Genomic DNA, 57,671 nt, shown 5'->3' with positions numbered 1-57,671 from the left:
GCTCTCCTGTTCCATCAGCACGAGCATCTGCCGACAAGTCTCCATGCATTCGCCGCACAGCTCGCGGCAACGCCGGATGGCCCCGCGTCCGGCCCCGTCCTCCACGAGCAGGAAACGGGTAATGCACAGGGAACAGGCGACGATGCAACGGCTGCATGCTTCGCGACGGGAGTCCATGGCATCAGCTCCGGCGCAGCCGTTCGTAGTAGTACGGCAGGTTGAGCAACGTCTCTCGGACGGCGGCATCGCGAACGTCGCGGGGTTGGCCGTCGAAGCGCAGCATCGCGCCAATCGCACGCATGGTTTCGTCCTCCCTCTGAAAGGCTTACCCATGACCTATGGAAGACCCCCGGCAGGCAAAGTTCAGGTTTTCCCCTGAACGGAGCCCGGCTGAGAAATAAGTCGAACCTAAAGGGAATCCCGCCAGTCAGGAAAAAGTGTGGGGCCCGAGTACGGGGCCACCGCGAACCACAGACGGTTCAAGCCCGGGCACAGGGAAGCAGACGTGCGCGTCCACCGGGTTCGGCAGAAGAGTTGTCGAACCAGGGGATCGCCAACCATGGACCATGACGATTCGGAGCACATTATGGGAACTGCCGTTGCCACGGCCCACGTTGGTGAAGCCACTACCATCGAACCGAGGCCCAAGGCCGAGCTGCACCTGGGAAGTCTGAAAGCGTCCAAGAAACACATCCTGTTCGTTACGCCGGAACTGGCCGACCTGGTAAAGGTCGGCGGTCTGGGAGATGTCTCGTCAGCGCTGCCGAAAGCACTTTCGGCCCATCACGACATCCGCGTGCTGCTGCCGGGATATCGACAGGTGCTGGAAAGCGGCCATCCCATTCGCGTCGTCGGCCAAGTGAACGGGCTGGCCGCCCTGCCGCCATGTGGCATTGGGCGGATGGACCTGCCCGACGGGCTCATCGTCTATGTGCTGATCTGTCCCGAACTCTACGAGCGAGAGGGCACGCCGTACGGCGATGGCCACGGCAACGACTGGCCGGACAACCACATCCGCTTCGCCCGCCTAGGCCTCGCGGCAGCAGAGATCGCCGCCGGGACGGCCGGCATCAACTGGTGTCCGGAACTTGTCCATGCCAATGACTGGCCGGGCGCACTTGCGCCCGCCTACATGGTCTGGCGCGGCTTGCGTACGCCCTGCGTATTCACCATCCACAACCTCGCCTACCAGGGCCTTTGCGGCCTCCACAGCAGCGCAGAGCTTGGTATCCCGGCCGCGGCGCTCACCTCCGAGGCTCTCGAGTTCTACGGCAAGCTGTCCTTCCTCAAGGCCGGCATCGCCTACTCGAGCCATGTGACCACCGTCAGCGAAACCTACGCCCAGGAAATCACCACACCCCTATTCGGCTGCGGACTGGAGGGCATGCTGCAGGCCAAGGTCAATGACGGCCGATTGAGCGGAATCCTCAACGGCATCGATGAAAGCTGGGAGCCGCGCAGTGACCCGCACCTCGTACAGGGCTTCAGCGCCGGTCGCTGGCAAGGAAAGGAGGCCAATGCCCGCCATGTCCGGGAACGCTTCGACCTGGACATCCACGAGGGGCCGCTGTTCGCCGTGATTTCCCGCCTGGTGCAGCAGAAAGGCATCGACCTGACTCGCGAAGTGGCCGGGCACATAGTCGAGGCCGGTGGCAGCATTGTCGTGATCGGCCAGGGCGAACCGGAGCTGGAACAGGCGATGGTGGACCTGGGCGAACGCCATCCCGGCCGCATCGGCGTGAGCATCGGCTTCGATGAAACCGTGGCACGGCGCATGTTTGCCGGCAGCGACTTCCTGCTCATGCCGTCGCGCTTCGAGCCCTGCGGCCTGAGTCAGATGTATGCCCAATGCTTCGGTTCCCTGCCCATCGCCCGTCGAACCGGTGGGCTGGCGGACACCATCGAGGACGGTGTCACTGGGTTCCACTTCGACGACGCTTCGGTGGACAGCTACCTGGATGCCATCGACCGGGCCCTGGCGGTATACGAACGTCCCGAATTGCTGGATGCCATGCGTACCCACGCCATGGATTCACCCCTCTACTGGGAACGCACGATCTGGGCCTATGACGAGCTATACCAGCGGCTGGTCGACGGCCCTGCCGTCGCGGGGAAAGCAGAGTGCTGACAGCCCCTTTGCATGGCGCCAGGCTGATCGGCCCACATACCACGCGCTTCTCGCTCTGGGCGCCGGATTGCCGCAGCGTTGCCGTGGAATTGATGGACGGGGCCCTGCACCCGCTGGCGGAAGAGCCAGGCGGCTGGTTTGGTGGCGAAGTGGAGTGTTCTGCGGGAACCAGCTACCGCTACATCGTGGACGGTGAACGCCGTGTGCCGGACCCGGCTTCGCGTCGCCAGGCCGGGGATGTCCACGGATTCAGCATGGTGGTTGATCCCGCGACTTACTCGTGGCGCGTGAAAGATTGGCCCGGACGCCCCTGGCACGAAGCAGTGATCTATGAGCTACATGTCGGGCTGCTGGGAGGCTTCGCCGAAGTGGAAGCCTACCTGCCGACTCTGCTGGCGCTGGGCGTCACGGCGGTGGAGCTAATGCCCCTGGGGGAATTTCCGGGAAAGCGCAACTGGGGCTACGACGGCGTACTGCCTTTTGCCCCCGACTCTTCCTACGGAACGCCGGACGAGCTGTGCAGCTTGGTGGACCGGGCGCACGAGCTGGGACTGATGGTGCTGGTGGACGTGGTCTACAACCACTTCGGCCCGGAAGGTAATTACCTGGGGCACTACGCTGCGGACTTTTTCCGCCGCGACCGTCAGACGCCCTGGGGCGACGCCATTGACTTCCGTAAGCGCGAGGTTCGCGAATTCTTCATCGAGAACGCGTTGATGTGGCTCCAGGACTATCGCATGGATGGATTGCGCATCGATGCGGTACATGCCATCCGCGACATCGCGTTCATGTTGGAACTGGCTGACCGTGTGCGCGCCAGCGCATCGAGAAAACGTCACCTGCATCTCGTGCTGGAGAACGAAGCCAATGAGGCCAGTCTGCTGGAACGGGGCTACGACGCCCAGTGGAACGACGATGCCCACAACGCGCTGCACGTCCTGCTCACCGGTGAACATCACGGCTACTACGAGGACTTCGCCGAAGCCCCTGCCCTCAAGTTGGCCACCTGTCTGGCGGAAGGCTTCGCCTACCAGGGGCAGTCAGACCGCCATGGTTTCCCCCGCGGCGAACCCAGCGTCCATCTACGCCCCGGCGCCTTCGTGTTGTTCCTGCAGAACCACGACCAGGTGGGTAATCGCGCCTATGGCGAACGTTTGCCCGCGCTGGCAGACCTGGATGCCCTGAAGGCGGCCACTGTGCTGTTGCTGCTTTCACCGATGATTCCGCTGCTGTTCATGGGCGAGGAATGGGGTTCGACGCAACCATTCCTCTACTTCACCGACCATCCGCCAGCGCTGGGGGCGGCGGTGCGCGAGGGCCGGCGCAACGAGTTCGCGACGTTCCCGCACTTCAGCGACGCGGTATTGCGGGAGAACATCCCCGACCCCAATGCCGCACGGACCTTCAACCGCTGCCTGCCGGACCTCGATCTGGTCAACCAACTGCGGCACCGGGAATGCCTGGCGTTATACCGCAGCCTGATCAGCCTGCGACATGCCCGCATCATTCCGCGCCTGCCTGGCAGCCATGCGCTGGAGTCCGGCGTCCTGGGCTCGCACGCGGTAAGCGCGGCATGGCGCATGGGTGACGGCGCTCGCCTGGATATCCTGATCAACCTCGGGGAATCTCCCGTGCCCATGGAGCCTGCCGGCAGCAACGCGGAGATTCTCTTTGCCCATCGTATTGAAGGCGCGGACCTGGCCGAGTGCCGGATGCCGCCGCGCAGCGCCCTGGCGTTGCTGGAACCAGCGTGATGAGCGACGCGCAACTGGCGTCACTGGCCAGCGCTGTAGGTTTGCAGCTCGACTGGATGGACGCTGACGGCCAGCCTCAGCGAGTCAGCCCTGAGGTCCAGCGGGCGCTCCTGGAAGCCATGGGTTATGCGGCTCAGTCTCCCCAGCAGATCGCCGGCGGCCTGGTCGAAGCACGCGAACACGAGCAGGCCACCCGCCTCGGCCCACTGATCGTGCTGGACCAGGGCGATCTGCTGTCCCTGGCCGGATCTCAGCGCCCTGGCCATGCCTACCAGTTGCATCTGGACGATGGACGGCTGTACGAGGGACGTCTCGATGCGGACTGCCGCCTGCTGGCTCCCGATGCCTGCGGATATCACCAGTTGCGCGTCGGCGACAGCGAGCTCTGTCTCGCAGTCGCTCCACCAGCTTGCCCAAGCGTCCGCGAGCTGCTGGGCCATGCGCAGGCCTGGGGCTTGGCCGCACAATTTTATGCACTGCGCCGGCCCGGTGACGGCGGCCTCGGCGATACCAGCGCTGTGGAGGACCTGGCCCGCAGCGCTGCCCGCCATGGCGCCGACGCGCTGGCCATCAGCCCCGTGCACGCGATGTTCAGCGCGAACGGTGCCCAGTACAGCCCGTACTCTCCCTCTAGTCGCCTGCACTTCAATGTGTTGCATGCTGCCCCGGCCCACGTACTTGGCGATGCCGAACTGCAGCGTGCGCTGGCGGCCACCCGCCTTGGCGCCGAGTACGCCCGCCTGGAAGCCTTGCCCCTGCTTGACTGGCCTGCGCTTTCCACCGCACGGATGGCAGTCCTGCGCCAGCTCTACCGGCAGTTCGATGAAGAACAGGGGGTGTTGCGCCAGGACTTCGAGCGCTTCTGTGAAACGAGTGGGGACGCCTTGCTCCTGCACTGCCGGTTCGAAGCACTGCACGGACACATGCTCGCCAATGGCGCTCCCGGCGACTGGCGCTGCTGGCCCGAGCATCTGCGCAATCCTGCCCACGCCGCCGTCCAGCGCTTCGCCCTGGAGCATGCCCGCGAAGTGGAGTTTCACGCCTTCGCCCAATGGCTGGTAGTACGCGGTCTTGAACGAGCACAGATGGCCGCTGTCGGCGCCGGCATGGGCATCGGGTTGATCGCCGATCTCGCCGTGGGCGCGGATTGCTCGGGTAGCCAGGCCTGGGCCTGTCAGGACCAACTGCTGGCTACCATCCGGGTGGGCGCACCGCCGGACATCCTCAATCGTTCCGGCCAGAACTGGGGAGTCTGGGCGTTTTCACCGCTGGGGCTGAAAGAAAACGGTTACCAGGCGTTCATCCAGATGCTCCGTGCCAGCCTCGGCTGCTCCGGTGGTGTCCGCATCGACCATGTCATGGGCCTGCAGCGTCTCTGGGTGATTCCCGAAGGCGCCCGCCCAGAGCAAGGGGCCTACCTGCGCTTTCCCTTCCATGACCTCCTGCGCCTCATCAGCCTGGAGGCCTGGCGTAGCCAGGGCCTGGTGATAGGTGAAGACCTCGGCACCGTTCCCGACGGGCTGCGGGAAGAACTCGCCCGCCGCAACGTGCTGGGTATGCGTGTGCTGTTGTTCGAGCAGCGTGACGGTGAGTTCATTCCGCCCTGCGACTGGCCGCAAGATGCCCTGGCGACCACCAGCACCCATGACCTGCCGACCTTGAACGGCTGGTTCCAGGGCAAGGACATCGATTGGCGCCTGAAAGCCGGCCATTGCGATGCCGAAACGGCCCGCCATAGCCGGGAGATTCGCGAGCGAGAATGCCGGGCGCTGACGGCGGCGTTGCGACTGGAGGGGCATCTCTCTCCTCATGAAGACAGCCGTGAGCGCTGCGTGCAGGCTTGCATCGGCTATGTCGCCGAAACGCCCGCGCCGCTAGTCCTGTTGCCGCTGGAGGACCTGCTGGGAGAGTCAGAACAGGCCAACCTGCCGGGACCGGGTGATGCGCATCCGAACTGGCGTCGCCGCTGGCCGACGACGGCGGCCGAACTGATCGAGCTACCGACGTCGCGCCGCCATCTGGCTTGTCTCACGGAAGGCCGCGACATGCGGCGGGAGGTGCCAGATGAATGAACTGCGCGCCACCCTGCGCTTGCAATTCCATCGCGGCTTCACCCTCGACGCCGCCGTTCCCCTGGTGCCCTACTTTGCCGAACTGGGCATCAGTCATCTGTATTGCTCACCGCTGTTCACGGCCCGTTCCGGGTCCAGTCATGGCTACGACGTGGTGGACCCGACGACCATCAACCCCGAACTCGGTGGCGAGGTCGCCCTGGCGCGGCTGGTGGATGCCCTGCGCCATCGACGCATGGGACTGATCCTCGATCTCGTACCGAACCACATGGCGGTGGGCGGCGACAGCAATCCCTGGTGGCTGGATGTTCTGGAGTGGGGTCAGGAGAGCCCCTATGCGAACTTCTTCGATATCCACTGGCATTCAACGGACCCGCTGCTGGATGGCCAGCTACTCGCGCCCTTCCTGGCCAACGACTACGGCGAGGTGCTGGCCGCTGGCGAGTTGCACCTGGGCTACGACAGCAGCCTTGGCGGTTTTGCGGTCCGGCATTTCGAACATCGCTTTCCCCTGTCGCCGCCCACCTGGGGCGAGCTGCTGCGCAGCAGCGGGGACCCTGATCTTTCCGCCCTGGCGCAGGAGTTCGACCGCCTGGCCGACCTTCCCTCCCCTCGCGCCCCTGCGTTGGCTTTGAAAGAAGGACTCGCGCGGCTGCTCGCCGAGCCTGCCCGCAAGGAAGCACTGACCCGCGGGATGACTGGGTACAGCAGCGACAACGATGCCGCCATGCAGCGCCTACACGCGTTGCTGGAACGCCAGCCCTATCGACTGGCAAGCTGGCGAACCGCAGCCGACGATATCAACTGGCGGCGCTTCTTCGACATCAATGAACTTGGCGGCCTGCGGGTGGAACGTGCCGAGGTGTTCGAAGCCACCCACGCCAAGCTCTTCGAGCTGATCGAACGCGGACTGGTGGACGGACTGCGCATCGACCACGTGGATGGCCTGGCCAATCCCCGTGGCTATTGCCGACGCCTGCGCCGACGGGTGAACCGCCTGCTGGATGCCCGCCCCCGAACCGCCCCGTTCCCCATCTACGTGGAGAAGATCCTCGGCCACGGCGAGCGCCTGCCCCGCGACTGGGCCGTGGACGGGACCACCGGCTACGACTTCATGAACCAGGTTTCCCTACTGCAGCACGACCCGCTCGGCGAAGCGCGCCTGGGAGCACTCTGGAGCTCCCTCAGCGGTCGCAGCGGAAACTTCCTCGCGGAAGCGCAGGAGGCACGGCGCCTTCTGCTCACGAGCTCCCTGGCGGGCGACGTGGAGACGGTCGCTCAGGGACTCGTGCAGATAGCGCGAGGCAACCTGGTGAGCCGTGACCTGACGCTGGGAGCCATTCGTCGTGCGCTGCTGGAGCTGTTAGTGCATTTTCCGGTCTACCGCACCTACGCCGGTCCCTGTGGGCGCTCGGAGCAGGACCAGGCCCTATTCCAGCAAGCCCTGGAAGGTGCCCGGGCGAACCTGGCCGCGGCCGAATGGCCATTGCTCGATTCCCTCGACCGCTGGCTCGGCGCCGAGCCCCTGCGCGATCTCCCACCTGGCCCCGCACGTCGTTTGCGGCGCCAGGTGTTGCAGCGTTTCCAGCAATTGACCTCGCCGACCGCAGCCAAGGCCGTGGAAGACACCGCCGGCTACCGCTCCGCGGTATTGCTCTCGCGCAACGATGTGGGGTTCGACTCCGAGCGCTTCAGCGCGCCCATGACAGAGTTCCACGACGATTGCCTGGAACGCGCCGCCCTGTTTCCTGCCAGCCTGCTGGCCACCGCCACCCATGACCACAAACGCGGCGAGGACTGCCGCGCTCGCTTGGCTGTGCTGAGCGAACGCTCCAGCTGGTTTCTCGAGGGGATACAGCGCTGGCGGCGTCTGGCCGATCCACTGCGCCTGATCGCCGACCTAGACGAGACCATCGCGCCGGCCGACGAACTGGTGCTGTATCAGTGCCTGCTCGGCAGTTGGCCTCCCGACCTGTCCCTGGACGATGTCGGCGGTATCGGCAGGTACCTCGAGCGCTTGCAGCGCTGGCAGGAAAAATCCCTGCGCGAGGCCCGGCTGCGCAGTAACTGGAGCGCTCCGAACCAAGCCTACGAAGCGGCCTGTCGTATCTTTCTCGCCCGGGTGCTGGAAAGTCCCGAAGCAAAGCCACTGCGCGAAGAACTGGCCGCCGCGGTTGCCGAGCTTGCGCCCGCCGGCGCACTCAACAGCCTGGTTCAATGCCTGCTGCGGATGACTACTCCCGGGGTGCCGGATCTCTATCAGGGCACCGAGTTCTGGGACTTCAGCCTGGTGGACCCGGACAACCGTCAGGACGTGGACTTCGCTGCGCGCGTGGCTGCTCTCGCCAGCCGGGAGGCTCCGCAAGAGCTGCTGCACGGCTGGGAGGACGGCCACATCAAGCAGCGGTTGGTAGCGACCGTCCTTAACCTGCGACATAAACAACCGCGCCTGTTCAGCCAGGGCAGCTACGAGCCATTGCAGGTCGAAGGCCCCCAGGCCGCACGGGTTCTGGCCTTTGCGCGCTGGCATGACCTGTACGGGTTGGTGGTCGTGGTGCCGCGCCTGGCAGCGCCTCTTCTGGATGGTCCCTTGCCACAGGTGCCGCCACCGCGCTGGGGAGACACCCGCGTCAGGTTGCCCCGTGTGCTTCGTGCCGGGCGGCTGAGCGGCGCTTTCTCCAGCCGTGACCTCGTTCCCCGGCAGGGCTGCCTGGAAGTTGCCGAGCTGTTGGCGGACTTCCCCGTCAACCTCCTGCTGATCACGCCATCGAATCGGGAGCCCGAGCCATGAGCAGAAATGAAGCACGTATCCGTGAACTTGCGTACCAGATCTGGGAGTCCGAAGGTTGCCCTCAAGGCCAGGCGACGCGTCACTGGGAGTTGGCCTGCATCCTGGCCGAAACGGTGGCAGCGCATTCCGCCGCACCCACCGCCGGCCCACGACGGATTACCAGGCCCTGTCCGGTCCCACTGGATGAGACCCATCCGGGCAAAGCCAGGGTTTCCAAGGCAAGTCCAGTGAACACACCGTCGGAGCCGAACGCTTGAGAGCGTCCAGGTAGGCAACATGACCCGGCAGCGCCAACGCGCCCCAGAAGTCCAACAGCGCTCGCGTATCAGCGAAGGCCACCCGTTTCCATTGGGCGCGAACTGGGACGGACTGGGCGTCAATTTCTCGATTTTCTCGGCCCACGCAACGCGAGTCGAGCTCTGCCTGTTCGATGCCAAGGGCGAAACCGAGCTGGAACGCATCGAGTTGCCCGAGTACACGGACGAAATCTGGCATGGCTACTTGCCCGACGCCCATCCCGGCCAGATCTATGGCTTTCGCCTGCACGGTCCCTACGAACCGGACGTCGGGCACAGGTTCAACCCGAACAAACTGCTGATCGATCCCTATGCCAAACAGCTGGTCGGACGACTGTGCTGGTCCGAGGCGCTGTTCGGTTATGTGATCGGCTCGCCCGACGCCGATCTCAGCTTCGACACCCGCGACAGTGCCGCCTTCGTGCCGAAGTGCAAAGTCATTGACCGCGCGTTCACCTGGGGCGATCAGCAGCACCGGCGCATTCCCTGGGACAGCACGCTGATCTACGAAACGCACCTGCGGGGAATCAGCATGCGCCACCCGGCAGTACCCGATCACCTTCGCGGCAGCTTTGCCGGATTGATGAATGCCGAGCTGATCCAGCACATCCGTTCCCTGGGCGTTTCCGCCGTGGAGCTCCTCCCGGTGCATGCCTTCTTCGACGACAAGCACCTGCTGGAAAAAGGCATGAGCAATTACTGGGGCTACAACAGCATCGGCTTCTTCGCTCCCCATCCCGGCTACCTCGCCAGCGGCAAGATCAACGAGTTCAAGGAGATGGTGGCCCATCTCCACGATGCCGGCCTGGAGTTGATCCTCGACGTCGTCTACAACCACACCGCCGAAGGCAACGAGCTGGGTCCGACCCTTTCCATGCGCGGCATCGACAACGCCACTTACTATCGGCTGATGCCCGGTGATCGGCGTCACTACATCAATGATTCCGGAACCGGGAACACCCTCGACCTCAGTCATCCCTGCGTACTGCAGATGGTCACCGACTCACTGCGCTACTGGGCGACCGAGATGCACGTCGACGGCTTCCGATTCGACCTCGCCACCATCCTCGCCCGCCATTCCCATGGCTATGAGGAGCGTCACGGCTTTCTCGTCGCTTGCCGCCAGGACCCTGTGCTGAGCCGCCTGAAACTCATCGCCGAGCCATGGGATTGCGGCCCCGGTGGATACCAGGTCGGCGGCTTCCCACCCGGTTGGGCCGAATGGAACGACCGATTCCGCGACACGGTGCGTGCTTTCTGGCGCGGCGACGGCGGAGAGGCCGCCACCCTGGCCAAGCGTCTCACGGCCTCCGGCGATCTGTTCAACCAGCGTGGTCGGCGCCCCTTCGCCTCGGTGAACTTCATCACCGCCCATGACGGCTTCACCCTGCGCGACCTGGTGTCCTACGACCACAAGCACAACGAGGCCAACGGCGAAGACAACCAGGATGGCAGCGACCACAATCTGTCCTGGAACCACGGCTGCGAAGGCCCGACCCATGACCCGCAAATCCGCGCCCTGCGAACGCGACAGATGCGCAACCTGCTCGCCACCCTGATGTTCTCCCAAGGCACGCCCATGCTGCTCGCCGGTGACGAGTTCAGCCGCACGCAGCACGGCAACAACAATGCCTACTGCCAGGACAACGAGATTGGCTGGGTCGACTGGACGCTGGATGAGGAAGGCCGCGACCTGCTGGAGTTCACCCGCCGCCTGGCGAGCCTCCGGCGAGCCTATCCGATCATGCGTCGCTGGCGTTTCCTGGTCGGTCATTACAACGAGGCGCTAGGTGTGAAGGACGTCACCTGGTTGGCTCCCGATGGTGGAGAAATGGCCGAAGAGCACTGGCACGACGAGAACACCCGTTGCATGGGCATGCTCCTGGATGGTCGGGCCCAGCCGACCGGCATACGTCGCAGCGGCGCTGACGCCACGGTGCTGCTGGTGGTCAACGCCCATCACGAATCGGTGAGCTTCAAGCTTCCCGAAGTAACCGGTGGTTCGGGCTGGCACTGCCTTGTGGACACCGACAGTCCCGCCCTGCGAAGCCAGGGCGAACTCCCGTTCGATGAGCCATTCGAGGTCACCGGGCGCTCGCTTGCGCTGTTCGAGCTGGTCCCGCTGACTCCTCAGGGCTGACCGGCACCTCGCCATAAATAGCCTGAACCCTCGGGGTGAGGCCAAGTCGGAACAGAAAGGGCTGATTCGGATGGCCTGGCGATCCGCCAGCGATCCGACAGCCGGAGGAGCCGACCAATGAAAGCCGTGGTTTTTCACGACGTGGGCGATATCCGCCTCGACGAAGTCCCGGACCCGGTGCTCCTGGAGCCGACCGACGCGATCATCCGGCTCACAGCTTCGGCGATCTGCGGTACCGATCTGCACTTCGTTCGTGGGACCGTGAGCGGCATGGTCAAGGGCACCATCCTCGGGCATGAAGGCGTCGGGATCATCGAGGCGCTAGGCACGGACGTCCGCAACCTGGAAATCGGCGATCGCGTTGTCGTCCCGTCAACCATCGCCTGCGGCAACTGTTCCTATTGCCGCGCGGGCTACTACGCCCAATGCGACGACGCCAACCCTAACGGCAAGGAAGCCGGCACGGCCTTCTACGGCGGCCCTGCCAGCAGTGGCCCCTTCCAGGGCCTGCAGGCCGAGATGGCACGCATCCCCCACGCCAATATCGGTCTGGTCAAGCTGCCCACCGGCATCAGCGATGATCAGGCGATCCTCCTTTCCGACATTTTCCCCACCGGGTATTTCGGTGCCGAGCTGGCGGAAGTCACGCCAGGCGACACCGTGGCCGTGTTCGGTTGCGGCCCGGTAGGTCAATTCGCCATCGCCAGTGCCAAATTACTCGGTGCCTCTCGCGTGTTCGCCATCGACAAGCACGACGATCGCCTGCGGATGGCGCGCCAGCAAGGCGCGGAGATCATCAACTTCGACCTGGAAGACCCGGTCAAGACACTGCGCCGCCTCACCCACGGCATCGGGGTGGACCGCGCCATCGATGCGGTGGGCGTGGATGCCGAATGCCCCGCCCACTGCGATTCCACGACCGTGTCCGAGTTCCACCAGGAAATGGCCGAAGTCACCCCTCATTCACACCCCGATGGCGACAACTGGCACCCGGGCACTGCGCCCAGCCAGTCCCTGCGCTGGGCGGTGGAGGCCCTGGCCAAGGCCGGAACCCTCGGCATCATTGGCGTGTATCCGCAACAGGCACGCCGTTTTCCCATCGGAGGAGCTATGAACAAGAACCTGACCATCAACATGGGCAACTGTCACCACCGGCGCTATATCCCGATCCTGATCGAAATGATCCAGGCCGGCCGTATCGATCCGGCCAAGGTACTTACCCAGATCAAGCCGATGGGAGACGCCATCGAAGCCTTCAAGGCGTTCGACCGCCGCGATAGCGGCTGGATCAAGGTAGAGCTGCAGCCACAGAAGGCTGCGGTCAGCAAGGCTGGGGAAGGAACCGAGCAAGTCGTTCACGAATTGAGCGCTGCCGGCAAACCGGACAAGGTGGCGACCCTGCCCGGCGCGCCAAAGCCGCCGGCCAGCAAGCGCAACGATGCCGAGGACTCGGACCAGCGGCAGGAAAAAACCGAGTCAGCCACCCTGCCGGCAGGTCCCAAGCCAAAGAAAACCAGTAGCTGAGGCACAAGGCTGTGGGCGAGATACGCATTGGCATCTCCGGATGGCGCTACGCGCCCTGGCGGGGAATTTTCTATCCCGATGGCCTGCCCCAGGACCGCGAACTGGCCTTCGCCTCGCGGGCGGTGAACAGCCTCGAGATCAACGGGTCCTTCTACGCCCTGCAAAATCCGGCACGCTACGCCAACTGGCGGGATGACGCACCGAAGGATTTCATCTTCGCGGTCAAAGCGCCGCGCTACATCACCCACACCCTCAAGCTCAAGGACGTCGAGAAGCCCCTGGCCAACTTCTTCGCCTCGGGGCTGCTGCAGTTGGGAGAAAAACTGGGGCCCATCCTCTGGCAATTCCCGCCCAGCATGGCGTTCGAAGCCGGCACGTTCGGCCGCTTCCTCGACCTGCTACCCGGCACCACTCATGCCGCGCTGGATTGCGCCAGCCATTGCAGTGATCGCCTGAAGAAGGTCGGCTATCAGGAGGCATCCGCTCGCGGCACGCTGCGCCATGCCGTTGAGATTCGCAACGAGAGCTTCGCCTGCGATGCCTTCGTGCAAATGTTGCGCGATCACAAGGTCGCCCTGGTCATCGCAGACACCGCCGGCAAGTGGCCTTATCTGGAGGACCTGACCAGCGACTTCGTCTACCTGCGTCTGCACGGCGACAAGGCGCTCTACGCAAGCGGCTATACCGAGCAGGCCCTGGCGCGCTGGGAGACGCGTATTCGCACCTGGAGCGCTGGTCTGCAACCTGGTGACGCCTTTGTAGTGGATGAGCACGGAACCCGGCTGCGCAAGTCGCGGGACATCTATTGCTACTTCGATAACGACCAGAAGGTGCGCGCGCCTTTCGATGCTCGCCGCCTGCTCGAACGCCTGGACCTGACCAGGGACCTGGAAACCCAGCCTGGTGTATTGCAAGGAATCCCACCGTGACCACGACCATTCCCATGCCTGAGATCGTCATCGACAGGATCACCGCAGTGCATCGCCTCAAGGTGCTCACAATCAACATGCACAAGGGGTTCAATGCCTTCAATCGGCGCTTCATACTCCCCGAGTTGCGAGATGCCGTACGCGCCACGGATGCCGACCTGGTGTTCCTGCAGGAGGTGCTCGGCAGCCATGATCGCCATGCCCGGCGCTACCATGACTGGCCGCCGACGTCGCAGTACGAGTTCCTCGCCGACAGCATCTGGCCGCAGTTCGCCTACGGGCGCAATTCGGTCTACCCGCACGGCCACCACGGCAATGCCCTGCTTTCAAAGTTCTCCATCATCGAGCGCGAGAACCTCGACGTGACGGTGCATGGCAATGAGCAGCGCGGCCTGCTCCATTGCATCCTGGACGTGCCGGGACACCGTGAAGTGCACGCCATCTGCGTTCACCTCGGGTTGCGCGAATCCCACCGCAAGCTACAGATCAGGCTGCTCGCGGAACTTTTAAGCAGCCTCAATCCTGCTGCCCCGACCATAGTCGCAGGGGACTTCAACGACTGGCGGCTGCGGGCGGATGCGGTGTTGGCGGAGCACGGCCTGGTGGAAGCTTTCGGTTGGGCCTATGGAGCTCCGGCCAAGAGTTTTCCCGCGCGATTCCCGCTGCTCTGCCTGGACCGCATCTACGTCCGCAATGCCACGTGTCATGAGCCCATGGTGCTCGCAACCCGGCCCTGGTCGCACTTATCCGACCACGCACCGCTGGCAACGGAGGTGCACCTGTGAAACGGCAATGGCGTGATGGAAACCGCATCAAACTGCTGATCAATGGCGAGGAGTATTTCCCTCGTGTTTTCGAGTGCATCCGCGCGGCGACGCGGGAAGTCCTGGTCGAGACCTTCATCATCTTCGAGGACAAGGTCGGCCACGAGCTTCGGGAAGTGCTTATCGAAGCGGCTCAGCGTGGCGTGAGGGTCGAGCTGGCGTTCGACGGCTACGGCACGGCGGACCTGGGCGAAGAGTTCATCGCCAGCATGACCACCGCTGGCGTCCGAGTGCATGCCTTCGACCCCAGTCCCCGCCTATTAGGCATGCGCACCAACCTGTTCCGTCGGCTGCATCGCAAGATCGTCGTGATCGATGGAGAAATGGCCTTCGTCGGCGGCATCAATTACTCCGCCGACCACCTGGCGGACTTCGGCCCCATGGCCAAGCAGGACTACGCCGTGGAAGTCAGCGGCCCGGTGGTCGCCGACCTGCGCCGATCCAGCTTGCGCTTGCTCTCGCAGGTACTCGACGGGCCCAGTGAAATCCGTCCTACCGCTCGCAGTACCGGCCAAGCGCGAATCCTGTTGGTCGAGCGCGACAACAATCGCCATACCACGGATATCGAGCAGCAGTATCTGGCGGCCTTCCGCGGCGCACGCTCGCGTGTGGTGGTGGCCAACGCCTACTTCTTTCCCGGCTATCGCCTGCTGCGCGAACTGCGCAATGCGGCCCGCCGTGGCGTCAAGGTGCAGCTCATCCTGCAGGGGCAACCGGACATGCTTTGGGCCCAGGTTTTCTCACGACTGCTCTACAAGTACCTGCTGCGCGAAGGCGTAACCATCTACGAATACTGCAAGCGACCATTGCACGGCAAGGTCGCCCTGGTGGACGAGGAATGGTCGACGGTGGGCTCCAGCAATCTCGATCCTCTGAGCCTGGCGCTGAACCTGGAAGCCAATCTGTTCGTGCGCGACCGGGCGTTCAACCAGTACCTGCACCGCCACCTGGAACAGTTGGCTACCGAGCACTGCAAGAGCATCAGCCTGGAACGCATGGTCCGTGGCTACTGGTGGCGGGCACCATTGATTTTCCTCTGCTTCCACTTCATCCGGCGTTTCCCCGCCATCGCCGGCTGGTTCCCCGCCCACCGACCCAACCTCGAGTCCCAGCATCCGGCCAAGGATGAAGAGCCCCATTTGGACGAGGGCAAGACCTGATGAGCGAGTCCACCAGGAAACCGTGGATGAAATGGGGTACGCGGCTGCTGACCGTGTTCTTCATACTGTTGATGTCGGTCCTGCTTTACCTCGTGGCGCGGAACGTCGACTGGAACGAAGTGAAACAATCGCTGCAAGCCTTCAGCTTGACCACGCTGCTGGTAGGCGGCGCGCTGGCCTTCTCCAGCTACATGGTGTTCAGCATTTTCGACCTCATCGGGCGGGCCTACACCGAACACCACCTGCCCGCGCGCCAGGTGCTCCCGGTAGCGTTCGTCTGCTACGCGTTCAACCTCAACTTCACGACCTGGGTCGGTGGCGTGGCACTGCGCTATCGACTCTACAAACGCATCGGCCTGGATACCGGCACCGTCACGCGGATCATCAGCCTCGGCATCGTTACCAACTGGATCGGCTACATGGCCCTGGCGGGCGTGATCTTCTCCCTGCGCCTGGTGAAACTCCCGGCCAACTGGAGCCTGGGTGTGACGGGCCTGCAATTGATCGGCCTGCTGCTATTGGTGCTGGTCGGCCTCTATCTGTATGCCTGCGGCTATGCCAAGCGACGTACCTGGTCCTGGCGGGACCACCAGATCACCCTGCCCTCGCTGCGTCTGGCGCTGATACAGGTCTGGCTTGGCGCGACCAACTGGACACTGATGGCTTCGCTGATCTTCTGGCTGCTGCCCCACGGACACGGCACCTATTACCCCTCCATTCTCGGCATCCTGCTGATCAGCTGCGTGGCCGGCGTCATCACCCATATTCCCGCCGGCCTCGGGGTACTGGAAACGGTTTTCCTCGCCCTGCTGCATGACCAGGTCAGCCAGGGCGGGCTGGTAGCGGCCCTGCTCGGCTATCGCACCCTGTATTTCCTGGTACCCCTGCTGGTGGCGGCAGTTACCTATCTGGTCCTGGAAAAGCGCGCCAAGACCATCCGCCTGCAGCATAAGCACAAGGTCCGGCCAGAAAAATCTTCCACGGGTTGAATGCGCCCTGCCGGTATTCCTGGCGCGGCTCATTTTCGGGTCTTGCGCGGGCGTGGGGCCTCTTCGCTTTCCTTGGCGTTTCTTTCACTCCGGGTCGCCTTGCCACCCAGGCTGCGACGCAGCAGTTCGGTGAGGTCGATGATCTCGGCGCTACGGCCGGCGGTTTCCTCGCCCGGCTGCTCGACGCGTTCGATCCTGCCCGCCTTGGCCTTCTGCTCCACCAGCTCCATCACCTTCGCGCTGAAACTGTCCACGTAGGAATCCGGCTCCCAGTCTGCGGTCATGTCCTGGATAAGGCGGCTGGCCATTTGCATCTCGGCCTTGGACAATTTCGGGCTGGTTACATCGGTGCCCAGGTCGAGCACGTCCAAACCACGTACTTCAGCGGGCCAACGGAGCATCACCAGTACCAGCGCTTTCTCCACCGGCATCAGCGCTGCCAGATGTTGGCGTGTGCGCAGCACCACCTCCGCGAGAGCGACTTTGCCCGAAGCTTCAAGGGCTTCGCGCAGGAGGGCATAGACCTTGCCGCCACGTTTGTCGGGGCTGAGGTAGTACGGCGCTTCGATGTTCTGCAAGGGAATCTGCGCGGCCTCGACGAAGGCGAATATGTCGATGGTCTGGGTCGACTCCGGATGCGCCTGGCGGATTTCGTCCTCGCTCAGGATCACATAGTGGCCATCGCCATACTCCACGCCCTTGACGATGTCCTGGCTCTTCATCTCCTGGCCAGTGACCTTGTTCACCCGCTTGTAGCCGACCGGCTCCATGCTGCGCCTGTCGAGCCAGTCGAAGTCGATACCGCTGGATTCGCTCGCGGAAACCAGGGCAACCGGGATGTGCACGAGTCCGAAACTGATGGCGCCTTTCCAGATTGCGCGTGCCATTGAAGTGTCCCCTTCGCGGTGGCCTACACTCGAGCGACCGACCCGACCCCGCGAAAGTTGCAGGAATCCGCCGGACTACCTGCCAGGCCCCGGGGTGACGGTTGCCCTGACGTAGCGGTTACTGCCGCAGCGGCTGCAGCGTTGCTGTGTCACGTCCTCATTGCCGAGCCGGATCGACGTCTCCCGCATCCATGCACACCCTCGGAAGAAGCAGATGAAAGTCATCACAGCCTCCCTCGCATTTCGCGAGAGTCGTGCTTGACCTTTGGACAATCAGGGTTGCTTGTCGGCTCATGTCATCGACAGGTGCGTCACCGTCCGACGGATAGGGGGAACCCCTGCAGGCGCGCCGGGAGTCTACCTCCAATACATCAAGCGAAAGAGAGCGCCACGGACATGTCCACGAAGACGCTATTCCTCATCAGCTACATCCTCGACAACCAACCCCGCAGCGTCGAGGTTGAGTCGGACGCCGAAGCGATGACTCCGGACCAGGCCCGTTATTACCTGGGCTCCATCCATACTTCCTCTTCGCCCGAGGCCTTCACAGACGTACAGGTGACCCGGATCAGCCATCCGAAGATGGGTGGGCCTACACCTGCCCATAACCTGCAGCCATGAAAAACCTCGAAACCCCGGCGGTAAAGCTGGCCCTCTACGGCGCACAGAGCGCCCTGGGCTATGCGCTGATGGCGGAGGCACTGCATCGCCAGTATGAAGTCGGCGCCGTGATCAGCGATCTCAATGCGATTAGCGCACGCCCTGGTCTGCGTACTCTGACGGGCAATGCCCATGACGCCCTCAGCGTGAGCCGGACGGTAGTAGGCAAGAGTGCGGTGATCGGCATGCCTTGCGCTTCCGGTCCGCCGCTCACGGCGCAGGACGGCAGTGGCCATGATTTCCCGCAGGTCTATTCCGCCGTCAGCGCCCTGATCGATGGCCTGCGTATCGCGGGGGTGCAGCGGCTCATCGTGATAGATCCGCTCAAATGGCTCGAACAGTCGCCTTCCTGCCCTGCGCCGGCGGCGGAGTACCTGCAACGCCGCTTGCTGGACAGCGGGCTGGAGTGGACCCTGGTGGAAGCACCGGAAGGTTTCGACTGCGACCTGGAGTTCGATGACTTCATACGTGTCCCGGCGGAGAACAAGGCTCAATCGGTGCTGGCCCTGCAACGCTTCGCAATGGCGGTGCTGGACGAGCTGATGCTGTGCAACCACCTGCATCAACGCATCTCTGTCGATGGCGGTGACTGAACAGACTCAGGGCTCACCGGGTCGCGATGACGGAACGTGTATGCCCCAGATATCGGTGGCGTATTCGCGGATGGTGCGGTCGGAGGAAAACCAGCCCGTGCGCGCCGTGTTGAGAACAGCGGAGCGCCACCAGCGGGAGCTGTTCTGCCAGCATCTGTCGACCTGTCTCTGGGCATTCCAGTAGGCATCGAAATCCTCGCAGACCATGAAACGGTCCTCGCGGATCAGCGCGTCAACCATGCCCTGGTAACGCCCTCTGTCTTCCGGTGAAAACACCCCTGAGCGTACGGCGTCCAGCGACGCGCGGAGGCGTTCGGAACGGCCTACCGCCAGTTCACTGGCCAGGCCGCCCATGCGCCGCTGCTCGACCTGCTGCGCAGTCATCCCGAAGATGAACATGTTTTCCGCGCCGATCCGCTCGCACATCTCGACGTTGGCACCATCCAGGGTGCCAATGGTCAACGCACCGTTGAGGGCGAACTTCATGTTGCTGGTCCCGGAGGCTTCCAGGCCGGCAGTGGAAATCTGCTCGGAAAGGTCGGCCGCCGGAATGATCGCTTCGGCCAGACTGACGTTGTAGTTGGGGATGAACACCACCTTCAGCAGCCCGCGCACCGTGGGATCGTCATTGATGGTGCGACTGATGTCGTTGGCCAGCTTAATGATCATCTTGGCTTGCTGGTAACTGGCGGCCGCCTTGCCCGCAAAAATCTTCACGCGTGGCGCCCAGTCGGTGGCCGGGTCGTTGCGGATCGCCTGATAGAGCGCGACGGTATGCAGCAGGTTGAGGAGCTGGCGCTTGTACTCGTGGATGCGTTTGACCTGTACATCGAAGATGGCCTGGGTATCCACGGCAATACCCAGCCGCTGGCGGATCAGGTGCGCGAGTGCTTCCTTGTTGTGCTGGCGGCGGAGACGGAACTGCTTGCGAAAATCCTGCTTTTCGGCAAAGGGTTCGAGCTTCTGCAGGATGGTTTCCGGCGAATCCAGCACGCCCTCCCCCAGGGTCTCTACCAGCAACCGCGTCAGCTGCGGATTGATCTGGAAGAGCCAGCGGCGGAAGGTTACCCCGTTGGTCTTGTTGTTCACCCGATCGGGGTACAGTCGGTGCAGGTGGCGGAAAACAGTTTCCTGCATCAGGCCGGTGTGCAGCGCCGACACACCGTTGACGCTATGGGCGCCAAGGAAGGCCAGATTGCCCATGCGTACCCGCCGTCCGTGTTCCTCTTCGATCAGCGACACCGAGCGCAGCAGTTCGAAGTCATGGATGTCCTTCGCCCGCAACGCGTCGATATGCAAGGCATTGATCAGGTAGATGATCTGCAGGTGACGGGGCAACAGGCGCTCCATCAGGGCGACCGGCCACGATTCCAGTGCCTCGGGCAATAACGTGTGGTTGGTGTAGGCCAAGGTCGCCACCGTCAGTTCCCACGCCTTGCCCCACTCCACTGCGTACAGGTCCACCAACTGGCGCATGAGTTCGGCGACGGCAATGGCCGGATGGGTATCGTTGAGCTGGATGGCTACCTTCTCCGGCAGATTGTGCACATCGCCGTACTGGTCCATATGCCGCCGCAGCAGATCCTGGAGCGACGCCGAAACGAAGAAGAACTCCTGGCGCAGCCGCAATTCCTGGCCGGCTTCGGTGATATCCGCGGGATAGAGTACGAGGGAGATGGCCTCGGCGCGTACCACGTCAACCACCGCACCGATATGGTCACCGGCATTGAACCGTTCCAGTTGCAGGTCTTCCTCGGCGCGCGCCCGCCACAGGCGCAGGGTGTTGACCGCAGAGCGGCGCCAGCCGATCACCGGGGTGTCATAGGCAATGGCGCGTATGGTCTCGTGGGGTTGCCAGATCTGCCGGCTGTTGCCGCCCTCCTCCAGATGGGTGAAGACACTGCCGCCGAAGCCGATGCTATAGGCCACCTCCGGTCGCTCGAACTCCCAGGGATTGCCGAAGTCCAGCCAGGTCTCCGTCTGTTCCGCCTGCCAGCCGTCAATGATCGCTTGACGAAAAAGTCCGTGCTCGTAGCGAATGCCGTACCCGTGGGCGGCCAGCTGCAGGGTCGCCATGCTTTCCATGAAACACGCCGCAAGGCGGCCCAGGCCACCATTGCCGAGCGCCGCGTCAGGTTCCACTTCACGGATGCGGTCGAGATCGACGTTCAGCTCTGCCATCGCCTGGCGAGCCACTTCCAGCAGCCCCAGGTTGCTCAGGTTATCCATCAGCAGACGGCCGATGAGGAACTCCAGAGACAGGTAATAGATTCGCTTCTGGTCCTGCCGGTCGACCTGGCTGGAGGCCTCTTCCCACTGGTCGATCAAGTTGTCACGCGTGGCCAGGGCCAGCGCCTCGAACCAGTCATGGTCGAAAGCGTTTTCCGGGGACTTGCCAACCGCGTACTTGAGTTTCGCCAGGATGCTGTCCTTGAACGCCTGGACTGCATCGGCGGAGTTAGGCTGCTCGGCCATGACCGCCTCTCGTCAGATGCAATGGGTTTCAGAAGACCTTGCGTAGCGATTCGTAGGAGATAGCGCCAAGTCGTTGCAGCAGCATGGTTTTCTTCGCGTTCCAGGTATCCTGGTCGCGAATGCTGTCGAGCAGGTCATGCCCCTGCAGGGTCAGCGAACTGGCTACGCGCCCGGATTCGCCGTTCCATTGGTGTTGCTCCTTGCACTCCACCAGGCCTGCCTGTTCGAGGAGATGAAGGTGATAGTCGGCTTCCTCCAGGCTGCACCCATCGGTGCAGTGGAGAGAAGCGAGATGGCCCGGCTCCATGGCCTCGATTTCCAGCAGCAACTCCCTGATCAGATCCCAGTTCCGCTTCATGGCTGGTTGCTCCTCGTCGCCGGTGATGGCCCCTTCAAGATGAGTCCACGGGAGCGCCGACGAGTTCAGACTTTCTCGCCCCGATGGCGCCCGTTGATCAATCGCCCTGAACTCTCCGCAAGCCCGCCCGTTCAGAACCAGTGAACAGCTCCCCGGAGATCGACCATGCGCATCGCCCCCCTGATACCGCTGCTTTGCCTCCTCGGCGCCGGTCCGGCCCTGGCCGATGCCTGCCATGTCATGACCCGTTCTTCCAGTGCCGCAGTGCCAGAAGTCGAGATGGAAACCTGCTACGAGTTCACCGGCATGCCCGAATCGGCGATCGACTGGTCCTGCAGCAATGAAAGCAAGGAAATGCTCAGCAGCCAGAAGCGCAAGGTGGAAAGGTGCGCCGACGATACCCAGGGCCAATGCGTGGCGGCCCTCACCCAGGAATCGCTGGCAAACTACCGGTCCACAGCGGAGACCGAAAGCCAGGCACGACCGGCCATTCCCAATGACGCCAAGGTGGTCACCAACTTTTACAGCGTCGCCAATCTGGGTCAGGCCCGTGCCGACTGTGAAAACAGCGGCGGCACGTGGCGGGAGCAGTGATGAAGAATCACGACGGAGTACTGTTGCTGCAGGTCGGCGAACGCTTCCTGGAACACGAACTGGCGGTACACCGGGTGCTTGGAGAGAAACTTGGGGAACTGCTGGGATGCCCGTTTCTCGGCCGTTACGATCCACTGCGCCATGACCGTGGGCGTTACTACCTGATTCCCGATGAAACCCTGATCGGCAGCGGCAAAGGACTAGGCATAAACGGGCCGGAGGATTTCTTCGGCGGTCTTGTGCCACACCCCTTCACAGCCACAAAGGCTATCACCCATCCGCTGTTCAAACTGCCGGCGCGAGTACCGCCAGGCTGGTCGGAACGCTTTGCCGAGCAAGCGGCCAAGGCAGTCCTGCACGGCTACACGGTATTCGACCTGGCCGACGCCCGGCGTGCCGGTGAAGCCATGCTGGAACACGGCCCGCTGCGACTGAAACCGGTACGGGGCAAAGCCGGACGGGGCCAGCAAGTGATCTGGAACCAGCACGACCTCGGCCAAGCGCTGGACGAACAGGACCTGGAAGAGATCGGAACCTGGGGACTGGTACTGGAAGAGGATCTGGACCAGCCGGAGACTTTCAGTGTCGGCCAGGTACAGGCTGCCGGCCTGGTCGTCAGCTACTTCGGCACTCAGCAGCTGACCCGCGACAACGATGGTGACAGCGTGTACGGCGGCTCGCAGCTGACGTTGGTGAGGGGCGACTACGCGGACCTGATCAAACTCGATATCCCGGCCACGACACGCCTTGCCATCGAACAGGCGCGCATCTACGAGAAGGCTGCTTTCGACAGCTATCCGGAGATGTTCGCCTCACGCCGCAACTACGACATCGCAAGGGGGCTGGACGCCCTCGGCCAACAGCGCTCCGGCGTCCTGGAGCAATCCTGGCGCGCAGGCGGTGCGAGCGCGGCAGAAGTGTTCGCCCTGGAAGCTTTTGCCGCTGATCCGACGTTGACGAGCATCTGTGCCTCGACGCATGAAATCTATGGCGACGCAACGGCTCCTTCCGGCTCGATTCCACTCTTTCAGGGGATGGAGCCGGGCCTCGGCAAACTCTCCAAGTACGTCAAGGTGGAACCTCATGACAGCACATAGCGAACAGGTGGAAATCGTTGTGGACAACGAAGCCATAGCCGGAACGCTCCTGGCGCCCGAGACCAGAGTCCCGGGCGTTCTCTTCGTGCATGGCTGGGGCGGCAGCCAACAGCGGGACCTGGCCCGCGCCCGTGGCATTGCTGGTCTGGGCTGCGTATGCCTGACCTTCGACCTTCGCGGCCACGAGAAGACCATCGCCGCGAAGGAAAGCGTCACCCGGCGGCACAACCTCGAAGACATCGTGGCTGCCTACGACCGACTGGCGACCCATCCGGCGATCGACGCCGAGGCCATCGCGGTGATAGGCAGCAGCTACGGCGGCTACCTCGCGACCTTTCTCACCACGTTGCGGCCGGTGAAATGGTTGGCCCTGCGGGTGCCCGCGCTGTACTGGGACGATGAGTGGGATTTACCGAAGCATATGCTGGACGCCGGGCGTCTGGCGCGGTACCGCAACATTCCCTGGAATCCGGTGGACAACCTCGCGCTGAAGGCCTGTGCGGGGTTTACCGGAGATGTCCTGCTGGTGGAGTCCGAGCACGACACCTTCGTGCCGCACACCACCCTGATGAGCTATCGCGCGGCGTTCGAGCGAGCCCACTCCCTGACCCACAGGATTCTGGATGGCGCGGACCATGCCCTCAGCCAGGACTGCGACCAGCAGGCCTACACGGGAATCCTCACCAACTGGTTCAGCGAGATGGTCATCGGCGCGCGGGTGGGTAGCTATCCCCATCATTCGGCGCGCTACTCCTAGCGCAGGACGCATAGGGTCGAGCCAGGCCACGGAATTGGCCACAGCAACGCAGGATAGGTGAAGTTTTCGATACCCATCCGCATCTCCGCATGGGTATCGCTCCGCATGGTTTCCCGAGTCCAGATGATCAGCTCAGATTCGCCCACTTTCGCGCAACGCACGGATCTGTCCATGATTGCGTATCACGCCGGCGTACTGCACCTGGACGATCTCGCGTATCGCGGGTGGCAAGGGTTGATCCAGGGCCTTCTGATAGTCTTCCATCGCGGCGTCCTCGCCCCGCTCGCACTCATCGAGGATGGCCTTCTCGTTCTGCCCGGTGACGAGCGCCTTGAAATCGATCCAGTGGCGGTGCATGTCGCCGCCAATGCTGGTGTCATCCTCGGGCGTGTCACCCAGCTCCATAACCAGACTCTGCAGTTTCTCTGCCGACGCCGCGCATTCTTCGGCGCGGGCCTCGAAGAGTTCCTGCAACGGTGGGCTCAGGACCGCCTTGGCGCAGGTGCGAAAACCCTCTTCTCCATCCTTGCAGGTCTGTACGAGTCCGTTGAGGACCTTGGCCGTTTCGTGTCGATCGATCATGACTGCCTCCCATGCCGGACGTCCCGGCTCGCTCGTGGCTTCGTGTCGCACTTACAGGTGACAGGCACTCTCCAAGCGGCGTTCGAGTTCACTGATGGCCGGTACCGATAAAACAACCTGAACGACCACGAGCCAGGCCAGTCGACTGTTTCAGGGGCCCCAGCCGGGGCCTTCGCATTGAAAGGAATAACCGAGATGAAAATCAGCGAAGTCATGACGCGAAACGTTCAGACCACTACGCCGGAGCGAAGCCTGCGGGAAGTCGCTTCACTCATGGAGAGCATCGACAGCGGCGCGATCCTGGTGCACGAAGGCGATAGGCTGGTCGGCATGGTTACCGATCGGGATATCGCCCTGCGCGGCGTAGCAGCGGGGCTTGGCGGGGAAACGCCAGTGCGTCAGATCATGAGCGGAGATGTGCGCTACTGCTTCGAAGACGAAGACGTCCAGCACGTCGCCGCCAACATGGCGCAGATCCAGCTGCGCCGGCTCCCCGTGCTCAATCGCGAAAAGCGCCTTGTGGGTGTGGTGTCACTCGGCAATATCGTCGCCAGTCGCAGTGAGCACGCCAGCGCCACGGTACTCCAAGGCGTCGCTCGCGCTCACTGACGGGGCGCTCGAGTCCGATCTACGGTTCTTTTCAGCGCGCAGGCCGGAAGATCAACGTACCCAGTGGCGGGAGGTCCAGCAGCAGCGACTGGGCCTCGCCATGGGCAATCACCGGCTCACTGTCGAGGGCTCCCGAGGTACCCGCGCCCGAGCCGCTGAAGCGTTCCTCATCGGTGTTCAACAGCAATTGCCAGAGTCCGGCCCTGGGTACGCCGATGCGGTAGGCGTTGCGTGGCTCGGGGGTGAAATTGTGCACCACCAGCAGCGGTTTGCCGTTTTCGCCATGGCGCAACCAGGCGTAGACGCTGTTGTGGGAGTCGTCGCCGATCAACCACTGGAAACCGTCGGCGCGTCCGTCGCGCTGATGGAGCGGTGGCTCCTGCCGGTAAAGGGTGTTGAGCGTCTGCACCAGGTCGCGGACGGCGGCATGCTCCGGGTAACGCAGCAGGTACCAGTCCAACTGTTGGTCATGGTTCCACTCCCGCCATTGGCCGAATTCGCAGCCCATGAACAGCAACTTCTTGCCTGGATGGGTCCACATGAACGCGAGATACAGGCGCAGGTTGGCAAACTGCTGCCACCGGTCCCCAGGCATCCGCCCCAGCAACGATCCCTTGCCATGCACCACCTCGTCGTGGGAGATCGGCAGGATGAAGTGCTCCGAGAAGGCGTAGAGCAGGCCGAACGTCACCTGATGGTGATGGTGCTTGCGGTGGACCGGCTCTTTCTGGATGTAGGCCAGGCTGTCGTGCATCCAGCCCATGTTCCATTTGTAGGAGAACCCCAGCCCGCCCTCCGCTGCGGGGTGGCTGACGCCCGGCCAGGCGGTGGACTCCTCGGCTATGACCAGGGCGCCTGGCACCTCGCTGCGCACCACCCCGTTGAGATGACGGAGGAACTCGATGGCTTCGAGGTTCTCACGCCCTCCGTGGCGGTTGGGAATCCACTCGCCTTCCTTGCGCGAGTAGTCCCGGTAGAGCATCGAGGCTACCGCGTCCACCCGCAGGCCGTCGACGTGATAGACCCGTAGCCAGTGCAGCGCCGAGGCCAGCATGAAGCCATGCACCTCGCTGCGGCCGAGGTTGTAGATCAGTGTGTCCCAATCCTGGTGGAAGCCTTCGAACGGGTGCTGGTATTCGTACAGTGCCGTCCCGTCGAACCGGGCCAGCCCATGTTCATCGGCGGGAAAGTGCGCCGAAACCCAGTCAAGGATCACCCCTATTCCCGCACGGTGGCAGGCATCGACGAAAGCGGCGAAATCCTCCGGGCTGCCCAGACGTGCGGTGGGCGCGAATAGCGAGAGCGGCTGGTAGCCCCAGGAGCCGCCGAAGGGGTGCTCCATGATCGGCATCAACTCGATATGGGTGAAGCCCACTTCCAGGATGTAGGGAATCAGGCGATCGGCAAGTTCCGCCCAGCTCGGTGGACGCTCATCGATCCATTGCCAGGAACCAGCATGCAGTTCGTAGATGGCCAACGGCTGGCCTGGCTGCTGGGCGACCTTGCGCCGGTCCATCCATTCCTGGTCCTGCCATTCGAATGCCAGCGCTCCAGTCACGCGGGAACTGGTCGCGGGCGGCGGCTCGCCGGCCAACCCAACCGGATCGGCCTTCAAGGGCAGCAGCCCTTCGGCACCGAGGATTTCGTACTTGTAGCGCTCACCAGGCTCCAGGCGCGGAATGAAGATTTCCCAGATTCCGGCCGGATAGCGCCTGCGCATGGGGTGCCGGCGACCATCCCAGGCGTTGAAATCACCTACCACCGAAACCCGTCGCGCATTAGGCGCCCACACGGCGAAGCGCACGCCGGGTATCCCGTCCTGTTTCATGACCTGCGCCCCAAGGCAACTGCCGAGTTCGTGGTGGTTGCCCTGGGCAAACAGGTAGAGATCGAGGTCTCCGAGCAGCGGGCCGAACGCATACGGGTCTTCAGTAATCTGCTCGGCATCGGGCCACTGGATGCGTAGCAGGTACTTGCGCGGCTCCGCCATCAACCCCTCGAACAGCCCCTCCGGGTCGGCCCTGACCATCGTACCGAGCGGGCTCTGGTCGACGGCATCCAGCAGCTCCACCGACTCTGCGCCCGGCAACCATGCCCGTACCCCTACGCCGTCGGCCTCGATATGAGGGCCGAGATAGCTGAAGGGGTCCCCTTCTTCCGCCCGGCGCAGGCGTTGCAGCGCTTCATCGATCATGTGCGGTGTCCCAGCAGGTGGCGCGCCAGTTCCAGCAGCCCGTGCAGGGGCACGTCGATCCAGTCCGGGCGGTGACCGCGTTCATAGAGAATTTCATAGGCGACCTTTTCCAGGCTGAACAGCGCCAGGGCAGCGCCCTCGCCTTCCCGGCCGTGCCATTCATGGGGCAAGCACCGGGCAGCGAGCCGATAGGCATCGAGGAAGGCAGTGCGCGCATTGGCCCGATAGCGGGCGATGACCGTGGTGCACGCATCCCGCGCTTCGACGGTGCTGTCGGCACCGCAGACCTTGCGCCGGGCCACTGCCGCCGCGTAGTCGAACGACCTGAGCATGCCGGCCACATCCTTCATTGGGCTATGGCGTTGGCGTCGCTCAGCCAAGGGCCGGTTGGGCTCACCCTCGAAGTCGATGATGTAGGCATCACCCTGCACCACCAGCACCTGGCCCAGGTGCAGATCGCCATGCACGCGAATCCGGATGCCTCCGGCAGCCAGGGTCGCCAGGCGGCCGATGACCATCAGCAGGCGCTCTTCCTCGGCGCGCAGCCACCGCAAAGAGCCGACATCGTCCGAACCCAGCCGTTCCTCGACATGGGCCAGGGCGCTCAAAGCCTCGCGCAGCTGTGCGCTGATGCGGGTGGCCCACGTGGAGCTGTCGCCTTCGTCGCTCGGCTGGTATCCGAAATCGGGATCCTCGGTGGGCCGCGCCAACACCGCGTGCATTTCGCCGATGCGCTTGCCCAGGGTACCGGCGAATACCCGAAGCTCCGCCAGGGCACCCTGGTCGCTGTCCGCCTCCCCACCAGCCATGCAATCGCGTATGGCCCGATCAAGGTTGTTCAGCGTCCAGGTCCAGGCATCGCCCTGGTTGTCCAGATAGCGCTGCAAGACCATCAGCGTATGCGGCTGGCCATCCTCGTCCACGCGCAACACCTCGCCCAGGAAAGGCGCGACGTGGTTGAAGCCGTGATGGGTGAGGAAGCGTCCCATCTCGACTTCCGGGTGCACACCGGGGAAGCCACGACGCAGCAGTTTGAGCAACAACCGGCCACCGATCAGCGCGGAACTGTTGGATTGTTCCGCGGTGATCAGTTTCACCTCGGGGTGCGGGCCCGGATCGAAGTCGGCCAACGCGTCTTCGGGGAGGAACTGCAGTTCGCCATCCGCACCGCGCAGCACCGAGCCAGCACGCAGGTGGCGCAGGATGTCGAGGCTAAAGCCCGGCAGCGAGAATGCATCGGTCAGCAGCTCGACCTTGCGTCCTCGACGTATCCGCGCCAGGGCGAGCTGTTGCGGGAGGTCGCTGCCGCTGGCGCGCTCAGGTACCACGGCGAGCGGCAACTGGTAGCACTCGGGACCATGGGCGCCGTGGACCTCGATTTCCGCGATCACCGGAGCGTCCGGCCCCTCGTCGAGCGGCATCGCATAGAGCAGGTGCACGCTGCCTGCCGCGACTTTACCTCCCCCGAACCAGCGGCGCTTGGGTAGGTAAAGCGGAAGTGCCTCGAACTCCAGGGTCTGGCGCGCCTTGATCTGGATGATTTCGTCGATCTGCCGCAGCAGGACCAGGGTCTGCAGTTCCGGCATCCGCTCGACTGGCTTCTTGTGCCAGCTGGGCATCTGCGAGGCATCGGCCAGGTAGAACCAGTAGAAGCCGTAGGGCGGTAGTGTCAGGAGGTAGGTGAGCTGGCCGATGGGTGGAAATGAGGCGCCGCCGACCATTTCCACCGGCACGCGGCCGTCATAGTCGGCCAGCTCCAATTCGACGGCCTGGGCGGCACTGGAGAGGTTGGCCACGCAGAGGATGCTCTCGTCGCGCCCGTCGCCATCGCGATATTCGCGCAGGTAGGCAAGGATGCGCCGGTTGCTCGGCGAGAGCATTTTCACGCTGCCCCGGCCGAAAGCCTTCTGCTGCTTGCGCACATTGAGCATGCGGCGCATCCAGTTGAGCAGCGAATGAGGATCATGGGCCTGCGCTTCGACATTGATGGTCTGGTAGCCATACAGCGGGTCCATGATCGGCGGAAGGACCAAGCTGGCGGGATTCGCACGGGAGAACCCGCCATTGCGGTCGATCGACCACTGCATCGGCGTGCGCACGCCGTCCCTGTCTCCGAGGAAGATGTTGTCGCCCATTCCGATCTCGTCGCCGTAATACAGCGTCGGTGTCCCGGGCATGGACAACAGCAGACTGTTCAGCAATTCCACGCGACGACGGTCGCGCTCCACCAGTGGCGCCAGGCGACGACGGATACCCAGGTTAAGTCGCGCCCGCCGGTCTCCCGCGTAGTAGTCCCAGAGGTAGTCGCGCTCGTCATCGGTGACCATTTCCAGGGTGAGTTCATCGTGATTACGCAGGAATATCGCCCACTGGCAGTTCGGCGGAATCTCCGGCGTCTGGCGCAGGATGTCGGTGATTGGGAAGCGGTCCTCCTGGGCGATGGCCATGTACATGCGCGGCATCAGCGGAAAGTGGAAGGCCATGTGGCATTCGTCGTCCTCGCCGAAGTACGGACGCGTGTCTTCCGGCCACTGGTTGGCTTCAGCCAGCAGCATCCGATCCTGGTAGCGCGCATCCAGCTCGGCACGGATGCGCTTGAGCACGGCGTGGGTCTCCGGCAGGTTCTCGCTGCTGGTGCCGTCGCGCTCGATCAGGTACGGGATCGCGTCCAGGCGCAGTCCGTCCACCCCCATGTCCAGCCAGAAGCGCATGACCTTCAGCACCGCGCTCAGCACGCGCGGATTGTCGAAGTTCAGATCGGGCTGGTGGGAATAGAAACGATGCCAGAAGTATTGGCCGGCCACCGGGTCCCAGCTCCAGTTCGATTTCTCGGTGTCGATGAAGATGATCCGGGTGCCGGAGTACTTGTCGTCCGTATCCGACCAGACGTAATAGTCCCGTACCCGGGAGCCCTTCCTAGCGTGGCGTGCCCGCTGGAACCAAGGGTGCTGGTCCGAGGTGTGGTTGATGACCAGCTCGGTAATCACCCGCAGCCCCCGACGATGGGCCTCGTCGATGAAGCGCCGGGCATCGGCAAGGGTGCCGTAGTCCGCGTGCACCCCCCGGTACATGGCGATGTCGTAGCCGTCGTCGCGCCTAGGCGAGGGGTAGAACGGCAGCAACCAGATGGTGTTGACGCCGAGTTCGGCGATGTAATCCAGCTTCTCGATCAGCCCGGCGAAATCACCGACACCGTCGTTGTTGGCGTCGTAAAAAGACTTCACATGGACTTGGTAGATGATCGCGTCCTTGTACCAGTGCGGGTCATTCAGGAAAACGAACCTTCCACTGCGCTTGGCCATGGGCATACTCCTGTTCTCAACGGACCGGACGGACACGCCAGATACCGAATGGCAGGTGCGAGGGGTCGATGCGCATCCATTGCACCTTGCCGTGCCATGTCCAGCGGTGGCCGCTCATGAGGTCCTCGCCTTCCAAGTCGGCGTCGTCCGGTAGTCCGAACTCCCACAAGGGGAGCTCGAAATGCGCTTCCTGTGGCTGCTGCGGATCGAGGCTGATGGCAATCAGGATGAAGTTCGACAAGTCATCGGTGCGCTTGCCGAAGTAGAGGATCTGGTCGTTCCACGCGTTGTAGGCCTTGAAGCCCAGATGGGTCTGCAGGGCGGGATTGTCGCGGCGGATCATGTTCAGTTGCGTGATCTCCGCGCGAATGTTGCCGGGAGCGTCGTAGTCCCGCGCGCGCAGCTGGTACTTCTCTGAGTTCAGGTATTCCTCCTTGCCGGGCACGGGCGCCGATTCGCACAGCTCGAAGCCCGCGTACATACCCCAGAGCCCGGAGCCCATGGTCGCCAGGGCGGCGCGGATGAGAAAGCCGGCGCGGCCTGCGTGCTGCAGGAAGAACGGGTTGATGTCCGGCGTATTCACGAAAAAGTTGGGACGGTAACAATCCCGCCAGGGCGGCTGGTTCAGCTCAGTGAAGTACTTCTGCAATTCGGCCTTGGTATTTCGCCAGGTGAAATAGGTGTAGCTCTGGCTGAAGCCGAGTTTTCCCAGCCGCGCCATCATGGCCGGCCGGGTAAAGGCTTCGGAGAGGAAGATCACCTGCGGATGCCGCTGCCGCACTTCGGCGATCAGCCATTCCCAGAATGGCAGTGGCTTGGTGTGCGGGTTATCGACGCGAAACAGGCTGACGCCCTGCTCCACCCAACCGAGCACGACGTCCCGCAACGCCAGCCACAGGCCGGGGATGGCCGGCTCGGCGTAGAAGTCGACATTGACGATGTCCTCGTACTTCTTCGGCGGATTCTCCGCGTGGCGAATGGTGCCGTCCGGTCGCCAGCTGAACCAGCCCGGATGCTGCCGGAGCCACGGGTGGTCGGGGGAGCACTGGATGGCGAAGTCCAGGGCCACCTCCAGGCCGTGCGCATGAGCCGTATCAACCAGCATGCGAAAATCCACGAGGCTGCCCAGTTTGGGATGGACGGCATCATGGCCGCCCTCTTCGCTACCGATGGCGTAGGGGCTGCCGGGATCGTCCGGCCCGGCATGCAGGCTGTTGTTGGGGCCTTTGCGATGGGTCCGGCCAATGGGATGGATGGGTGGGAAATAGAGCACGTCGAAACCCATCCCGGCGATGTCCGGCAGGCGCCGACAGACATCAGCGAAGGTACCGTGACGCGTTGGGTCATTGCTTTCAGAGCGGGGAAAGAGCTCATACCAGCTGCCGAACAGGGCGAGGCGCCGTTCCACTTCCACGGGGTACGTGGGGCTGCGCAGGAGATGAGGACGGTGCTCGGCGCGTCGCATCAGCGCGCCTATCTCAGTTTCGATGAACAGTGCCACCTGGTCCTGGATTCCCCGGCAGCCATCGAGTCGTGACAGGAGTTGGCCGAGTTCCCTTGTCATGTGCGCTGGAGCCTCGCCGGCAATCCGTCGGACCAGCGCTGCACCTTCGGCCAGTTCCAGCGACACCGGGACGCCAGCCCCATACTTCTTCGTCAATTCGTAACGAAAGCTCGCATAAACGTCCTGCCACGCTTCGATGGCGAACTCCAGGCGTCCTTCCGCCTCGGGCATCAACAGGGCGGCCCAATGATCGTTGCCGAGAGGCTCCATCGACACGCGTCGCCAGTCGGAGTGTCCCGCCATTTTCCAGAGCAGGTCCGCCGCCAACTGGTCATGGCCGTCGGCGAAGATGACCGCCCGGACTTCCAGGGTCTGGCCGCAAATGCATTTGGCTGGAAAGCGCCCGCCGTCGACCACCGGTTCCACTCCCTCGATGGCCAAGCGGGGTTCCCGTGCCGCGCGAATCGCCGTGGATTCTCCTTCTTGCGTCGGAAGCATGCTCCTGGCTCCTTGAACGCCTCGCAGACGATGCAATCGGTTGAGTCGGCCCGGCCAGCACGATCCTGCATCGACACGCTGGGCTCCTGGATTCCGAGAGTGCGACGTCAGGAAAAGTTCAGGTGGATTTCCTACTCCTTCTCCTGATCGTTCTTGCCGTTCCCCGCAGGGTCGACCAGCAACGGGAGCACATGCAGCACCATCAGTGCTAACAGGGTTGCGAGCACCGCCGTGGCCTCCCGACCCAAGCCGACGGCAACACCAATGGCGGCGGCAGACCAGATACCGGCCGCGGTGGTCAGCCCCTTTACGTCGGCGGGACTGCGCCCCTTGAGGATGGTGCCGGCGCAGAGGAAGCCGATGCCCGCCGTAATGCCCTGGATTACCCGGCTAATAGCGTCGTGGCCTGCCCCGTCCTGTTCCAGGGCCATGACGAACAGCGTCGCGCCGAGACAGACCAGCATGTGGGTGCGCATGCCGGCCGATTTACCCTTGACCTCCCGTTCGTAGCCAAGCAATCCCCCAAGGAGAATCGCCATCAGAAAACGCAGCAGCGCTCGAACCACCCCCTCGACGTCGCCGAGATCGGCAAAATCCGCAAGCAGGGTGTCGAGGATGCGTTCACCCAGTTCCATCGCGCGCTCCGAATGGGCTGCATGACATTCTGAAAACAACCACTGGAATCAGTTCGCGCTATCGGAGTAACGGCGACACCGTTCATCAGCCAGGGCGAACCGCTGGCCCGCGGACGCCTCTTTCGAAGTAAGGCCATGCGGCGCAACAGTTGCAGGCGACCTCAGGAGGAACCACTCAATGCCACGCGGAAGCAAAGCCAAGTACACCGAGAAACAGAAGCGCAAGGCCGAGCACATTGAAGAGAGCTACGAGGCCAAGGGCGTGCCAAAGGAAGAAGCCGAAGCGCGCGCCTGGGCGACGGTCAACAAGCAGTCCGGCGGCGGCGAACGCGCCGGCGGGTCCGGTCAGCTCACCAGCGCCGGGGAAAAGCAGGCAGCCCGTAAATCCTCCGCCCGTCGCGCAGTGGCGACCCGCAGAGGCCTACCTCGCCCCGACCAGAAAATGAACGCCATGAGCAAGAGCGAACTAATGGAGCACGCACGCAAGCGCAACATTCCTGGCCGATCCAGGATGCGCAAGGATGAACTGATCGAGGCGCTGCGCGAACCCGCCTGAGCCCTTCTTCCCCTGGCCGTCGCAGCAGTATGGCGACGGTTCTTCTGGTTTGTGGACGCGGCGGGGATTTTCCCGGTAGCCAATTCATCCGCCTTGGGGCATACGCAGCAGCCAGCGCTTTTTCGGTGCACCAGGCGATGTTCCATGGGGCTCCGAGGGGGGATAAAAAGAGCGCTATCCACCCTGCGGCTACGTCCAGTTCCCAGGGCGTCCAGCGAGCTTGCGATAGCCATCAGCCCGGACCGCATGGGTAGCGCCACCCAGCCTATGCCGCAGAGCTCCCCACGAGCTACAAGATCCGGGGCTGGAGAGGGCTGGGCAAGGTATCGGTCATCACGGTGAAATCGGATCGCTTGCCGGGAAGGTCTCTTCCAGGGCGTGATCGACCTGGGTTTCGCGTGGCTGATCTCGCGCGTTGGCCTCGCCACAACGGCAATCCGGATCGCGGCATTGCTCGTCGTCCGTAGGATGGCCTTCGGCGCACGCCGGGCAGCAAAAGGCGCGCCCTTCACGTATCACGGCGTCGGAGCCCACCTCACAAGTGCATTCAGGGCAGGCGCAGCGCGTACCATTCATGGTCTTACCCTCCAGAGGAAGAAGCCCAGGGCTGTGTTGGGCTGGGGCACATGGCTGATCAGTGGCCGCTGGCGGTTTTCCGGGTAGCGGTGCTTATGCGGTAGCTGCATGATTCAGACCCTTCCTGCCGCTTGGCTGGTAGCCTTGCCTCGCTGTTTACGCGACCGGCGTTTTTTGCTCAGGGACACCACGACCTTTACGCCGAAGCGATTGGCGGGGACCCAACTGATCCTGGAATCGTTCATGGCAGTACCTCCCCGCGCCTGCGGCGCGAGCAATCACTCGTTTCCGTCGTCATCCACCGGAGACACCCGGTCGGTCCAGGGCTTGCCGTCGAGGGGTGCGGAACGCCCAAGCTCCCCTTCATCGAGACCCGATGCCGCCGCCGATCTCGGATTCACCCACCGTGCGCAGTTCGGTATCTGCTGGGCCACCGCCAGGTTCGTTCGGCGAGCGGGCGCCAGTCTGGTCATACGGGGCGTAGGGTGACTGGTCGCCGTGTTCCACCACAGACTCCGACGCATATTCCTGCTCGGCCTCGCCGGTCGGGCGCAAGTCTTCGATGCTGCCCTCACGGGTATCTCGCTCCTGATTGAAGTCCAGCTCGCGAGGTGAGTTCATGCGGTACTCGGTATCTTCCCTGGGGGTGGGTTTGTCGCGGCTCATGATGGCTCTCCGATTGGGTTACCTGTTTCAGTCGACTGGCCGGCCGCAGCAATGATTCAGACTTTTTGCCAGACGGATGAGCAGCTGGCGGGCATGAAAAGGCCCGAAGCATGTCCGGGCCTTCTGGCGCATCCAGCACCCGGATGCCTCGCCCCACTGATCAGCCCCTGGCACGCTCTGCGTTGCGCAGCGCCTTGATCTGATCATGGTTGCGCATCACCCCTTCATACTGCCGCTGCACGATGGCGCGAATGTCCGTTGGCAGGTTCGTTCGCAGCGCTTCGGCATAGTGCTTCTTGGCCACGTCCTCGCCGCGTTCGGCTTCGTTGAGGATGACTTCCTCATCCTTACCGGTCACCAGGGATTTCAGGTCGACCCAGCGCCGATGCAGGTCGCCACTGACGCTGGTGCTCTCTTCGGGCTTGCCTCCGAGTTCCAGCACCGCTCGCTGCAGTTCGGCTGCCGCCGTACCGCATTGCCGTGAGTGCTCCATGAATACTTGCTTAAGGTCAGGCCGTTTGACGTCCTCGGCACAGACCTTGAAGCCTGCTTCGCCGTCCTTGCTGGTTTCGATGAGGTTGTTGAGGGTGTGAACGATCTCTTTGCGATCTTCTGTGAGTTCCATGTGTCAGCTCCTGGCCTTCGACGGCCAATGTGTGGGTGGGTGACCCGAGCCGGGCCTACGCAGGTTCCGACGTATTACCCGCAGTGATCGTTCAGGTATTTTTCCCCGGCGGTCATTGCCGCCGCGATGGATGACATGGAGTCCACATGATCGGCGCACGGTCACATGTGAGTAGCCATCCTGCGAAGGTCATTGCCATGGACAAGAGCAACAGCGACAAGACCCCGGCCCTCACCGCCAGCGAAGAGCGCGAAGTACACAAGAGCAAGCCACCGCGCGCCGCCGTGGTGCACGAGATCATCCGTTTGCAGGGTGACCAGGAGCTGCAACGCACGGTCGCCGCGCTGTGGTGGTCGGCACTTGCAGCAGGGCTGTCCATGGGCCTTTCGATGATGGGCATGGGATTGCTGCGGGCGCGCCTGGAGGGCATCGAGAGTGCCGTGGCAATTTCCAGCATCGGTTATTCGGCAGGCTTTCTCGCGGTGATCCTCGCCCGCCAGCAACTCTTCACCGAGAACACCCTCACGGCCGTGCTGCCGTTCATGAACAAGCCTACGCTGGGCAACCTCAGCCGCCTGGGCAAGCTCTGGAGCGTGGTACTGGCTGGCAATCTCGCGGGGACGTTTCTGGTGGCCTACGGGATGCTCCAGTTACCGATCTTCGACACGCAAACCGACGAGGCTTTCCTCGAAATCGGTCACAAGCTGATGGAAAACGACAGCACCCAGATGTTCGCCCGTGGCGTTATCTCCGGCTGGATGATCGCCACCATGGTCTGGATGATCCCGGCCCAGGAAAGCGCCAAGTTCTGGATCATCGTGATGGTCACCACACTGATGGGCCTGGGCGACTTTACCCATATCGTGGTCGGCTCGGTGGAGGCCGCTTACCTGGTGTTCGCCGGCGAACTGGCGTGGATGGAGTTCTGGCTGGTGTTCGCCGCTCCAACCCTGGCCGGCAACATCGTCGGTGGCAGTTTCATCTTCGCGCTGATCAGCCATGCCCAGATCCGCAGCGACGTCGAACTCCAGCAAGCAGAACGAGAGCGCCGCCGCGAGCTGGTCGCAAAGCCGGAAGACGACTAACTAGGTGCGCTGGACCGTCAGCAGCACGGCCGCGATGCGCTCGGCATGCTGGTAGGCGGACTCGTCCAACTCCTCGCCGAACACGTCCGGGTCCAGCTCCCGGTAGTGCCATTGGCAATCGCAAGCGTCGAGGCATTCCGCAATGCGTTCATAGAATCCGTCCCGCCCGTTCACCATGGCCACGCCTGTATAGAGCAGCAAGGCGCCGCCAGGTGCCAGGCGCGCCACACCGCTGTCGAGGATGGCAAGGGACAGCCCGCTGCCCATCTCCCCTCCCCCGTGGCGGTAGCTGCGTTGAGCCGGGTCCAGCATGTAGGGCGGATTGGCAACAATCAGGTCGAAGGTGCCTTCAGCCTCGCGCAACAGGTCGCTGGCAACCGCGCGTACTCCCGGCGTTGCCGCCAGGCGAGCGTTGACCCGGGTGAATTCCAGTGCCCGCAGATTGATATCCAGCGCCTGGACATCCGCTCGCGGATAGCGTTGGGCGATGCGGATGGCCGCCGCGCCAGTACCGCAGCCCACGTCCACGGCCTTGCGCACCTCATGGCCGCGGGTGTCGAGCAAAGCGTCGATGGCTTGTACAAACCGGTAGGTATCCGGGCCGAAAAACACCGCATCGGCAGCATCGGTGGGGAACGCGGAGTGCACGTAGAGCTCATCGCCCAGGTCGGACCAGCGAACCACGGAGCGGAAACCGTCGACCCCAGCGGACAGCACATCAGCTGCCTCCATCTGGCGGAACAGGGATTCACCAACCACATTACGGACGAAGGGACGGCTCCAGCCAAATACTCCGGCCAGGTCCGTCGCCATGGCGTTTCCAGGACGGCGGTTGATGCGCTGGTGGGTGGCAGGTGTGACGGTGGTGAAGCGATAGCCGCTTTGCTTCAGCGACTCGCCCAGTTGCAGCAGGGCCTGGTTGCGTCTGGACAGCTCAGTGCAGGTTTCGTCGAATTGCATGGTCCTGGCCTCTTCAAATTCATCTCGTCTGTGCCGTGAACAGGCGGGTCGCGAGCAGCCCCGCGGGCCGGTAATGGTAGGCCGGTGACATCAGGCTGATGAGTCGCTGCATGCCGCCATCTGGGTCTATCGCGTCCAGTTGCGCCTTCAGGGCACGCTCGTCGCGATCGAATTCGTCGGTCCCACCGAACGCCGGCGACGCTCTGTGCCGTTTGCGGCGCCAGGGTCGGCAGGCGGCTTCTGGTGTCGCCAGCCAGCGACCAGCGATCCAGTCGTGGATCAACTGTTTTTCATAGGGGCTGAACACGCCGAACATGGCTGCCGACTGGCCGTTGACCACCTGCCAGAATCGGCTGGCGGCGGGAGCCTCATTACGGCGAATCCAGCCGCGCTGCTCGAGTGCGGTAAGCAGGCGCTTCATCTGTCCTGGCCTACTGAGCCAGAGGTTCAGTGGGCAACCCTGCAACGCCGAACTATCCGAATGCATGTTCTGCGCCTTGAGTCGCTTGCGCTCGAGCATGCAAAGGAGCTCGTGTTCCAGGTCGAAGCGCTCGATCACGTCGAGCGTGCCGAGCCCCGTGTCATTGAGCCGGTATCCCCCGGCCACTCGGGCGAGGAACTCGTCGCGCCGGTCAGCCAGGGGCAGGTTCTCCTGAAGTGCCTTGACCGCCTGCATGGCATGGCCGCAACTGACGTTGTCGATGGTGACGTGCAGACGGAAATAGTGCGGGTCGATACCCAGCTCCGCCAGCTCCCGCGCACAGATCAGCAGGTGCAGCGGCAACTGCTCGTAGCCCAGGTTGTAGCCGATGACCTCCGGCAGGCGCTCCCGCGCCAGGTACCCGAGCGCCAGTTGCGTGGCTCCCTGGATATAGCACTCGTCGTCCAGTGATTCGATATCGTCGCAGCCTTGGCGGGCCAGCAGGTTCCGGTAGATCAGCACATGGTTCTGTTCCGGCACACCCTCCCCCAGTTCTTCCAGGTAGGTACGCACCAGGCCCTGAAAACGGTGTTCCCTCCAATGCGCGAGCAGGCCGTAGAGCCAGGCGCCGTCAACCAGCTTGGTGGGTGCTACGCCGCGCAGGAAATACAGGGCGTGGGCGCGACAGAGAAAGTAGCGACGAGGCTGGCCCTTGGCCCGTTGCGCCTGGTACTCGGCGTAGGCGTTCGCCGTCTGGCGAACGCGACTTTCCATCCACGGGAGGATTCTCGCAGGCTCCAACGGCATGTCGCACGGAAGGCAGGTGGCCCGCGCCAGCTGAACGCCCAGGAAGCATCGTGCACGCTGGACGATCAACGCCGACGGCGGGTCGGCCAGCATCTTCCAGTAGAGGGTCTTCGCAGAATCGACTTCCAGGGGCTGCGAAAGGACGGCAGCACTACCGTCGCAGAGAAGAGACTTGTCCATTGCCGGATCCTTTATGACCTCACTTTCCGAACCGTGGGCAGTGGAAAGATTCAGCGTGATGGACAGGCGGCTGTCATGGCCTGAACCGCCGCGTTACGGCCGGGTCAGTTTGAGGAATTGGTCCATGGATTCACGTCAATGTTGAAACCGCTACCGCCGCCAGGCTTTGGCATAGAAGAGGAATGTCTGTTGGTGGACCTGCGCACGCGAAATGTGCCAACGCAGGCCCCTCCCGGTCTCCTCGCAGCTTGCAGCAGCGCACTGGGTACTTGCCTGGCGGAGGAGATGTTCGAGTGCCAACTGGAACTGGTCACACCGATACTCCACGACTTCACCGAGGCAAGGGCTTGCCTGCTGGACCAGCGCGCGCGCCTCGCTCAAGCGGTGGCCGGATTCGGCATGGGGCTGGTTTCAGCCGGTAGCCATCCCTTCGCCGACGGTCTGACGACACGCAGCAATCCTTCGCCGCGTTATGAATGCCTATTCGATGATTACCGGATGATCGCCCGCAGCAGCCTGCTTTGCGGTCTTCACGTGCATGTGGGTATCCCCGCCGGCCATGACCGCGTCCGCCTGGTGCGCCAGCTGTTGCATTGGCTGCCGTTGCTGCTCGCCCTCAGTGCGTCTTCGCCGTTCTGGTTGGGCCATGCCACCGGTTGCATGAGTTATCGCCGGGTAATCTGCGGGCAGTGGCCGAGGATGGAATTGCCTGACGATTTCGCGAGCGAGGCAGAGTACCGGGAGCATGTCAGGTGGTTACTCAGCAGCGCTTCCATTCGCAACGACAACGACATCTGGTGGTTCATCCGCCCTTCCGCCCGCTTCCCCACCCTGGAGCTGCGTATCGCCGATGCCTGTCCACGACTGGCGGATTCGCTGTGCATCGCCGGGCTGTTCCGCAGCATGGTCACTCACGCCCTCGCGCACCTCGAGCTCCCCAGCGTTACAGCCATCCAGCGGCAGGTGGTCACGGAGAATTACTGGCGGGCGCGCCTGCAAGGCATCCACGGCCGTTACCTGGACGAAACCGGCTGTCACGCAATGGACACCTCGACCTGGCTCACCCTGGCCGAAGAGCGTTTTGGCGCGACGGCAAGGGCCCTGGGTGAAGAAGGCGCGTTCGCGCAGGCACACCAAATCCTGCAATCAGGCAGCAGCGCCGACCGCCAGCTCGACGCGTACCAGCACGCCCTTGCGCAAGGCTCATCGAAGCCTCGAGCATTGATCACAGTGGTCGATGGTTTGCTGGCAGAGTTCACCGAAGGGTGGCCGACAGAGCGAAAAATAACCTGAACCCGAGAACGCGCGGAGACATCCCAATTGTACGGATGACCTCAATTTTCAAGGGTGAAATACCATGATTTCCCTACCTGATCTGGACACTGGCGAACCCTCCCCCCGAAGCTTTTCCGAAGTCGAGCGCGAATCCGGAGCCTTTTGTGCCCTGGCTCTCGCCACTGGCGAAGTCGGCATGCAGGCCGCCGAAATTGCCCTGCAGAAAAGCCCCTCCGCCGATGTTCGCGCCTTTGCCATGATCACCATGGTAGAGCACTGCCGGGTCAATGGGGCGTTGCAGTCCTTGGCTGGACGCAAATGCCCGCAGCTCCTAAGCGATTCTGGGGCGGGCGCGGAGCTGGATGAGTTGCAAAGCATCGAGCCCGAACACTTCGATGCCGCCTTCGCTACCGGACAGGTCGCCGCCAACGAAGCGGTTGTGGCGTTGCTTGAACGCTCGGCCGCCGACATCGACGACCTGGAGTTGCAGGACTTCGTACGCACCACGCTGCCGGTATTCGTGCACCGTCTGGAGCAGGCCCACGCCCTGGCCGCTGCCCACCCGCTACGCTAGCCGCGATCTGGTCGGCGCGGCCCATCCAGCGTGACCTTCTTCCTGTGGATGCTTGTGCTGGGCAGCATCCTGCTCATACTCGGGCTCGCCTCTGCCTATGTCCGGCTCCTGCCCCTGTCCACCTCCGCCATCTACCTGCTGTTCGGCCTGCTCATAGGGCCCGTTGGCTTCGGCCTGTGGGAACAGGACGTGCTGACGGTCGGTCCGTGGCTTGAACACCTGGTGGAAGCGACGGTGCTCATCTCGCTGTTCCTCTCCGGGCTGAGGTTACGCCTGCCCTTCCGGGCTCCAGAGTGGCGTCCGGCCTGGTTGCTGGCGGGCCCGGTGCTGATCGCCACCATCATTGGCCTGGCAGTGTTCCTGTACTTCGCACTAGGCCTCAGCCCCGGCCTGGCGCTGCTGCTGGCCGCGATTCTCTCGCCCACCGACCCAGTGCTGGCCAATCTGATCCAGGTGAACGATGCCGCTGATACGGATCCGATGCGCTTCGCCCTGACCGGGGAGGCAGGGCTGAACGATGGAATCGCCTTTCCCTTCGTGATGGCGGGGTTGCTGCTCCTGGGGTTCGGCGACTTGTCCAGCGTTCCGCTGGAGGACGCAGCGACCTGGTTGCTGCGCTACGTAGTCTGGGCCATTCCGGCGGGCCTTCTGTTCGGCTTCTGGTTTGGCCGCATCGTCGGCCAGCTCGGAATCCACCTGCGCGCACGGCACACGGACATGGCGGTATCGCCCAATACCTTCCTTGCCCTGGCGGTCATCGCCCTCTCCTACGCGGCAACGGAAAGCATCGGCGCCTGGGGATTCCTCGGCACCTTCGCCGCAGGGCTGGGGATGCGTCATGCGGAGGTAGGCGCCAGTGGTGAGGTGCCCGCCGAGGTCAGTACGCCTGGAGCCGAAGACCGTGAGCCTAGCCACGGCCAGGCGATCATCGAGTTCGGAAACGACAAGGAGCTCCACCCGCAAATCGCCGCCAGCGCGCTGATGGTGGACATCCTGGCCTTCGGTAACCTCCTGGAACGGGTCCTGGAGGTCCTGCTGGTCACCCTGCTCGGCGCGCTGCTCTACGCTCACTGGCGCTGGGAGGCGGTGATAGTCGCCTTCGGTCTGTTCCTGGTGGTGCGCCCCGCCGCCGTCCTGCTGCTCATCCACGCGCCACAGATTCCGACGCCCCAACGCCTGCTCATCGGCTGGTTTGGCATACGCGGGATCGGCAGCCTCTTCTACCTCTGCTTTGTCCTCAATCAAGGTGCCGTCGAACTGGATCGGCACCTGCTGAGCGACCTGGTGCTCAGCGTGGTGGCCATGAGCATCCTCATTCATGGGGTCACCGTGCAGCCGCTGCTCAAGTATTTCCATGAGTGACCATTGCCGTTCGCGAATCAGCCTGAACCTTATCGCGGCAGTCGCCTCTCCTGAAGCAGGAGGCCCTGCCGTGAGTGACTCTCTCGACGACTACAAGCGCAAGCGTGATTTCGATACCAGCCCGGAGCCGGCGGGCCGGCCCGCTCGTGTCCATGGTGGGCGCAAGGCGTCCGCGCGGGCGTTGCAGTTCTGCATCCAGAAACACGATGCCACGCGACTGCACTACGACTTCCGCCTGGAACTGGATGGCACGCTCAAGAGCTGGGCTGTGCCCAAGGGGCCCAGCCTGGACCCACAGGTCAAGCGCCTGGCCATCCAGGTCGAAGACCATCCGCTGGATTACGCCGACTTCGAGGGCCACATTCCCGAGGGGCACTACGGTGCCGGCGACGTCATCGTCTGGGACCGGGGTATCTGGATTCCCCAGCTCGACCCCGTTGCCGGCTATGCGATGGGGAAGCTGAAGTTCGAGCTTCGCGGCGAAAAGCTCAGCGGTATCTGGAGCCTGGTGCGAACCAACATGCCGGGCAAACAGGAGCAATGGTTCCTAATCAAGCATCGCGACGACGCGGCACGCACCGAAGGCGAACTGGACATCACCGAAGCCCTTCCAGGCAGCGTCCTCAGCGAGCGGACCCTGCTGCCCAAGGCGAAGGGCAAGCAAACTCCCGAGCAGCAGCGAACCCCGGTAAGCCGCCGCTCCAGGGGGAAACGCCTGGAGGGGAGCCTTCCCGCGCCATTGCCAGCGTTCATCAAGCCGCAGTTGGCAACGCTGGTGGACGACACACCCGACGGGGATTGGCGCTACGAAGTGAAGTTCGACGGCTACCGCATCCTCGCCCGCATCGAGCATGGCGAGGTGTGGCTTTTCACTCGCAACGGCAAGGACTGGAGCACCAGGTTGCCTGGCCAGCGCAATGCACTGGCGGGACTGGGGCTGGAAAGCGCCTGGCTGGATGGCGAAGTGATAGTCGCCGGCGACGATGGCACGCCGGACTTCCAGGCCCTGCAGAACGCGTTCGAGACGGGACGTAGCGAGGACATCCTCTACTACCTCTTCGACCTGCTCTATCTCGACGGCAACGACTTGCGCGGCGTACCGCTCGAACAAAGGCGCGCAACGCTGGAAAAGTTGCTGAAGGACACAGACGATTCGCTGTTGCGCTACTCAGCCGATCTGATTGGAGACCCTGATTCCCTGTTGGGAAGCGCTTGCCGGATGAAGCTGGAGGGGCTGATCGGCAAGCGCGCGGGTAGCCTCTACCAATCCCGACGCAGTACGGACTGGATCAAGCTCAAATGCAAACAGCGCCAGGAGTTCGTGATCGTTGGTTACACCGAACCCAAGGGCAGCCGCAGCCACTTCGGTGCCCTGCTTCTGGCGCTGCACGACGAAGACAGCGGTGAACTGCGCTACGCCGGCAAGGTAGGAACCGGCTTCGACCAGGCGACCCTTACCCGGGTGCAGGCCCGAATGAAACCGCTGGATGTGGCAAAGCCGACCCTGGCGAATCCACCCACCGGAACCGAGGCCACGGGCGTGCACTGGCTCAAGCCGGAATTGCTGGCTGAAGTGGCCTTCGCCGAGATGACCCGCGAGGGCCTTGTGCGCCATGCCGTGTTCAATGGGCTGCGCAGCGACAAGCCAGCCAGCGCCATAACCTTCGAGACACCCAGGCATGCCGCTGGCGCGAAGCAAGGGGCTGATGCCAGGCCTGCGCACGAGTACGCGGGCGCAACGGCGCGGAAGGTTCGCATTACTCATCCCGACCGAATCATCGATGCAAGCCTTGGTGCCACCAAACGCGATCTGGTCGAGTACTACGCGGATATCGCCCCCTGGCTGCTTCCTCAACTGCGGGACCGACCGCTTGCACTGTTGCGGGCTCCCGATGGGATCGCCGGCGAACTCTTCTTCCAGAAGAGCGGAGAGCAGCTGGGCATAGACGCCATGGAATTACTGGAGAAATCCCGCGCCGGTCAGCCGGCGATGGTCATCAATAGTATCGAGGCGCTGATCGGCGCAGTTCAGATGGGCACCCTCGAACTGCATACCTGGAACGCGACAGGCGCAGACCTAGACCACCCGGACCGTTTCGTCCTTGACCTCGACCCGGACCCCGCGCTGCCGTGGAAAACCATGGTCGAGGCGACCCAGCTGGTGCTTACCGTGCTGGACGAACTGGGGCTGACTGCATTTCTCAAGACCAGTGGCGGCAAGGGGATGCACCTGGTGGTGCCACTGAAGCCGAAAGACGACTGGGACCAGGTGAAGGACTTCAGTCACGCCATCGCCACCCACATGGCCCAACACCTGCCGCAGCGTTTCTCGGCCAAATCCGGTCCGAAGAACCGCGTGGGGAAAATCTTCATCGACTATCTGCGCAATGGCCTGGGCGCCACGACCGTGACCGCCTATTCCGTTCGGGCACGGGAGGGGCTACCGGTTTCCGTACCGGTGTTGTTTGAAGAGATCGCGGCGCTCAAGGGTGCCCATGACTGGACCATCCGCAACCTGCGCAAGCGACTCGATGAAGCGGGTGAGTCGCCGTGGGCAGGTTTCGAGAATCAACGGCAGACCATTACCCGCAGCATGCGCAAGCGTCTGGGACTGGCGTGACTCAGGAATGCACGCACCAGCTCACGGATTCCGCAGGCATTTCAAGACCGTCCACGGCGTGGATCAGTCCCGCATCCAGCGCGTCCTGGGCATCGAGAATCTTCGGCGACGCCGTCAGGCATTCCAGGACGTTCAGTGGCGAAGCGGCGCCACGCGTACGCTCATCGACGATGCTGACGTACAGCTGCAGGTCATAGTCGAGGCTCATCGCATACTCGGACATTCGCGCGTGGTCTACCGCACCGTTCAGGGTCCAGTGGAAGGGATGAAAGAGAAACTTGCTGTAATGACAGGCAGTCCGGTGCTCACCGGCGAGGAAGATGATGTTCCCCATGGATTCCACAGTGCCCAGGTTATGGGTCTTGACCGGCACCGGCAGTGCGATCAGGAAGTTATATATGGAAAACCCATAGCTGCACTCGCCGCCCATGGTTGCGATCTTGATCACCAGTTCGTCGGCGCCCTGCTGGATGGCCTGGGTACATTTGTCGATCAACTGGCCACAGGTGTGCGAGTTGATCGGTGCCGTGAAATGCACAACATGTGTTCTCACGTCGCTCTCCTTGGCGGAGCGCTCCCGCGACTTTCCCAGCCTCACCGCGCGATGGCGCGACGTCGGTCATTCCGCGGCGCAGTAACCCTGCATCACGTCCACCATGCTCTGGTACTCCTGATCTGGCAGGCTTTCCAGCGCCTCCATCACTTTCGGGGGAACCCCCTGTTGCCGTGCGTACTCGATCATCTGTGTCCTGCCCGCGGGAAAGTGCATTCCCTTGAGGAATGAGGCCAAGTTGGTCGGGGGCTTCCTGGACATATGCACCTCCACAAGTAGCGAGCGAAGCGAAAATCGCGTCGTGCGCTCGCCCGCTTACATGGCCCGACCAAACTGACTACCCGTCCTGGCAAATCGGGAAAGATGTCCGCAAGACTGACACTCTCACTGAGTGAGAAGCGCCACTGGTGGTTTCATGTTTTTTCCAGTAATGGACGAACGGTGACCAGTGTTTTACCTCCTGGCTGGAATCAGCGGCGAGCCGACCACACGTGCCGGGCTACTCTTCTTCCTTCCGCTGACGTCGCCCCGCAGCGGACCGACCGCCCGGGGCGATGCCGTCAGTCCGCGCCTGTGTCTGCGAAAGCCGACTGCCAATCCATCGCCTTCAGCCGTTCACCCTCCACATGCACCAGGCCGCGCTCCAATGCCTGCGGGGCTGCCAACTTGCCAGCCATTATCGCCAGCAGTGCGCCCTCCCCTACTATCACTGCATTCTCTCCAGCAGCTGGTGCGGACGTGTGCGGGGTGAACTGCCAGCGGCCATCGCGCAGTTCGAAGCGTGTCCATAGTCCCGGCTCCACCAGCAACAGGCTGAAGTCTTCGCCACGGGGAGGAAGCGTGCTGGCAACGCGCTCCAGTGCCTTGAGGGCGCGACGCATGCCGAAGCCACCGGGCAGCGGCAGCGGTTTGGCAATCAGCTTGTCCTGGTAGGCCTGGTTGACGGCAAGGGCCACATCCAGTGAAGCCGGGTGCGCCAGGCTCAGGTCCATTGCCATGCCGTCGTAGCCGCAGGCCAGGCTGGCCGGAGCGACGCTGCAAAGCAGCGTCGCCAGACCGAGTGTCGTGAGTCTCATGGCGTGACGATGTTGAACCAGAAGTCGAACTTGTCGAGCAGTCCCATGAACTCGCCAAAGGCCTGCTGGCGACCATCGAACTTCAACTCGCCGGACGCCACCTTCTGCTCCAGAGTCGCTTTGCCCAGCTGGATGTCTTCCAGGGTGCCCTTGCGCATGGTCAGGCCGACGTCAGACTTGTCGCTGGCCTTCGGCTCGTAGGTGAGCACTCCGTTCTCCACGGTCAGGGCGTAGCTCTTGCCGAGGTCGGTGAAGTTGAAGTTGAGCACCAGCTTCTTGCCTGCGGCGCGCTCGCCGTTGAGGCGTACGGCGAGGTAGTCGAAGAGCATCTCCGGGGTCATGGCCTGGATCACGTCCGGGCTGGCGGTGACGGTGTTGCCCAGGGTCGGCACGCCATTACGCAGTTCAAAGGCCCCCTGTAGATAGACCGAGCGCCACGGGCCGGATTCGGCCTGATAGCCCATCTGCTCGAACGCATCGGCCATCAGGTTCTTCGCTTCGGTGTTGTCCGGTTCGGCGAACACGACCTGCTTGGCCGCTTCGGCCACCCAGCGATACTCACCCTTGGCGAAGTCGGCTTTGGCCTTCTTCAGCACCTCGGCCGAGCCGCCCATGTACTCCACGTACTTCTTCGCCGCCGGCTGAGGCGGAAGTTTGTCGAGATTAACGGGGTTGCCGTCGTACCAGCCCATGTAGCGCTGATAGACCGCCTTGGAGTTGTGCTTGAGGGTGCCGTAGTAGCCACGACCCGGCCAGAAGGATTCCAGTTCCGGCGGCAGCTTGATCGCCTCGGCAATCTCCTCGCTGGTCAGCCCCTGGTTCATCATGCGCACGGTCTGGTCATGGATGTACTTGTAGATGGCGCGTTGCTTCTTCAGGTACTCATCGATCTGCGCGTTGCCCCAGACCGGCCAGTGGTGGCTCTGGAACTTCACTTGGGCCTTGTCGCCATAGAGATCGATGGCTTCGCCGATGTACTTGGACCACTGCAGCGCATCGCGGACCTGGGCGCCGCGCAGGGTCACGATGTTGTGCATGGTGTTGGTCGTGTTCTCGGCCATCCACAGCGCCTTGAACTGCGGGAACCAGGTGTGCATTTCCACCGGAGCCTCAGTGCCCGGCGTCATCTGGAACACCATCTTGACCCCGTCGATGGTCACCTCCTGGCCGGTTTTCGAAACGAACTCGGTGGGCTGGATCAGCGTCGTGGTGCCAGCGGATACGGTTGGTGCGAGTCCGGCGCTGACGCCGCCCTGAGCATTACGTGGCAGCAGCGCGCCGAACATGTACACCGCACGGCGGGCCATGGCGTTGCCGGCAATGACGTTCTCGCTGACTGCGTACTCGGGAAACTCTTCAGGCGCGACGATTCGTACCTTGCCGGCCTTCACGTCGGCCTCGTCGACGACGCCGCGTACGCCGCCGAAATGGTCGATGTGCGAATGGCTGTAAACCACGCCGATCACCGGTTTCTTACCCAGGTGCTGAGTGACCAGGTCGTAGGCGGCCTTCGCGGTTTCCTTGCTCAGCAGTGGATCGAAGACGATCCAGCCAGTGTCACCCTGGATGAAAGTGATGTTGGAAACGTCGTAGCCACGCACCTGGTAAATGCGGTCGGTCACTTTGAACAGCCCGTATTGCAGATTGAGCTGGGCGTTGCGCCAGAGGCTGGGGTTGACGGTGTCGGGGGCCGGATTGTCCAGCGCGATGAATTGCTTGTAGCTCTCCAGGTCCCAGACCACCTTGCCGCTGGCGTCCTTGATGGTCAGGGTATCAGGCTTGGCGATGAAACCACGCTCGGCATCAGCGAAGTCCTGGCGGTTGGCGAAAGGCAGTTTCTCCAGCACGGCCTGATTCGCGGTCCGGGTCGTTTCCGTAGCCGGCTTGGCGGGCGCCGGAGCGGCCTGGGCGATTGCGCTGGCCAGCAGCGTGAAGCAGAGGCCAGCGGCCGTGAGACGTTTCAAGGGACGGTGCATGTGATGCTTCCTCTTTGTTGTTATTAGGGACGCGCGATCCATTCCGCCGCGCGCTCGGCGATCATGATGGTGGGGGCGTTGGTGTTGCCGCCGACCAGGGTCGGCATGACCGAAGCGTCCACGACCCGCAGGCCCTGGACGCCGCGCACGCGCAGCTGGCTGTCCACCACCGCGGACTCGTCGTTGCCCATGCGGCAGGTGCCCACGGGGTGATAGATCGAATCGGTACGGCGTCGCAGCAACTCGATCAGCTGCTCGTCGCTGTGCAGGCCTTCGCTGAACTTGTCCTTGAGGCCGAACCGCGACATGGGCGCCTGCGCGACGATCTCGCGCGCCATGCGGTAGCCCTTGAGCAGGGTCTGCACGTCATCGTCGTGGCCGAGGAAGTTGGGATCGATGCGCGGCGGTACGCTCGGGTCGGCCGACTGCAGTCCGACGCGACCGACACTCTTCGGGCGCAGGACGCAGACGTGGCAGCTGAAGCCGTGGCCCCAGTGCAACTTGCGGTTGTGGTCATCGAGCAGGCTCACCACCGAATGCAGCTGGATGTCCGGGCGGATCAGATCCTCGCGCGTCTTGAGGAAGCCACCGCCCTCGGCGAAGTTGCTTGCCAACGGACCGCGTCTGCGCGCGAGGTACTGAGCCAGGGCAGCGCCCATCTTCAGGCTTCCACCCAGGGAATAGCCCATCAGCGAGTTATCGGTGCTTTGGTAGCCGAGGACGACGTCGGGGTGGTCCTGCAGGTTCTGGCCGACGCCGGGCATTTCATGCTGAATCGGGATGCCCTGCGGCTTGAGTTCGGCTTCGGGGCCGATACCGGAGAGCATGAGCAATTGCGGGCTGCCGAACGCACCGGCGGTGAGCAGCACCTCCCGGCGCGCCTTGATGATCGGCGAGCGCCCCTTGATCCGCACCTGCACGCCGGTGGCGCGCTTGCCTTCCAGCAGGATGCGTTCGGCATGGGCGCCGGTCAGGACGGTGAGGTTGCCACGGGATTCCCGGATGGGCGTGAGGAAGGCAGTCGCCGTGCTCCAGCGACGGCCTTCACGAATGGTCACGTCGTACTGGCCGATGCCTTCCTGCTCGGCACCATTGAAATCGGCGTTGTAACGGTGGCCGGCCTTCTGCCCGGCTTCGATGAAGGCGTGAGTGGCGGCGTGGGCTTCGACCTGTCCCACATAGAGCTCGCCCTCTCCGCCATGGAACTGACTGGCTCCACGATGATGCATCTGGCTCTTGCGGAAGTACGGCAGCACTTCGTCGAACGACCAGCCGGAATTTCCCAGTGCGGCCCATTCGTCGTAGTCACTCTGGTGGCCACGGATGTAGATCATGCCGTTGATCGAGCTGCTGCCACCGAGCGCCTTGCCCCGTGGCTGGTAGCCGCGACGATTGCCCAGGCCCGGTTGCGGCACGGTTTCGAACGCCCAATTGACGTGACGGGTGGGCAGGATGGCGGCGACGCCGGCTGGCGCATGAATCAAGGGGGACCAGTCGCGTGGCCCCGCTTCGAGCAGACACACGGAAACACTGGGGTCTGTACTCAGACGATTGGCCAGCACACAGCCGGCCGAGCCGGCACCGACGATGATGTAGTCGAATTCCATGGGTCGCTCCGAAGTGGGGAGTAGCCATGGGATTTTTTGACGGTTCGACAAAGCAAAGATTGATCTTTCATGACAGATAATTGATCTTTGGCGACATGGAACCTTTCATCAGAACCACCTCTTTCGGCGGATTCCGCGAGCTGGCCAGTCAGCTTGGACAGGACCCAGCCCTCCTCCTTTCGCGCTTCCGCATCCGCCCGGAACTGCTCGATGACGAGGATGCGCGAGTCCCCTTCCGCTCCCTCATCGACCTGCTGGAATATGCAGCCGAGGAACTGGACTGCCCCGATTTCGGTCTGCGCATGGCCGAGTACCAGAACCTGGCAGTGCTCGGCCCGATTGCATTGATTGCTCGCAACGCAGTCACGGTTGGCCATGCCCTGGCCGAGATCGTTCGCTTCATCGGTTACCACAGCTCTGGCGTCCATCTCGATCTGGACCGCAGTGAACCGGACGCGCCGAAACTGGTCATCGAACTGCGCATGCGTGGACCCCAGCGGCAGATGGTGGAACTGGCCATGGGCGTGGCATACAGCACCATGAAGCTGCTTTGCGGACCGACCTTCAGCGCCCGCGCGGTACAGCTCTCGGGCAGCAGCTCGCTGTCGCTGTCGCGCTACCGCCGCTACTTCGGGTGCGAGGCATACGTCGGCCAGCCCTGCAATGCGCTGGTGTTCAGCGAGCGTCAACTCACCCAGCGCATCGAAAAGCACGATCCTGCCCTGCACCGCGCCCTCGTGCAGTACCTCAGCCAGGTTCATCTGCTGGGCTCCTCGGATCTGCTGGAACAGGTCCGCCGGCTGATACTTCGCCTCCTGCCAACGCAGCAGTGCCGCTTGCCCCTGGTGGCCGAGCAACTTGGCCTGCACGAACGCACCCTGCAACGGCAGCTTGCCGAACTGGATTGCCGCTTCGAGGAACTGGTGGAGGATATTCGCCGGGAACGCGCGGACTTCTACCTGACCGAGCGCGATATTCCCCTGTCACAGGTTGCCGGCATGCTCGGTTACAGCGAACAAAGCGTCTTCAATCGCGCCTGCCGTCGCTGGTTCATCATGACGCCCAGCGCTCGTCGGCGCGAACTACTCGCACAAAGGCGCACAACCGGCTAGTTGTTGGCACTTGCTGTGATTGAACTCGCACCCGCAAGTTGTTTCAGAAAAGATACATACCGCACTATAGCCTTCACTCAAGTTCGCTCTAGCCATATGCGATAGCGAATTTTATCGGCGCAACCAAATGGCGCCCTAATTATGGCGCCAAATAATAAATGATGTACTTTAGAGAGCCTTTAAAATCACTCTCGAATGTATGCGAGCACTAGAAACGTCGGCCATCTTCCCTGCCCTCCAGCACTATCCCCCATAGCGATTTGTTTTAAGAACAACGACACACGGCCTGAACTTTGCGGCGCCTGCTTCACTCACATATCCATAACTGGACCCCACCCACAGAACCACTAGAGGGAATAGCCTTACGCCTTACCAAGAGATCGAAGCAAAGACCAACAAGTAATATGGCTCAGTAAATGAAATGAAGCATTGCGTCGCGTCGACTGTGCAATATCACGCAGTCATGTCGCAGCAGCGCATTTCGGCCCCCTATTACTTCCCCCAAGCAACAGGAACATATTGTGCGCACGGACTTGTCGACAACTGCGCAGGCTTTCCGTTTTTGTTTGAACCTTGTTCGGCGCGAGACACTTGAATGGCACGATAAGTAAAACAAGGAGAATAGGAAATGCGACTGAGCATTTTTGGACTCGGTTATGTCGGGGCGGTTTGTGCAGGCTGCCTGGCGGCGCGGGGTCATCAAGTTATAGGTGTAGATGTTTCTTCCACCAAGGTGGAACTGATCAACCAGGGCAAATCACCGATCGTCGAGCCGGGGCTGCAGGCGCTCCTGCAACAGGGCACCCATAGCGGCAACCTGCGCGGCACCGTCGACGTACTCGAAGCAATTTCCTCAAGCGACGTATCCCTCATCTGTGTTGGCACGCCCAGCAAGAAGAATGGCGACCTCTCCCTCAACTACATCGAAGCCGTCTGCCGTGAAATCGGTTTCGCACTGCGCGACAAGGCCGATTACCACACCATAGTCGTGCGCAGCACCGTGCTGCCTGGCACAGTCAGGAACGTGGTGATTCCAATCATCGAGGACTGCTCCGGCAAACAGGCCGGCGTCGATTTCGGTGTCGCGGTCAACCCCGAATTCCTCCGTGAAAGCACGGCGATCCAGGATTACAACCTGCCGCCAATGACGGTCATCGGCGAACTGGACCGTCACTCCGGCGACATACTGGAGTCTCTCTATAAAGAGCTCGACGCCCCCATCGTGCGCAAGAGCATCGATGTCGCGGAACTGATCAAGTACACCTGCAACGTCTGGCACGCGACGAAAGTCGCCTTCGCCAACGAGATCGGCAACATCGCCAAGGCGGTGGGTGTCGATGGCCGCGAAGTCATGGACGTGATCTGTCTGGACCAACGGCTCAACCTGTCCAGGTACTACATGCGTCCGGGCTTCGCCTTCGGTGGGTCCTGCTTGCCCAAGGACGTACGCGCCCTTGCCTACCGTGCCGCGCAACTCGACGTCGAATCGCCGTTGATCAGCGCGCTGATGCATAGCAATGACGTTCAGGTGCGGCATGCCTTCGACCTGATCGCCGCCCACGACAAGCGCAAAGTCGCCCTGCTGGGCCTGAGTTTCAAGGCCGGTACCGATGACCTGCGCGAAAGCCCGCTGGTGGAGTTGGCCGAGATGCTGATCGGCAAGGGCTTCGACCTGCGCATCTACGACTCCAACGTCGAGTACGCCAGGGTCCACGGAGCGAACAAGGACTACATCGAGTCGAAGATTCCCCATGTGTCCTCCCTGCTCGACAGCGATCTGGACAGGGTCATCGCCCACGCGCAGGTCATCGTGCTCGGCAACGGAGACGAACGTTTCCGCTCGCTTGCCCGGCAGGTGCCCGAGGGCAAGCGCGTGGTCGATCTGGTTGGCTTCATGGAGCACACCAGTAACGACTGTAGCGAAGGCATCTGTTGGTGAAGTCACGACGCTGGCGATGCGCGCAGCTGGCCATGCGTGTGCACCGCCGCCGTCGAAGCATTGGGATCTGCAGGTTGCCCGAGGTGGACCGCAACGCCCGGCGCCAGGCCTGCAGGTTTTTTTCCTCCAGCTGAACATTGCGGCACGGCCAGGAACCAACAGGCGACACGACAGTTCGCCTTGTCTGAACCAGCTCATGGATATGGACAATGGAGAGGCTCACGCAGGGTTTGATCAATACCGCAGGCTGGCTGTTCTATCTCAGCCTGCTCATGGGTCTGGCCCTGGCCGTTCCCCAGACCCTGTTCGACCCCCTGTCCAGGGACTTCGTCCTGCTGCTCGGGGCTGTCGGTATCTGGCGTTACTCCATGGGCTTCGTGCATTTCGTGCGAGGCACTCTCTTCCTCTATGTCTTCTTTCCCCGCTATCGGCGCCGGGCGCTCCGGCTCATGGCCAAATCCACCCCGCCTCACGTGTGCGTCCTGGTCACCAGTTTCCGCATCGACGCCCTGACCACCGCCCAGGTCTACCGCTCGGTAATCGAAGAAGCCATCGCCTACGGCCACCCGGTGACCCTGGTCTGTTCCATCGTCGAGTTGTCGGATGAACTGCTCATAAGGAGCCTGTGGGCCCGCTACGCCGCGCCGAGCTGCATCAACCTGCACTTCGTGCGCATCGCCGGCACCGGCAAGCGCGATGGCTTGGCCAATGGCTTTCGTGCCATCTCGCGACACCTGCCGGATGACGAGGCGGTAGTGATGGTTGTAGACGGCGACAGCGTCCTCGAACCCGGTGTATTCGCCAGGACCGTGCCGTACTTCCGGTTGTTCCCCAAAGTCGGCGGGCTCACCACGAACGAGTTCTGTGAAGTCCGCGGCGGCTATCTCATGAGCGAATGGCACAAGCTGCGCTTCGCCCAGCGCCACCTCAATATGTGCTCGATGGCACTCTCACGGCGCGTGCTGACCATGACCGGGCGGATGTCCGCATTTCGCGCCACGGTGGTGACCAACCCGGAGTTCATCGCCGATGTGGAGAACGATCACCTCGAGCATTGGCGCCTTGGGCGTTTCCGCTTCCTCACCGGCGACGACAAGTCCAGCTGGTTCAGCCTCATGCGCCTGGGCTATGAGACCTTCTACGTGCCGGATGCGGCGATCAACACGGTCGAGCACCCGCCGGAAAAAAGCTTCTTCAACTCGACCCGCAAACTGATGTTCCGCTGGTACGGCAACAATCTGCGGCAGAACTCACGGGCGATGATGCTCGGTCCGAGAAAACTCGGCTGGTTCGCAAGTGTCGTGCTGCTCGACCAGCGCATTTCCATGTGGACCTGCCTGCTCGGCCTGACGGTGGCAATCATCGCCAGCCTCAAGTACAGCATCGTCTACCTGTTGATCTACCTGCTGTGGATCGGCATGACACGGCTCATCCTGACCCTGCTGCTTTCGGTCACCGGACACCACATCGGCCCCGCCTATCCCCTGCTTCTTTATTACAACCAGGTGGTCGGTGCGGTCGTGAAGATCTACGTGTTCTTCCACCTCGACCGCCAATCCTGGACGCGCCAGCAAACCACGCTGAATCGCGAGCTGGGCCGCTTCCAGAACTGGTTCAACACCTGGTCATCGCGTTCCATGACCTTTTCGGCCGCAAGCCTGTTCGTCGCCACCCTGCTGCTGGTGGTATGAGCCATCCAATGGAATAGGAAGACCTCAATGAACACCGCCCTCAACGTCGTACATGAATCGGAAATCCAGCGACAGCATGCCCGTGTGCGGATACCCGCCAGGATTCGCTTCGCTGCCAGGAATCACCCAGCAGTCGAGCACGTCCTGCTGGAGCTTTCAGCCGGCGGATTCAGCTTCCTGGCGACCAAACCGACCCTGGCGATCGGTGATCACTTGAAGGGCATGCTGGTGTTCAACATCGACAACCTGGGGTTGACCATGCCAGTTGAGTTCCAGGTTCGCTCGATTGCCGACGAAAGCGGCCGGGTCGGCTGCCAGTTCCACAACCTCGATCCGCGCGACATCGCCACCTTGCGCCACCTGATTACGGCACACCTGTCCGGGGAGCTGGTCAGCGTCGGCGAGCTGCTGACCACTCTGCAGCGCAATAACTTCAGCCCGGCCCGCAGGGACAAGGGACGCAAGGGCCTGGGCGTACTCGGTCGGATGAAGGCGCTGATCCTCAGTCTGGCAGTACTGGCCATCGGCATCGCGGCGTTCGGTTTCATCGGCAAGTCCCTCTACGAGCTCTACTTCATCACCCATGCGCTGTCCGCGAAGGTCAGCGTCCCCAGCGTCCAGGTGACCATGCCGCGCGAAGGCGTGGTGCAGAGCCTGATCGGCGAGAGCCAGATGGTGACCAAGGGTGCCCCCATCGCCACCTTCAACACCTCGATGCTCGAGCTCCTCAAGGGCCAGTTGAACAACAACATCCAGCCGGCGCGCATCGAAGAGCTGTTGCGCCAGCAAATGAAGGGAACACTGACCAGCCCTTGCAACTGCACTCTCGTGCGCCAACTGGTGGCCGACGGACAGTACGCGAGCAAGGGTGATGTGGTCTTCGAGTTGGCCCAACGCGGCAGCCTCGCCAGCGTCGAAGCGCTCTTCCCCTATTCCAAGCTGAATGCGGTGGCACCGGGTAGCCGCATCAACTTCACGGTGGCCGGTGAAAGTCAGCCACGCACCGGCCGCGTGACCAGCAGCAACCTGAACCCCACCCGCAGCAATGACCTGACGGCCGATATCCGCGTACGAATCGAGCCCGACGAGCCGCTGGACAACAGCCTCGTCGGCAGGCCGGTGGAGGTCAGCGCCAGCCGTGGCCCATCATTTGCCTGGCTGATGGACGAAGTTCGCTCCTCCAGGCTTGTCGGAGATATCAGTCGTGAATAGCGCGCAGACAACCTTGCTGCTACTCGGGGCGCTTGCCCTGGGAGGCTGCAGCGGGCTTCCAGACCAGCGCCTGGCTCAGGAGGCCCTGGCGCGGGGTGATACTGGAACCGCCCTGCAGAACTATCGCCAGCTCGCCGACCTCGGCTACACCGACGCCCAAGTGGGACTCGCCGATATCCAGCTTCAATCCGGCGACCCGGAACAGCTACGCGCCGCCGAGGCTACCTACCGTCAGGCGGCCGCCAACTCGCCTCGTGCCGCCGCCCGTCTGGGACGCCTGCTGGCGAGCAAACCCGGCGCCACCCTGGCCGAACAGCGCGAAGCCGAAACCCTGCTCAAGGACGCCATGGCCGCAGGCGAGCGCAATACCGTGCTGCCGTTGACGGTGCTCTACGTCCAGCATCCGCAGACCTTCCCCGAGGTGAATGTGCAGCAGCAGGTCAGTCAGTGGCGCGCCGACGGCCAGCCACAGGCAGAGCTGGCGCAACTACTGCTGTACCGCGCCCAGGGAACCTACGACCAGCATCTCGACGAAATCGAACGCATCTGCGAGGCCCAGCTTGCGGTCGAGGATGCCTGCTACGTCGAGCTGGCCACGGTGTACCAGAAACGCGGGCAGCCGGAAAAACAGCATGCGCTGATCACCAAACTGCAGGAGGCCTACCGCGGTGGCCGTGTGCCACCGCAGCGGCTCGACGCGGTTGCGCGCGTAATGACCGACCCCACGCTCGGGCCACCTGACATGGAATCTGCAAAGGCTCTGCTCGAACCCATCGCCCCCGGTTACCCGGAGGCCTGGGTGAGCCTCGCCCGACTGATGTACGAGTCCCCGGAGGCGGGAGACGTCGAGCAGATGCTGGACTACCTGGAGCGCGGCCGCGCGGCCGGATCGCCGCGCGCCGAACTGTTGCTCGGCAAGCTCTATTACGAGGGCAAGCTGGTGCCACAAGACCCGGCCAAGGCTGAGCAGCACCTGCTCAAGGCCGCAGCCACTGAGCCCAGCGCTGATTACTACCTGGGCCAGATCTACCGACGCGGCTTCCTGGGCCAGGTCGAACCGGACAAAGCGCTAGAGCACCTGCTGAGGGCCGCCCGCAGCGGCCATGCCGGCGCCGATTACGCACTGGCGCAGATGTTCAGCCAGGGCCGTGGTGTCCAGCCCGACCTGGTCAACGCCTATGTTTTCAGCAAGCTCGCGGTGCAGGCCGGAAGGGCCGAGGCGCCAGAACTGGTCGTGCAACTGGAGCAGCAGCTTTCGCCAATCCAGAGAACTGATGCACAGAAGAAACTCGAAGAAGAACAGCAGTTTCGAGGGGGTGGCACTATGCTACGTGCTGCTGCAGATGGGGAGATTTACTGACAGCCTGACAGCCGTCGGACTCTCCACCGACCTTCGTCCCCAATTGGAATAGACCATGAAACTAGAACAATGGATTCGCGTTGGCC

Annotated in this window: 46 protein-coding genes and 3 pseudogenes (2 of these 49 cut by a window edge); 29 read left to right on the top strand and 20 right to left on the bottom strand. The window is 62.9% G+C overall.

Features of this window, described 5'->3' with window-relative positions; all coding sequences use genetic code 11:
• Positions 1 to 177 carry the 5' portion of a hypothetical protein gene (locus E8E75_RS11890; RefSeq protein WP_280358884.1) on the bottom strand. It extends 156 nt beyond the left edge of the window, so only the first 177 of its 333 coding nucleotides appear in the window; it begins with the start codon at positions 175 to 177; the stop codon falls past the left edge of the window.
• 409 nt (positions 178 to 586) lie between these two features.
• Between E8E75_RS11890 and glgA the strand changes: the two genes are divergently transcribed.
• From glgA to E8E75_RS11835, 11 genes and pseudogenes are all read left to right on the top strand, one after another.
• Positions 587 to 2,128 (top strand): glycogen synthase GlgA, encoded by a 1,542-nt coding sequence (gene glgA / locus E8E75_RS11885; protein ID WP_153919979.1) that lies wholly within the window; start codon positions 587 to 589, stop codon positions 2,126 to 2,128.
• On the top strand, positions 2,122 to 3,882 hold the full coding sequence (gene treZ, locus E8E75_RS11880; protein WP_280358882.1) for a malto-oligosyltrehalose trehalohydrolase: 1,761 nt from the start codon (positions 2,122 to 2,124) through the stop codon (positions 3,880 to 3,882). Before glgA ends, treZ begins: the two co-directional genes overlap by 7 nt.
• Positions 3,882 to 5,954, top strand: a complete 2,073-nt coding sequence (gene malQ / locus E8E75_RS11875) for a 4-alpha-glucanotransferase (protein ID WP_280358880.1) — start codon at positions 3,882 to 3,884, stop codon at positions 5,952 to 5,954. The genes treZ and malQ overlap by 1 nt, the downstream gene beginning before the upstream one ends.
• Positions 5,947 to 8,745, top strand: coding sequence for a malto-oligosyltrehalose synthase (locus tag E8E75_RS11870; RefSeq protein ID WP_280358879.1), 2,799 nt, complete (start codon positions 5,947 to 5,949; stop codon positions 8,743 to 8,745). Before malQ ends, E8E75_RS11870 begins: the two co-directional genes overlap by 8 nt.
• Positions 8,742 to 8,882 (top strand): annotated as a pseudogene (locus E8E75_RS29375) (DUF2934 domain-containing protein); the annotation flags it as partial. The gene E8E75_RS11870 and the pseudogene E8E75_RS29375, both read left to right, overlap by 4 nt.
• Before the next feature lie 139 nt (positions 8,883 to 9,021).
• Positions 9,022 to 11,181 carry a glycogen debranching protein GlgX gene (glgX, locus tag E8E75_RS11860; protein WP_280358878.1) on the top strand — a complete coding sequence of 720 codons (2,160 nt, stop codon included), beginning with the start codon at positions 9,022 to 9,024 and terminating at the stop codon, positions 11,179 to 11,181.
• Between the two features lie 117 nt (positions 11,182 to 11,298).
• A pseudogene (locus tag E8E75_RS11855) lies at positions 11,299 to 12,540 on the top strand (zinc-dependent alcohol dehydrogenase); the annotation flags it as partial.
• 176 nt (positions 12,541 to 12,716) lie between these two features.
• Positions 12,717 to 13,634: a DUF72 domain-containing protein gene (locus tag E8E75_RS11850; RefSeq protein WP_280358876.1), complete on the top strand. Its 918-nt coding sequence runs from the start codon at positions 12,717 to 12,719 to the stop codon at positions 13,632 to 13,634.
• On the top strand, positions 13,631 to 14,419 hold the full coding sequence (locus E8E75_RS11845) for an endonuclease/exonuclease/phosphatase family protein (protein WP_120651091.1): 789 nt from the start codon (positions 13,631 to 13,633) through the stop codon (positions 14,417 to 14,419). Before E8E75_RS11850 ends, E8E75_RS11845 begins: the two co-directional genes overlap by 4 nt.
• Positions 14,416 to 15,618: a cardiolipin synthase ClsB gene (gene clsB / locus E8E75_RS11840; RefSeq protein ID WP_280358873.1), complete on the top strand. Its 1,203-nt coding sequence runs from the start codon at positions 14,416 to 14,418 to the stop codon at positions 15,616 to 15,618. The genes E8E75_RS11845 and clsB overlap by 4 nt, the downstream gene beginning before the upstream one ends.
• 26 nt (positions 15,619 to 15,644) lie before the next feature.
• The gene (locus E8E75_RS11835; protein ID WP_280358871.1) at positions 15,645 to 16,607 is read left to right on the top strand and encodes a lysylphosphatidylglycerol synthase domain-containing protein; all 963 of its coding nucleotides are present in this window, start codon (positions 15,645 to 15,647) and stop codon (positions 16,605 to 16,607) included.
• A gap of 29 nt (positions 16,608 to 16,636) precedes the next feature.
• On the opposite strand, the gene E8E75_RS11830 is transcribed toward E8E75_RS11835, so the two are convergent.
• Together E8E75_RS11830 and E8E75_RS11825 are read right to left on the bottom strand one after the other, a co-directional pair.
• Positions 16,637 to 17,494, bottom strand: a complete 858-nt coding sequence (locus E8E75_RS11830; RefSeq protein ID WP_280358869.1) for a Ku protein — start codon at positions 17,492 to 17,494, stop codon at positions 16,637 to 16,639.
• Positions 17,495 to 17,569: 75 nt separating this feature from the next.
• A complete protein-coding gene (locus tag E8E75_RS11825; protein WP_280358868.1) occupies positions 17,570 to 17,719 on the bottom strand; it encodes a PSPA7_2676 family Cys-rich small protein in 150 nt (49 codons plus the stop codon).
• A gap of 171 nt (positions 17,720 to 17,890) precedes the next feature.
• Between E8E75_RS11825 and E8E75_RS11820 the strand changes: the two genes are divergently transcribed.
• Together E8E75_RS11820 and E8E75_RS11815 are read left to right on the top strand one after the other, a co-directional pair.
• Positions 17,891 to 18,115: a hypothetical protein gene (locus E8E75_RS11820; RefSeq protein ID WP_120651088.1), complete on the top strand. Its 225-nt coding sequence runs from the start codon at positions 17,891 to 17,893 to the stop codon at positions 18,113 to 18,115.
• Complete coding sequence (locus tag E8E75_RS11815) at positions 18,112 to 18,747, top strand: NAD(P)H-binding protein (RefSeq protein WP_120651087.1); 636 nt, start codon at positions 18,112 to 18,114, stop codon at positions 18,745 to 18,747. The genes E8E75_RS11820 and E8E75_RS11815 overlap by 4 nt, the downstream gene beginning before the upstream one ends.
• Before the next feature lie 6 nt (positions 18,748 to 18,753).
• On the opposite strand, the gene E8E75_RS11810 is transcribed toward E8E75_RS11815, so the two are convergent.
• A complete protein-coding gene (locus tag E8E75_RS11810) occupies positions 18,754 to 21,222 on the bottom strand; it encodes a glycogen/starch/alpha-glucan phosphorylase (protein ID WP_153919996.1) in 2,469 nt (822 codons plus the stop codon).
• A 28-nt stretch (positions 21,223 to 21,250) separates the two neighbouring features.
• Positions 21,251 to 21,580: a DUF2513 domain-containing protein gene (locus E8E75_RS11805; RefSeq protein WP_162945813.1), complete on the bottom strand. Its 330-nt coding sequence runs from the start codon at positions 21,578 to 21,580 to the stop codon at positions 21,251 to 21,253.
• Between the two features lie 165 nt (positions 21,581 to 21,745).
• Between E8E75_RS11805 and E8E75_RS11800 the strand changes: the two genes are divergently transcribed.
• Genes E8E75_RS11800 through E8E75_RS11790 form a run of 3 tightly spaced genes read left to right on the top strand, consistent with a single transcriptional unit; the run spans position 21,746 to position 24,028 of the window.
• On the top strand, positions 21,746 to 22,174 hold the full coding sequence (locus E8E75_RS11800) for a hypothetical protein (RefSeq protein WP_120651085.1): 429 nt from the start codon (positions 21,746 to 21,748) through the stop codon (positions 22,172 to 22,174).
• A complete protein-coding gene (locus tag E8E75_RS11795) occupies positions 22,174 to 23,271 on the top strand; it encodes a DUF3182 family protein (RefSeq protein WP_120651084.1) in 1,098 nt (365 codons plus the stop codon). The genes E8E75_RS11800 and E8E75_RS11795 overlap by 1 nt, the downstream gene beginning before the upstream one ends.
• Complete coding sequence (locus tag E8E75_RS11790; RefSeq protein ID WP_153919998.1) at positions 23,258 to 24,028, top strand: alpha/beta fold hydrolase; 771 nt, start codon at positions 23,258 to 23,260, stop codon at positions 24,026 to 24,028. The genes E8E75_RS11795 and E8E75_RS11790 overlap by 14 nt, the downstream gene beginning before the upstream one ends.
• 132 nt (positions 24,029 to 24,160) lie before the next feature.
• Here E8E75_RS11790 and E8E75_RS11785 read toward each other — a convergent pair whose 3' ends face one another.
• Complete coding sequence (locus tag E8E75_RS11785) at positions 24,161 to 24,610, bottom strand: PA2169 family four-helix-bundle protein (RefSeq protein ID WP_120651082.1); 450 nt, start codon at positions 24,608 to 24,610, stop codon at positions 24,161 to 24,163.
• Between the two features lie 195 nt (positions 24,611 to 24,805).
• Here E8E75_RS11785 and E8E75_RS11780 point away from each other — a divergent pair, with 195 nt between their 5' ends.
• On the top strand, positions 24,806 to 25,219 hold the full coding sequence (locus E8E75_RS11780) for a CBS domain-containing protein (protein ID WP_120651081.1): 414 nt from the start codon (positions 24,806 to 24,808) through the stop codon (positions 25,217 to 25,219).
• A gap of 31 nt (positions 25,220 to 25,250) precedes the next feature.
• On the opposite strand, the gene glgB is transcribed toward E8E75_RS11780, so the two are convergent.
• From glgB to E8E75_RS11760, 4 genes are all read right to left on the bottom strand, one after another.
• Positions 25,251 to 27,413: a 1,4-alpha-glucan branching protein GlgB gene (glgB, locus tag E8E75_RS11775; protein WP_280358865.1), complete on the bottom strand. Its 2,163-nt coding sequence runs from the start codon at positions 27,411 to 27,413 to the stop codon at positions 25,251 to 25,253.
• Positions 27,410 to 30,715: a maltose alpha-D-glucosyltransferase gene (gene treS / locus E8E75_RS11770; protein ID WP_153920002.1), complete on the bottom strand. Its 3,306-nt coding sequence runs from the start codon at positions 30,713 to 30,715 to the stop codon at positions 27,410 to 27,412. The genes glgB and treS overlap by 4 nt, the downstream gene beginning before the upstream one ends.
• A gap of 16 nt (positions 30,716 to 30,731) precedes the next feature.
• Positions 30,732 to 32,717 carry an alpha-1,4-glucan--maltose-1-phosphate maltosyltransferase gene (locus E8E75_RS11765; protein WP_280358863.1) on the bottom strand — a complete coding sequence of 662 codons (1,986 nt, stop codon included), beginning with the start codon at positions 32,715 to 32,717 and terminating at the stop codon, positions 30,732 to 30,734.
• Between the two features lie 131 nt (positions 32,718 to 32,848).
• Positions 32,849 to 33,352 (bottom strand): MgtC/SapB family protein, encoded by a 504-nt coding sequence (locus E8E75_RS11760; RefSeq protein WP_280358861.1) that lies wholly within the window; start codon positions 33,350 to 33,352, stop codon positions 32,849 to 32,851.
• Positions 33,353 to 33,530: 178 nt separating this feature from the next.
• On the opposite strand from E8E75_RS11760, the gene E8E75_RS11755 reads away from it, so the two are divergent.
• Entirely contained in the window at positions 33,531 to 33,908 is a 378-nt protein-coding gene (locus E8E75_RS11755; RefSeq protein ID WP_153920006.1) for a Rho termination factor N-terminal domain-containing protein, read from the top strand.
• Between the two features lie 333 nt (positions 33,909 to 34,241).
• Here the strand turns inward: E8E75_RS11755 and E8E75_RS11750 are convergent, their stop codons facing one another.
• The 3 genes and pseudogenes from E8E75_RS11750 to E8E75_RS11740 form a co-directional block, all read right to left on the bottom strand.
• A complete protein-coding gene (locus E8E75_RS11750) occupies positions 34,242 to 34,484 on the bottom strand; it encodes a metallothionein (protein ID WP_120651075.1) in 243 nt (80 codons plus the stop codon).
• 278 nt (positions 34,485 to 34,762) lie between these two features.
• A pseudogene (locus tag E8E75_RS11745) lies at positions 34,763 to 35,150 on the bottom strand (phosphotransferase system, HPr-related protein).
• A gap of 160 nt (positions 35,151 to 35,310) precedes the next feature.
• Positions 35,311 to 35,775 carry a PA2169 family four-helix-bundle protein gene (locus E8E75_RS11740; protein WP_120651073.1) on the bottom strand — a complete coding sequence of 155 codons (465 nt, stop codon included), beginning with the start codon at positions 35,773 to 35,775 and terminating at the stop codon, positions 35,311 to 35,313.
• Positions 35,776 to 35,972: 197 nt separating this feature from the next.
• Here E8E75_RS11740 and E8E75_RS11735 point away from each other — a divergent pair, with 197 nt between their 5' ends.
• Positions 35,973 to 36,860, top strand: a complete 888-nt coding sequence (locus E8E75_RS11735; RefSeq protein WP_280358858.1) for a formate/nitrite transporter family protein — start codon at positions 35,973 to 35,975, stop codon at positions 36,858 to 36,860.
• Here E8E75_RS11735 and E8E75_RS11730 read toward each other — a convergent pair whose 3' ends face one another.
• Both E8E75_RS11730 and E8E75_RS11725 read right to left on the bottom strand, forming a co-directional pair.
• Positions 36,861 to 37,820, bottom strand: coding sequence for a class I SAM-dependent methyltransferase (locus tag E8E75_RS11730; protein WP_120651072.1), 960 nt, complete (start codon positions 37,818 to 37,820; stop codon positions 36,861 to 36,863).
• A gap of 19 nt (positions 37,821 to 37,839) precedes the next feature.
• On the bottom strand, positions 37,840 to 39,228 hold the full coding sequence (locus tag E8E75_RS11725) for an iron-containing redox enzyme family protein (protein ID WP_120651071.1): 1,389 nt from the start codon (positions 39,226 to 39,228) through the stop codon (positions 37,840 to 37,842).
• Positions 39,229 to 39,366: 138 nt separating this feature from the next.
• Between E8E75_RS11725 and E8E75_RS11720 the strand changes: the two genes are divergently transcribed.
• The 4 genes from E8E75_RS11720 to ligD all read left to right on the top strand — a co-directional run bounded on the left by E8E75_RS11720 (position 39,367) and on the right by ligD (position 45,059).
• Positions 39,367 to 40,521: a carboxylate-amine ligase gene (locus E8E75_RS11720; protein WP_153920012.1), complete on the top strand. Its 1,155-nt coding sequence runs from the start codon at positions 39,367 to 39,369 to the stop codon at positions 40,519 to 40,521.
• A 64-nt stretch (positions 40,522 to 40,585) separates the two neighbouring features.
• Positions 40,586 to 41,077 carry a DUF4142 domain-containing protein gene (locus tag E8E75_RS11715; RefSeq protein ID WP_280358856.1) on the top strand — a complete coding sequence of 164 codons (492 nt, stop codon included), beginning with the start codon at positions 40,586 to 40,588 and terminating at the stop codon, positions 41,075 to 41,077.
• A gap of 30 nt (positions 41,078 to 41,107) precedes the next feature.
• Positions 41,108 to 42,439: a cation:proton antiporter gene (locus E8E75_RS11710; protein ID WP_280358854.1), complete on the top strand. Its 1,332-nt coding sequence runs from the start codon at positions 41,108 to 41,110 to the stop codon at positions 42,437 to 42,439.
• A 70-nt stretch (positions 42,440 to 42,509) separates the two neighbouring features.
• Positions 42,510 to 45,059 (top strand): DNA ligase D, encoded by a 2,550-nt coding sequence (gene ligD, locus E8E75_RS11705; RefSeq protein WP_280358853.1) that lies wholly within the window; start codon positions 42,510 to 42,512, stop codon positions 45,057 to 45,059.
• 1 nt (position 45,060) lies between these two features.
• Here the strand turns inward: ligD and E8E75_RS11700 are convergent, their stop codons facing one another.
• The 5 genes from E8E75_RS11700 to E8E75_RS11680 all read right to left on the bottom strand — a co-directional run bounded on the left by E8E75_RS11700 (position 45,061) and on the right by E8E75_RS11680 (position 50,271).
• Positions 45,061 to 45,612, bottom strand: a complete 552-nt coding sequence (locus E8E75_RS11700; protein WP_280358851.1) for an ATP-dependent Clp protease proteolytic subunit — start codon at positions 45,610 to 45,612, stop codon at positions 45,061 to 45,063.
• Between the two features lie 66 nt (positions 45,613 to 45,678).
• A complete protein-coding gene (locus E8E75_RS11695; RefSeq protein WP_120651066.1) occupies positions 45,679 to 45,873 on the bottom strand; it encodes a DUF2795 domain-containing protein in 195 nt (64 codons plus the stop codon).
• A gap of 299 nt (positions 45,874 to 46,172) precedes the next feature.
• Positions 46,173 to 46,688, bottom strand: coding sequence for a hypothetical protein (locus E8E75_RS11690; RefSeq protein WP_120651065.1), 516 nt, complete (start codon positions 46,686 to 46,688; stop codon positions 46,173 to 46,175).
• Positions 46,685 to 48,664, bottom strand: a complete 1,980-nt coding sequence (locus E8E75_RS11685; RefSeq protein WP_280358847.1) for an alkyl sulfatase dimerization domain-containing protein — start codon at positions 48,662 to 48,664, stop codon at positions 46,685 to 46,687. The genes E8E75_RS11690 and E8E75_RS11685 overlap by 4 nt, the downstream gene beginning before the upstream one ends.
• Before the next feature lie 23 nt (positions 48,665 to 48,687).
• Complete coding sequence (locus E8E75_RS11680) at positions 48,688 to 50,271, bottom strand: choline dehydrogenase (protein ID WP_280358844.1); 1,584 nt, start codon at positions 50,269 to 50,271, stop codon at positions 48,688 to 48,690.
• Positions 50,272 to 50,366: 95 nt separating this feature from the next.
• Here E8E75_RS11680 and E8E75_RS11675 point away from each other — a divergent pair, with 95 nt between their 5' ends.
• From E8E75_RS11675 to E8E75_RS11650, 6 genes are all read left to right on the top strand, one after another.
• On the top strand, positions 50,367 to 51,383 hold the full coding sequence (locus E8E75_RS11675; protein WP_280358843.1) for an AraC family transcriptional regulator: 1,017 nt from the start codon (positions 50,367 to 50,369) through the stop codon (positions 51,381 to 51,383).
• Between the two features lie 628 nt (positions 51,384 to 52,011).
• On the top strand, positions 52,012 to 53,322 hold the full coding sequence (locus tag E8E75_RS11670) for a UDP-glucose/GDP-mannose dehydrogenase family protein (protein WP_280358840.1): 1,311 nt from the start codon (positions 52,012 to 52,014) through the stop codon (positions 53,320 to 53,322).
• A 209-nt stretch (positions 53,323 to 53,531) separates the two neighbouring features.
• Positions 53,532 to 55,013 (top strand): glycosyltransferase family 2 protein, encoded by a 1,482-nt coding sequence (locus E8E75_RS11665; RefSeq protein WP_280358838.1) that lies wholly within the window; start codon positions 53,532 to 53,534, stop codon positions 55,011 to 55,013.
• Positions 55,014 to 55,040: 27 nt separating this feature from the next.
• Entirely contained in the window at positions 55,041 to 56,225 is a 1,185-nt protein-coding gene (locus E8E75_RS11660; RefSeq protein ID WP_120651059.1) for a PilZ domain-containing protein, read from the top strand.
• Positions 56,218 to 57,585, top strand: a complete 1,368-nt coding sequence (gene algK / locus E8E75_RS11655; RefSeq protein ID WP_280358836.1) for an alginate biosynthesis TPR repeat lipoprotein AlgK — start codon at positions 56,218 to 56,220, stop codon at positions 57,583 to 57,585. The genes E8E75_RS11660 and algK overlap by 8 nt, the downstream gene beginning before the upstream one ends.
• A gap of 55 nt (positions 57,586 to 57,640) precedes the next feature.
• On the top strand, positions 57,641 to 57,671 hold the 5' portion of the coding sequence (locus tag E8E75_RS11650) for an alginate export family protein (RefSeq protein WP_153920029.1). 1,415 nt of this gene lie beyond the right edge of the window; 31 of the gene's 1,446 nt are visible here — the first part of the coding sequence; its start codon is at positions 57,641 to 57,643; its stop codon lies beyond the right edge, outside the window.

Origin of the sequence: Pseudomonas sp. BN606 (assembly GCF_029873115.1) — a bacterium.
In the GTDB taxonomy this organism is placed as follows: Bacteria; Pseudomonadota; Gammaproteobacteria; order Pseudomonadales; family Pseudomonadaceae; genus Metapseudomonas.
Note: the sequence above shows the minus strand (reverse complement) of the source record. Positions and strands in the feature narration are given on the sequence as shown.

Coding starts and splice junctions, on each gene's coding strand:
- glgA (WP_153919979.1), top strand. CDS start 587: ATGGGAACTGCCGTTGCCACGGCCCACGTTGGTGAAGCCACTACCATC.
- malQ (WP_280358880.1), top strand. CDS start 3,882: ATGAGCGACGCGCAACTGGCGTCACTGGCCAGCGCTGTAGGTTTGCAG.
- E8E75_RS11870 (WP_280358879.1), top strand. CDS start 5,947: ATGAATGAACTGCGCGCCACCCTGCGCTTGCAATTCCATCGCGGCTTC.
- glgX (WP_280358878.1), top strand. CDS start 9,022: ATGACCCGGCAGCGCCAACGCGCCCCAGAAGTCCAACAGCGCTCGCGT.
- E8E75_RS11835 (WP_280358871.1), top strand. CDS start 15,645: ATGAAATGGGGTACGCGGCTGCTGACCGTGTTCTTCATACTGTTGATG.
- E8E75_RS11830 (WP_280358869.1), bottom strand. CDS start 17,494: ATGGCACGCGCAATCTGGAAAGGCGCCATCAGTTTCGGACTCGTGCAC.
- E8E75_RS11825 (WP_280358868.1), bottom strand. CDS start 17,719: ATGACTTTCATCTGCTTCTTCCGAGGGTGTGCATGGATGCGGGAGACG.
- E8E75_RS11820 (WP_120651088.1), top strand. CDS start 17,891: ATGTCCACGAAGACGCTATTCCTCATCAGCTACATCCTCGACAACCAA.
- E8E75_RS11815 (WP_120651087.1), top strand. CDS start 18,112: ATGAAAAACCTCGAAACCCCGGCGGTAAAGCTGGCCCTCTACGGCGCA.
- E8E75_RS11810 (WP_153919996.1), bottom strand. CDS start 21,222: ATGGCCGAGCAGCCTAACTCCGCCGATGCAGTCCAGGCGTTCAAGGAC.
- E8E75_RS11805 (WP_162945813.1), bottom strand. CDS start 21,580: ATGAAGCGGAACTGGGATCTGATCAGGGAGTTGCTGCTGGAAATCGAG.
- E8E75_RS11800 (WP_120651085.1), top strand. CDS start 21,746: ATGCGCATCGCCCCCCTGATACCGCTGCTTTGCCTCCTCGGCGCCGGT.
- E8E75_RS11795 (WP_120651084.1), top strand. CDS start 22,174: ATGAAGAATCACGACGGAGTACTGTTGCTGCAGGTCGGCGAACGCTTC.
- E8E75_RS11790 (WP_153919998.1), top strand. CDS start 23,258: ATGACAGCACATAGCGAACAGGTGGAAATCGTTGTGGACAACGAAGCC.
- E8E75_RS11785 (WP_120651082.1), bottom strand. CDS start 24,610: ATGATCGATCGACACGAAACGGCCAAGGTCCTCAACGGACTCGTACAG.
- E8E75_RS11780 (WP_120651081.1), top strand. CDS start 24,806: ATGAAAATCAGCGAAGTCATGACGCGAAACGTTCAGACCACTACGCCG.
- glgB (WP_280358865.1), bottom strand. CDS start 27,413: ATGATCGATGAAGCGCTGCAACGCCTGCGCCGGGCGGAAGAAGGGGAC.
- treS (WP_153920002.1), bottom strand. CDS start 30,715: ATGGCCAAGCGCAGTGGAAGGTTCGTTTTCCTGAATGACCCGCACTGG.
- E8E75_RS11765 (WP_280358863.1), bottom strand. CDS start 32,717: ATGCTTCCGACGCAAGAAGGAGAATCCACGGCGATTCGCGCGGCACGG.
- E8E75_RS11760 (WP_280358861.1), bottom strand. CDS start 33,352: ATGGAACTGGGTGAACGCATCCTCGACACCCTGCTTGCGGATTTTGCC.
- E8E75_RS11755 (WP_153920006.1), top strand. CDS start 33,531: ATGCCACGCGGAAGCAAAGCCAAGTACACCGAGAAACAGAAGCGCAAG.
- E8E75_RS11750 (WP_120651075.1), bottom strand. CDS start 34,484: ATGAATGGTACGCGCTGCGCCTGCCCTGAATGCACTTGTGAGGTGGGC.
- E8E75_RS11740 (WP_120651073.1), bottom strand. CDS start 35,775: ATGGAACTCACAGAAGATCGCAAAGAGATCGTTCACACCCTCAACAAC.
- E8E75_RS11735 (WP_280358858.1), top strand. CDS start 35,973: ATGGACAAGAGCAACAGCGACAAGACCCCGGCCCTCACCGCCAGCGAA.
- E8E75_RS11730 (WP_120651072.1), bottom strand. CDS start 37,820: ATGCAATTCGACGAAACCTGCACTGAGCTGTCCAGACGCAACCAGGCC.
- E8E75_RS11725 (WP_120651071.1), bottom strand. CDS start 39,228: ATGGACAAGTCTCTTCTCTGCGACGGTAGTGCTGCCGTCCTTTCGCAG.
- E8E75_RS11720 (WP_153920012.1), top strand. CDS start 39,367: ATGTTGAAACCGCTACCGCCGCCAGGCTTTGGCATAGAAGAGGAATGT.
- E8E75_RS11715 (WP_280358856.1), top strand. CDS start 40,586: ATGATTTCCCTACCTGATCTGGACACTGGCGAACCCTCCCCCCGAAGC.
- E8E75_RS11695 (WP_120651066.1), bottom strand. CDS start 45,873: ATGTCCAGGAAGCCCCCGACCAACTTGGCCTCATTCCTCAAGGGAATG.
- E8E75_RS11690 (WP_120651065.1), bottom strand. CDS start 46,688: ATGAGACTCACGACACTCGGTCTGGCGACGCTGCTTTGCAGCGTCGCT.
- E8E75_RS11685 (WP_280358847.1), bottom strand. CDS start 48,664: ATGCACCGTCCCTTGAAACGTCTCACGGCCGCTGGCCTCTGCTTCACG.
- E8E75_RS11680 (WP_280358844.1), bottom strand. CDS start 50,271: ATGGAATTCGACTACATCATCGTCGGTGCCGGCTCGGCCGGCTGTGTG.
- E8E75_RS11675 (WP_280358843.1), top strand. CDS start 50,367: ATGGAACCTTTCATCAGAACCACCTCTTTCGGCGGATTCCGCGAGCTG.
- E8E75_RS11670 (WP_280358840.1), top strand. CDS start 52,012: ATGCGACTGAGCATTTTTGGACTCGGTTATGTCGGGGCGGTTTGTGCA.
- E8E75_RS11665 (WP_280358838.1), top strand. CDS start 53,532: ATGGAGAGGCTCACGCAGGGTTTGATCAATACCGCAGGCTGGCTGTTC.
- E8E75_RS11660 (WP_120651059.1), top strand. CDS start 55,041: ATGAACACCGCCCTCAACGTCGTACATGAATCGGAAATCCAGCGACAG.